42 protein-coding genes and 1 tRNA gene are annotated in these 48671 nt (G+C 64.9%); 13 read left to right on the forward strand and 30 right to left on the reverse strand.

Annotated elements, in window-relative coordinates:
- Positions 1-139 precede the first annotated feature (139 nt).
- The 21 genes from tyrS to uvrA form a co-directional block, all read right to left on the reverse strand.
- Positions 140-1402 (reverse strand): tyrosine--tRNA ligase, encoded by a 1263-nt coding sequence (gene tyrS, locus HMPREF2990_RS12010; protein ID WP_038590440.1) that lies wholly within the window; start codon positions 1400-1402, stop codon positions 140-142.
- Between the two features lie 54 nt (positions 1403-1456).
- Positions 1457-1642, reverse strand: a complete 186-nt coding sequence (locus HMPREF2990_RS12015) for a Trm112 family protein (protein ID WP_038590438.1) — start codon at positions 1640-1642, stop codon at positions 1457-1459.
- Between the two features lie 11 nt (positions 1643-1653).
- Entirely contained in the window at positions 1654-2313 is a 660-nt protein-coding gene (locus tag HMPREF2990_RS12020) for a hypothetical protein (protein ID WP_070764842.1), read from the reverse strand.
- The gene (locus HMPREF2990_RS12025) at positions 2300-3886 is read right to left on the reverse strand and encodes a vWA domain-containing protein (RefSeq protein WP_038590434.1); all 1587 of its coding nucleotides are present in this window, start codon (positions 3884-3886) and stop codon (positions 2300-2302) included. Before HMPREF2990_RS12025 ends, HMPREF2990_RS12020 begins: the two co-directional genes overlap by 14 nt.
- The gene (locus tag HMPREF2990_RS12030) at positions 3883-5043 is read right to left on the reverse strand and encodes a hypothetical protein (RefSeq protein ID WP_070764843.1); all 1161 of its coding nucleotides are present in this window, start codon (positions 5041-5043) and stop codon (positions 3883-3885) included. The genes HMPREF2990_RS12025 and HMPREF2990_RS12030 overlap by 4 nt, the downstream gene beginning before the upstream one ends.
- A 51-nt stretch (positions 5044-5094) precedes the next feature.
- Positions 5095-6528, reverse strand: coding sequence for an argininosuccinate lyase (argH, locus tag HMPREF2990_RS12035; protein WP_070764844.1), 1434 nt, complete (start codon positions 6526-6528; stop codon positions 5095-5097).
- Between the two features lie 12 nt (positions 6529-6540).
- A complete protein-coding gene (locus tag HMPREF2990_RS12040; protein WP_038590421.1) occupies positions 6541-7749 on the reverse strand; it encodes an argininosuccinate synthase in 1209 nt (402 codons plus the stop codon).
- A 105-nt stretch (positions 7750-7854) separates the two neighbouring features.
- Positions 7855-8352 carry an arginine repressor gene (locus tag HMPREF2990_RS12045; RefSeq protein WP_038590419.1) on the reverse strand — a complete coding sequence of 166 codons (498 nt, stop codon included), beginning with the start codon at positions 8350-8352 and terminating at the stop codon, positions 7855-7857.
- Positions 8349-9281, reverse strand: coding sequence for an ornithine carbamoyltransferase (gene argF, locus HMPREF2990_RS12050; protein ID WP_070764845.1), 933 nt, complete (start codon positions 9279-9281; stop codon positions 8349-8351). The genes HMPREF2990_RS12045 and argF overlap by 4 nt, the downstream gene beginning before the upstream one ends.
- Before the next feature lies 1 nt (position 9282).
- Complete coding sequence (locus HMPREF2990_RS12055; RefSeq protein WP_070764846.1) at positions 9283-10473, reverse strand: acetylornithine transaminase; 1191 nt, start codon at positions 10471-10473, stop codon at positions 9283-9285.
- A complete protein-coding gene (gene argB / locus HMPREF2990_RS12060) occupies positions 10470-11417 on the reverse strand; it encodes an acetylglutamate kinase (protein ID WP_070764847.1) in 948 nt (315 codons plus the stop codon). The genes HMPREF2990_RS12055 and argB overlap by 4 nt, the downstream gene beginning before the upstream one ends.
- 24 nt (positions 11418-11441) lie before the next feature.
- A complete protein-coding gene (gene argJ, locus HMPREF2990_RS12065; protein ID WP_070764848.1) occupies positions 11442-12614 on the reverse strand; it encodes a bifunctional glutamate N-acetyltransferase/amino-acid acetyltransferase ArgJ in 1173 nt (390 codons plus the stop codon).
- 54 nt (positions 12615-12668) lie between these two features.
- The gene (gene argC, locus HMPREF2990_RS12070; protein ID WP_070764849.1) at positions 12669-13712 is read right to left on the reverse strand and encodes an N-acetyl-gamma-glutamyl-phosphate reductase; all 1044 of its coding nucleotides are present in this window, start codon (positions 13710-13712) and stop codon (positions 12669-12671) included.
- A gap of 51 nt (positions 13713-13763) precedes the next feature.
- A complete protein-coding gene (pheT, locus tag HMPREF2990_RS12075) occupies positions 13764-16271 on the reverse strand; it encodes a phenylalanine--tRNA ligase subunit beta (RefSeq protein ID WP_070764850.1) in 2508 nt (835 codons plus the stop codon).
- A 35-nt stretch (positions 16272-16306) separates the two neighbouring features.
- On the reverse strand, positions 16307-17353 hold the full coding sequence (pheS, locus tag HMPREF2990_RS12080; protein WP_070764851.1) for a phenylalanine--tRNA ligase subunit alpha: 1047 nt from the start codon (positions 17351-17353) through the stop codon (positions 16307-16309).
- A gap of 83 nt (positions 17354-17436) precedes the next feature.
- On the reverse strand, positions 17437-18240 hold the full coding sequence (locus tag HMPREF2990_RS12085; RefSeq protein ID WP_070764852.1) for a TrmH family RNA methyltransferase: 804 nt from the start codon (positions 18238-18240) through the stop codon (positions 17437-17439).
- A 22-nt stretch (positions 18241-18262) separates the two neighbouring features.
- Complete coding sequence (locus tag HMPREF2990_RS12090) at positions 18263-18541, reverse strand: NINE protein (protein ID WP_246817562.1); 279 nt, start codon at positions 18539-18541, stop codon at positions 18263-18265.
- A gap of 241 nt (positions 18542-18782) precedes the next feature.
- Entirely contained in the window at positions 18783-19166 is a 384-nt protein-coding gene (rplT, locus tag HMPREF2990_RS12095) for a 50S ribosomal protein L20 (RefSeq protein ID WP_038590394.1), read from the reverse strand.
- Positions 19167-19226: 60 nt separating this feature from the next.
- The gene (rpmI, locus tag HMPREF2990_RS12100; protein ID WP_070764853.1) at positions 19227-19421 is read right to left on the reverse strand and encodes a 50S ribosomal protein L35; all 195 of its coding nucleotides are present in this window, start codon (positions 19419-19421) and stop codon (positions 19227-19229) included.
- Between the two features lie 32 nt (positions 19422-19453).
- A complete protein-coding gene (gene infC / locus HMPREF2990_RS12105; RefSeq protein WP_083317190.1) occupies positions 19454-19975 on the reverse strand; it encodes a translation initiation factor IF-3 in 522 nt (173 codons plus the stop codon).
- 307 nt (positions 19976-20282) lie between these two features.
- Positions 20283-23135, reverse strand: coding sequence for an excinuclease ABC subunit UvrA (gene uvrA / locus HMPREF2990_RS12110; protein WP_070764854.1), 2853 nt, complete (start codon positions 23133-23135; stop codon positions 20283-20285).
- Positions 23136-23247: 112 nt separating this feature from the next.
- On the opposite strand from uvrA, the gene HMPREF2990_RS12115 reads away from it, so the two are divergent.
- The 3 genes from HMPREF2990_RS12115 (at position 23248) to HMPREF2990_RS12125 (ending at position 27338) form a co-directional block, all read left to right on the forward strand.
- Positions 23248-23844, forward strand: coding sequence for an MBL fold metallo-hydrolase (locus HMPREF2990_RS12115; protein ID WP_070764855.1), 597 nt, complete (start codon positions 23248-23250; stop codon positions 23842-23844).
- A 149-nt stretch (positions 23845-23993) separates the two neighbouring features.
- On the forward strand, positions 23994-25028 hold the full coding sequence (locus tag HMPREF2990_RS12120) for a DoxX family membrane protein (RefSeq protein WP_070764856.1): 1035 nt from the start codon (positions 23994-23996) through the stop codon (positions 25026-25028).
- Between the two features lie 108 nt (positions 25029-25136).
- Entirely contained in the window at positions 25137-27338 is a 2202-nt protein-coding gene (locus HMPREF2990_RS12125; RefSeq protein ID WP_246817563.1) for a HelD family protein, read from the forward strand.
- 68 nt (positions 27339-27406) lie between these two features.
- Here the strand turns inward: HMPREF2990_RS12125 and HMPREF2990_RS12130 are convergent, their stop codons facing one another.
- The 3 genes from HMPREF2990_RS12130 to uvrB all read right to left on the reverse strand — a co-directional run bounded on the left by HMPREF2990_RS12130 (position 27407) and on the right by uvrB (position 30498).
- Complete coding sequence (locus tag HMPREF2990_RS12130; protein ID WP_070764858.1) at positions 27407-27850, reverse strand: universal stress protein; 444 nt, start codon at positions 27848-27850, stop codon at positions 27407-27409.
- A 70-nt stretch (positions 27851-27920) separates the two neighbouring features.
- The gene (locus HMPREF2990_RS12135) at positions 27921-28379 is read right to left on the reverse strand and encodes a universal stress protein (protein ID WP_070764859.1); all 459 of its coding nucleotides are present in this window, start codon (positions 28377-28379) and stop codon (positions 27921-27923) included.
- 25 nt (positions 28380-28404) lie between these two features.
- Complete coding sequence (gene uvrB, locus HMPREF2990_RS12140) at positions 28405-30498, reverse strand: excinuclease ABC subunit UvrB (protein WP_070764860.1); 2094 nt, start codon at positions 30496-30498, stop codon at positions 28405-28407.
- 106 nt (positions 30499-30604) lie between these two features.
- On the opposite strand from uvrB, the gene HMPREF2990_RS12145 reads away from it, so the two are divergent.
- From HMPREF2990_RS12145 to HMPREF2990_RS12170, 6 genes are read left to right on the forward strand one after another with little or no spacing between them, the layout of a single operon-like run.
- Entirely contained in the window at positions 30605-31480 is an 876-nt protein-coding gene (locus tag HMPREF2990_RS12145; RefSeq protein WP_070764861.1) for a TetR family transcriptional regulator C-terminal domain-containing protein, read from the forward strand.
- Between the two features lie 4 nt (positions 31481-31484).
- The gene (locus HMPREF2990_RS12150) at positions 31485-33038 is read left to right on the forward strand and encodes an ABC transporter substrate-binding protein (RefSeq protein ID WP_070764862.1); all 1554 of its coding nucleotides are present in this window, start codon (positions 31485-31487) and stop codon (positions 33036-33038) included.
- A 5-nt stretch (positions 33039-33043) separates the two neighbouring features.
- Positions 33044-33991 (forward strand): ABC transporter permease, encoded by a 948-nt coding sequence (locus tag HMPREF2990_RS12155; RefSeq protein WP_070764863.1) that lies wholly within the window; start codon positions 33044-33046, stop codon positions 33989-33991.
- Positions 33991-34968: an ABC transporter permease gene (locus HMPREF2990_RS12160; RefSeq protein ID WP_070764864.1), complete on the forward strand. Its 978-nt coding sequence runs from the start codon at positions 33991-33993 to the stop codon at positions 34966-34968. Before HMPREF2990_RS12155 ends, HMPREF2990_RS12160 begins: the two co-directional genes overlap by 1 nt.
- A 4-nt stretch (positions 34969-34972) precedes the next feature.
- Complete coding sequence (locus HMPREF2990_RS12165; RefSeq protein ID WP_070764865.1) at positions 34973-36586, forward strand: ABC transporter ATP-binding protein; 1614 nt, start codon at positions 34973-34975, stop codon at positions 36584-36586.
- Positions 36587-36641: 55 nt separating this feature from the next.
- Positions 36642-38360, forward strand: coding sequence for a choline/carnitine O-acyltransferase (locus HMPREF2990_RS12170; protein WP_168167150.1), 1719 nt, complete (start codon positions 36642-36644; stop codon positions 38358-38360).
- Here the strand turns inward: HMPREF2990_RS12170 and HMPREF2990_RS12175 are convergent.
- From HMPREF2990_RS12175 to rpsA, 3 genes are all read right to left on the reverse strand, one after another.
- Positions 38302-38712 (reverse strand): DUF4259 domain-containing protein, encoded by a 411-nt coding sequence (locus HMPREF2990_RS12175; protein ID WP_070764866.1) that lies wholly within the window; start codon positions 38710-38712, stop codon positions 38302-38304. The genes HMPREF2990_RS12170 and HMPREF2990_RS12175 overlap by 59 nt on opposite strands.
- 57 nt (positions 38713-38769) lie before the next feature.
- Complete coding sequence (coaE, locus tag HMPREF2990_RS12180) at positions 38770-39378, reverse strand: dephospho-CoA kinase (RefSeq protein WP_070764867.1); 609 nt, start codon at positions 39376-39378, stop codon at positions 38770-38772.
- A gap of 78 nt (positions 39379-39456) precedes the next feature.
- The gene (gene rpsA, locus HMPREF2990_RS12185) at positions 39457-40920 is read right to left on the reverse strand and encodes a 30S ribosomal protein S1 (protein ID WP_070764868.1); all 1464 of its coding nucleotides are present in this window, start codon (positions 40918-40920) and stop codon (positions 39457-39459) included.
- Positions 40921-41152: 232 nt separating this feature from the next.
- On the opposite strand from rpsA, the gene HMPREF2990_RS12190 reads away from it, so the two are divergent.
- The gene (locus HMPREF2990_RS12190; protein ID WP_070764876.1) at positions 41153-41890 is read left to right on the forward strand and encodes a class I SAM-dependent methyltransferase; all 738 of its coding nucleotides are present in this window, start codon (positions 41153-41155) and stop codon (positions 41888-41890) included.
- Positions 41891-42346: 456 nt separating this feature from the next.
- Here HMPREF2990_RS12190 and polA read toward each other — a convergent pair whose 3' ends face one another.
- Complete coding sequence (gene polA, locus HMPREF2990_RS12195) at positions 42347-44947, reverse strand: DNA polymerase I (protein ID WP_070764869.1); 2601 nt, start codon at positions 44945-44947, stop codon at positions 42347-42349.
- A gap of 117 nt (positions 44948-45064) precedes the next feature.
- Here polA and HMPREF2990_RS12200 point away from each other — a divergent pair.
- Positions 45065-45138, forward strand: a tRNA-Leu gene (locus HMPREF2990_RS12200).
- 41 nt (positions 45139-45179) lie between these two features.
- Here HMPREF2990_RS12200 and HMPREF2990_RS12205 read toward each other — a convergent pair.
- Positions 45180-46274 carry a DNA alkylation repair protein gene (locus tag HMPREF2990_RS12205; protein WP_070764870.1) on the reverse strand — a complete coding sequence of 365 codons (1095 nt, stop codon included), beginning with the start codon at positions 46272-46274 and terminating at the stop codon, positions 45180-45182.
- A gap of 138 nt (positions 46275-46412) precedes the next feature.
- Between HMPREF2990_RS12205 and HMPREF2990_RS12210 the strand changes: the two genes are divergently transcribed.
- Together HMPREF2990_RS12210 and HMPREF2990_RS12215 are read left to right on the forward strand one after the other, a co-directional pair.
- A complete protein-coding gene (locus HMPREF2990_RS12210; protein ID WP_070764871.1) occupies positions 46413-46853 on the forward strand; it encodes a MarR family winged helix-turn-helix transcriptional regulator in 441 nt (146 codons plus the stop codon).
- 24 nt (positions 46854-46877) lie between these two features.
- A complete protein-coding gene (locus tag HMPREF2990_RS12215) occupies positions 46878-48074 on the forward strand; it encodes an MFS transporter (protein ID WP_070764872.1) in 1197 nt (398 codons plus the stop codon).
- Between the two features lie 56 nt (positions 48075-48130).
- Here the strand turns inward: HMPREF2990_RS12215 and HMPREF2990_RS13060 are convergent.
- Positions 48131-48671: HNH endonuclease signature motif containing protein (locus HMPREF2990_RS13060; protein WP_168167151.1), on the reverse strand; the 541-nt coding region annotated here is incomplete at its 5' end.

A 48671-nucleotide genomic window follows, 5' to 3' on the forward strand; every position in this document is an offset into this window, starting at 1 on the left:
GCTCGCGGCAACGAGAAAATACTTAACCATTTTCCACACACCAACACAAATCGCCAGCACAAGGCGCATATTCGTGCAAAGCAAAACGCCGTTGCTTCTCCTTACACGAGAAGCAACGGCGTTGCAGCGAATTGAAGCCCTACATCTTCTTGGCGCCAGCAAAGCTCTTCTTGCCGCGGCGCAGCACGAGCCACGATCCGTGCAGGAGATCGTCGGCAGTCGGCGTCCAGTCCTCGGACTCCACACGCTCGTTGTTGACGTAGATGCCGCCTTCCTTGACGGATCGGCGGGCTGCGCCCTTCGACTCCGACAAGCCAGCGCCGACGAGCAGATCGACGATGGAGGTCTCAGCGTCGCTGAACTCGAAGACCTCGGTCGCGGAGACTGCCGAGGCGAGCGTCTGCTCGTCCAGGTCACGGATCTCGGCGCGACCGAACAGCGCCTGCGAAGCAAGTTCAACGCCTTCGCGAGCCTTCACCCCGTGCACCAGGTCGGTCATCTCCTGCGCGAGACGCTTCTGTGCCTCACGCTTGAAGGGGCGCTCTTCCACCTCGACCGCAAGACGATCAAGCTCTTCCTGATCAAGGAAGGTGAACCAACGCAGGTAGCGGATAACGTCGGCATCAGCAGTGTTCACAAAGTATTGGTACCAGGTGTACGGGCTGGTCATTTCCGGATCGAGCCACAGGGAGCCGCCGCCGGTGGACTTGCCGAACTTCTTGCCCTCGGAATCGGTCACGAGCGGAACAGTCAGCGCGTGAACCTGCTCGCCATCCATGCGACGGTTCAGGTCTACGCCAGCGACAAGGTTGCCCCACTGGTCGCCGCCACCGACCTGCAGCACGCAGTCGTGGTTGCGACGCAACTGCACGTAGTCGTTTGCTTGCAGCAGCATGTAGGAGAACTCGGTGTAGGAGATGCCGTCGTTTTCCAGGCGGCGCTTCACGGTGTCGCGGCTGAGCATGGTGGACAAGGAGAAGTGCTTGCCCACGTCGCGGAGGAAGTCAATGACGGTCATGTCCTTGATCCAGTCATTATTGTTCACCAGCAGCGCGGCGTTGTCCCCCTCGAAGGAAACGAAGCGCTCGAGCTGGCTCGAAATGCGACCTGCCCAGTCGGCGACCGTGTCAGAGGAGTTCATCGTTCGCTCCCCCACGTCTCGCGGGTCGCCGATCATGCCGGTAGCGCCGCCGGCCAGCACGATCGGGCGATGGCCAGCTTCCTGGAAGCGGCGGAGCATGAGCAGAGGGACGAGGTGGCCCGCGTGCAGCGACGGGCCCGTCGGGTCAAAACCGCAGTACAGGCTGATCGGCGCCTCGGTCGCGGTCCGCAGTGCCTCCAGGTCAGTGGACTGGTTGATCAGTCCGCGCCATTCAAGCTCATCAACAATGTTCGTGCTCATAGGTAGTCTCTCTCAATTCTCTCGTGGTGATACAGGGCTGAGCGAAGCGCGTAGCTACGCGGACGGTGCGGACGGATAGTCCTGCGCCTCGTCGATAAGGAGCACCGGGATGCCGTCGTCGATGCGATAGGCAATGTTGAGGCGCTCGTTCACCAGCAACTGTTCATCTTCCTTGTACGTCAGCGGGCCCTTGTCCTGTGGGCAGGCCAGTACGTCAAGGAGTTTCGGATCGAGACTCATAGCACTCAAGCTTACTGGTAGGGGTTCGTCGAAGGAGTGTCGGGATCGGTTGGTGGGTCCAACGCTGCGTCGTCAAGCGAAATTGGCCCTTTGAGCGCCTCTTTGAGGTAGGTGGCCTGCGATTCGAGCGCGCGCAAATTGTTGTCCAAAATGCCCTGCTTGACCCGGTCGACGGCCTTCGTCATGGTGTCGAGGGACTCCATGCACCACAGGGAGGCATCCTCCCCGCGGTACAGCGGGGAGTTGAGGTAGGTGGTTACGACCTCGGGGAAGTAGATTTTCGACACGTTGTACACCGTCTGCTGGTGCTCTGGCGTCGCATTCAGATCATCCCAGCGCGAGAGCACGAAGCGGATCGCAGCTTGCAAGGCGAGCGCCTCGTTGTACACCGGGGGCGGGACATTTGCCCGGTGCAGCTTCGTCAGGTTCTCCTGCACCTCGGCGTCGATGAGAGCCTGCGTCGGGACACTCGGCTCCAGGGCCTTCTGCTCGCGCGAGGGGGTCAGCAGCGCACCCGCGCCATACGCCGCGGTGGTGGCGACCAGCCACGGGATCACGCCTGCTGCGCCAATGAGGCCAAACACGATGAACAGGCCCGTGGTCAGCGCGGCGGCAATCATGCCGACCTGGTTCTTGCGCGAGCTGAAATACGCCCACTTATTGGTAGCCACGGATCTCCTTAAACATCTCGGCCAACTCTGCCTGCTGCGCGTCGAAAACTTTACCCCCCGTCAGCTCCGCAAGCTTGTCCATTTCAGCGCGTTTCGCCTCGCCGTACAGAATGACGAACACGGGTATACCTGCCCACTCGTCGTGCTGGGCATACTCGGCTGCGAACTCATCGTAAAAGGGTGGCACGGTCGCTTCACCGTCGGAAAGCAGCACGATCGTCGGGGCACGGAACTCACCATCCTGCTCGGCGCTGCGCATCTTGGCTTGCTCTTCCAGCACTCCCTTCAGGGCTCCGTAGGTGGCGGTGTACCCGTCGGCTTCGAGACCGTCGATAAACTCGCTTAGCGTGGCGCGACTTTGTGGATCATCCTCGGAAAGCGTCGCGGTCACGCCGTCGAGCAGTTCGCTGTTGAACGGCCGTAGACTTACTGATTCCCGGTTGCGGAAGGAAACATCGCCTGTCGACGTCGCCGCGGAGCCCCCAATGAGCTGGCCCATGATGGCCTTCAGCGAAGTCATGCGCTCGCCCTGCATTGACCCGGAGGTATCCAGCAGGAAGATGGACTGGCCCGGGCGGCGGAAGTCGTCGTTGTAGCGCTCCAGCAGGGTGCGTGCCACGGTCTCGTTTGCCGGGTATTGCAGGTCGATCGGGTTCTGGCCGGACAGCTCCGCGGGCAGGGCGTCTACCGGGAAGACCGGGCGACGGTAGGTGTCTGCGACTTCCTGCTGGTGCTCCTCGAACCACTCTGCCAGCTCGCGCACGGTGTCAGCGGAGCCTTCGTGCTGCGGCGTGCGCAGCGTGCTCAACGGGTAGTCGGCGGTGATCGTGCCGTCTGCGGGCACGATCACCTCAAGGTCGACCCCGTCCTTCTTCAGCTGGTGCAGGGTGGACTCGTAGTTGAAGATGCCGTCGGCTTTCGACGAGTCGTCGCGGAAGGTGTCCGCGAGCCACCCAGACGAGCCCGAGGACAGGGTCTGGGCCGAGAAGAACTCTCCTAGCTGCGGACCTACCGCGTCAAGGTCCTGCTGGGAAAGCGCCACGCCTGTGTCCGCGAGCGCGGTAGCGGCGGAGACCACGGTAGAAAACCCGGAGTTCGACGCGGTGGGGTCCGTCATCCCGAAGGTAAACTCGCCGTCCTTCGCGGCCTGGGCAAGGTCTTCCCAGGTGGGCGGGTTGTCAACCCAGCCGTTGGAGCGAGCGATTTCGCTGCGCAGCCCAATCGCGATCGGCGAGCTCGCCAGCGGGTACTCCTCCCCCAGCGCATCCGCGGCACCGATCAGGTTGGCGTAGCGGTTCGTGGCGAACCAGGTCGCGTCGTACGCCCCGTCCAGCTCACCGGCCTTGAGCGCCTGCGAGTTCTCTAGGGTGCCGCCGAGGTAGGTCACCTCGATATCGGTGCCCAGCTCCTCACCGGCCTGCTGAATTAGCGGTTCGAGGTCTTGCAGCTCAGTGGCCGCCACAATGTGCAGCGGCTTGTTTTCTCCCAGCTGCGGGAGCTGGTCCAGCGCCGAGCACCCGGATGCGACCAGTGCCAGCATCAGCGTCGTGCAGAGGGCAAAGATTCTCTTCATAGGGTTGCCTCCTCGTTGGCGGGCGGTTGGCCTCCGTAGCGCTCGCCCACCCCGTCGAGAAGCTGCTCGAGCTGGTCAAAGGTGGGTGGGTCGACGCTGTTGACGTAATCGGACGGCGCGGGCAGGCCGTGTGCTTCGAGTTCTTCTGCCAGCGAGCCACTTTCAGCCGGGCGGAAGCCGTGCTTGGCTGCCAGTTGTTGCAGCTCCGGGTCCGTGCTCAGCAGGCGTCCAAGCTCCTTACCTGCATCGGAGATCCCGACGATGCCGTGGTTTGCCACCACCGTGGGTTCGAGCTGCATGAGCACCATGTCCTCGCGGATCCGCGAGCGCTCCTTCATCTGCTCGCCAAGGAACTGCGCCTCGTACACCAGCACCAGCGGCATGGAACCCATCCCCTGGCTCAGGTAATCGCGAAACGGTGCCGAAGACGAGGATTCGGAGTAACCCTGGCCCACAAAGAACGGGGCAATCTTGTCCACGAGCGCATCAGGGGAGATGCCGGGCTCTTCCTCCTGGAACTGCCACGCCAGCAGCGACAGGTACATCGCCGCAGAGTTGGAAGTACGAATATCCGTGGTGCTTACCTGCACCTGGCGGGGCGAGGCGTAGCCGTCGCCAAGGTCGCGCCAGCGCTTCCCTTCTTCCACCAGCTTGATGTAGGCGGCCATGTCGAAGGCGTAGGCGCCATCGGCGCGGTGGACCACGCCCTCGCGCTCGAGCATCTCCGCTAGCGGCTTCCAGCTCGCAATGGCCATCGGGGTAAAGAAGGGGTAGTCCACCGAGTAGTTGGATCCCAGACTCTTCACCTTTTGTGCGGCCGGACCGGAGGAAGGAAAGACGAAGTCCTGCTTCTCTAAGTCAGTACTCGTGGCGATCTGCCGCGAGCCCGCAGTGGAAAACTCGACGGTATAGCCGAGCTTCTCCAGTCGCTCTTTGACTTCCGGGTCGTCGAAGTAGTCCCGCTTTTCCGAGCCGATCACACCGCGCACTGTGGTCATACCCGAGCCGCCACCAAGCCCGAAAAACCCTCCAGAAGACTGGGAGTCTCGCGCGCTGTAGACCGCATACCCAGCAAGCACGAGCAGGATACAACCCAAAACAGCCGAAAGCACGCGGGATCCGCGTTGCTTTCGGTTGTCGCCAGTAGATTCAGTCATGCACCCAGCATAGAGTGCGCTAAGTCACTTCGCAGTGGAAAGGAGTACCCCCTAGCCGCGCAAGGGCTTCTCGGCCCAGGCGCGGTACGCCGCATTAGCCTCCGCCACGCGTTCGCGCTGCTCCACCACGCGCACCTTGGCGGTGCCACCGCGGGTGTCGCGGGAGGCCACTGCCCCATCGATGGTGAGCACCTCGCGCACCTCGGGCTTCAATCGCTTATCGACGCCCGCGAGCTCCTCATCCGTCAAATCCACCAAATCGACGCCGCGCTGCTCAGCGATACGCACGCAGGCGCCGGAGGCCTCGTGGGCTTCGCGGAAGGGCACGCCCTGGCGCACCATCCACTCCGCCAGATCCGTGGCCAGAGTGAAACCGGCCGGCGCGAGCTCGCGCATGCGGTCCTCGTGGAACACCAGCGTGGAGACCAACCCGGTCATCGCCGGCAGGAGGATGCGCAGCTGGTTGACCGAGTCGATCACCGGCTCCTTGTCCTCCTGCAGGTCGCGGTTGTACGCCAGCGGCATCGCCTTGAGCGTGGCCAGCAGACCGGTGAGGTTGCCCAGCAGGCGGCCGGTCTTGCCGCGCGCGAGCTCGGGCACGTCCGGGTTCTTCTTCTGCGGCATGATCGAGGAGCCGGTCGACCAGGCGTCGTCGAGCGTGATGTAGCCGAACTCCGGAGTGGACCACGCGATGAGCTCCTCCGACAGCCGGGAGATGTCCACGGCGATCTGAGCGAGCACGTAGGCGGTCTCCACCGCGAAATCGCGCGAGGCGGTGCCGTCGAGCGAGTTGTCGGTCGCAGAGTCGAAGCCCAGCTCGGTGGCGATTGCCTCCGGGTCCAGGTGCAGCGAAGATCCGGCCAAGGCGCCTGAGCCATAGGGCGAGACCGCCAGGCGCTTATCTGCGTCCTGGATCCGCTCCAGGTCGCGCAGCAGCGGCTGCGCGTGCGCGAGCAGGGAGTGCGCGAGCAGGATCGGCTGCGCCGCCTGGAAGTGGGTCTTGCCCGGCATGATCGCGTCCGGGTGCGCCGCCGCTTGGTCGACGAGCGCGTCGATGAGGTTGCTCACCTCAACCGCGACCCCGCGCAGGGCGTCGCGGCACCACATGCGGAACATCGCGGCGACCTGGTCGTTGCGGGAACGCCCCGCGCGCAGGCGGCCGCCGACCTCGGGGCCAACGCGCTCGATCAGGCCGCGCTCCATCGCGCCGTGGACATCCTCATCCGTCGGAGCTGGGACAAAGGTGCCTTCTGCAACGTCCTTGCCCAGCTGATCGAGACCGGCGAGCATGGTGTCCAAGTCGGCGTCGGAAAGCAGGCCCGCCTTGTGCAGCACCTTGGCGTGCGCCTTCGAGGCCAACACGTCATACGGTGCGAGCACCCAGTCAAAGTGGGTGGACACGCTCAGTGCGAACATCGCTTCCGAGGGACCGCCGGAGAAACGGCCACCCCACAGCGCGCCTTCATTCGTCTTGTGCTGCTCCATACCTATCGGCTCCTACTTCTGCGCGCCCGCTTCGCGGTCGCGCTTGTTGGCAATCTGCGAGCTCAGGCCGTGCAGGCGCACGAAGCCCTTGGCCAGGGTCTGATCGAAGGTGTCGCCCGTGTCGTAGGTGGCCAGGTTGAAGTCGTAGAGCGAGTGGTTGGAACGGCGGCCGTTGACCGTCGCCTTGCCTGCGTGCAGCTCCATGCGGATATCGCCGGTAACGTGCTCCTGAGTGGACTCGATAAACGCGTCCAGGGACCGCTTCAGCGGGCCGAACCAGAGACCGTCGTAGACCTCTTCGGACCAGCGGGCGTCGATAAGCCGCTTGTAGCGCGCGAGCTCACGCTCGACGGTGACATCCTCCAGCGCCTTGTGCGCGGTGATCAGGGTGATCGCGCCCGGTGCCTCGTAGACCTCGCGGGACTTGATGCCCACCAGGCGGTCCTCGACCATGTCCAGGCGGCCGATGCCCTGCGCACCGGCGCGGCGGTTGAGCTCCTCGATGGCCTCCAGCACGGTGACCTTGCGGCCGTCGATGGCGACGGGCTTGCCGGACTCAAAGGAGATGATGACCTCGTCCGGGGCGTTGCCCAGCGCCGGGTCCTCGGTGTAGGCGTAGAGGTCCTTTGTCGGCGGGTTCCACAGGTCCTCCAGGAAACCGGTCTCGACGGCGCGGCCCCACACGTTCTGGTCGATGGAGAACGGAGATGCTGCGGACTGCTCGATCGGCAGGTCCTTGCCCTCTGCGAACTCGATGGCCTTGTCACGGGTCCACGCAAAGTCGCGCGCAGGTGCCACGATCTCCAGATCCGGGTCCTGGTTAAGGAAGCCGACCTCGAAGCGGACCTGGTCGTTGCCCTTACCGGTGCAGCCGTGTGCGACGTGAGTACCGCCGTGCTCCTGTGCTGCCTCCACCAGGTGCTTGACAATCAACGGGCGCGAAATGGCGGATACCAGCGGGTACTCGCCCTGGTACATGCCGTTGGCCTTGATGGTGGGCAGGCAGTACTCCTCGGCGAACTCGTCCTTCGCGTCCACCACGACGGACTCGACCGCGCCACAGTCGAGCGCGCGCTGGCGCACCGACTCCATGTCCTCGCCGCCCTGACCCAGGTCGAGCGAGACGGCGACGACGTCAGCGTCCAGCATTTCGCCCAGGTACGGGATGGCGACGGAGGTATCTAGACCGCCGGAGTACGCGAGAACAACGCGATTGCTCATGAAAAGAAAGCTCCTTTGCTTTAGGTGTAAATCAAGTTGAAAAATTTCACGCTTGGCTAAGCGTACCCCGGTGCCTTAAGCAGCGGGGCAACCGGCGTGCACCGCCTATTCGTTGGCCGGGTGGACATGCCCGAAGACTTTGACGCCCAGGTCTTTGCCGGTAAGCGGCTCGCGCGCAAGCACGAAGATTGTGTCGTCGCCGGCGATACAGCCGACCACCTCGTCCAGGCCAACCCGGTCGATGTAGCTGGCCAGGTACTGCGCAGCGCCCGGCGGTGTGCGCAGCACGGTGGTGTTGCCCGTGTAGTCCACGGAGACCACCAGTTCCTCGATCATCCGGCGCAGCTTTTCCCGGGGACCGGACTGCACCACGTTGATGGAACCGGTATCAGAAGTCACCGTGTAGTAGGCGCGACCGCCGCCGAGCGGGCGGATCTTCTTCGCGCCGAGCTCGTCTAAGTCGCGCGAGAGCGTCGCCTGGGTGATCTCGATGCCGTCGGACTGCAGGATCTCGGAAAGCTGCGCCTGCGAGGACACCCGGGTCGAGCTGATGATCTCTAAAATGCGGGCCTGCCTGGCGGTACGCGAGACGGGTTGGGTCATGCGCTTTCCTCCTGGTGTGTCAAAAGCCAAGCCAGCAGCGCTTTCTGCGCGTGCAGGCGGTTTTCCGCTTCGTCGAAGACGCGGGAGGCCGTGCCGTCGATGACCTCTGCGGTGACCTCGTTACCGCGGTAAGCGGGCAGGCAGTGCAGGAAGATGGCGTCCTCGCCTGCACGGGCCATGAGGTCAGCGTTGACCTGGTAGGGCAAAAATGGGGTGCGGCGGTCCTTGCCGTCGTCCTCCTGCCCCATGGACACCCAGGTATCGGTGATGACCACGTCGACGCCGTCGACGGCGGCCAAGTCAGCGGTCACGGTCACCTCGGCCCCGGTCTCGGCTGCGCGGGCGCGGGCACGCGTGACGAATTCCTCCTTCGGGTGGAAGCCCTCCGGTGCCACGATGGCGATGTCGACGCCCGCGGTGGCAAAGCCAAGCATGTAGGAGTTGGCCATATTGTTGTCGCCGTCGCCAAGGTAGGCGGCGCGCAGGCCTTTGAGCTTGCCAAAGTTCTCTTGAACCGTCTGCAGGTCCGCCAAGATCTGGCAGGGGTGCAAATCGTCGGAGAGCGCATTGACCAGCGGTACCGTCGCGGTCTCCGCCATTTTGTGGAAGTTGTCGTGGGCGTACGTGCGCCACACGATCGCGTCCACAAAACGGGAGAGCACCGCCGCCGTGTCCTGCAGGGTCTCGCCCTTGCCCATCTGCGACTTCGACGTATCCGTAACAATCGCGTGCCCGCCAAGCTGCGTGATGCCCACGTCGAAGGAGAAGCGGGTGCGCGTCGACGTCTTGTCAAAGAGCACCGCCACCGACTTCGGCCCCGCAAGCGGGCGGTGCGCAAAGCGGTCGCGCTTCATCTTCGCGGCCAGCGCGAGCACCTCGGCCTGCTCGACCGGGGAAAGATCGTCGTCTGCCAAAAAGTGTCTGGTCATCCTAGTTCCCTTTCTGCTGCTCCGTCGCGTCCCGCAGGGCGAGCGCGACCCGCTCGAGTGCGGTGTCAATGTCTTCGTCAGTGATCACGAGTGGCGGTGTTAAGCGCAGCACGCTTGCCGACGGCGCGTTGACGATCACCCCGCGCTTAAGCCCAGCCGCCACAGCTTCCTTCGCCACAGGCGCTTCGAGCACGGCACCGAGCATGAGTCCGCGGCCGCGGACTTCGCGCACTCCGTCGATCGCCGCCAGCCCCTCGGCGAGCTTCTCGCCCTTGCGGCGCACCTCGGCGAGGAAGTCATCATCGACCGTGTCGAGCACGGCGTTGGCCGCGGCGCAGGCCACCGGGTTGCCGCCGAAGGTGGTGCCGTGGCTGCCAGGGGTGAACAGCTCCGCCGCCTTGCCGCGCGCGAGGACCGCGCCGATCGGCAGGCCGCCGCCGAGCCCCTTGGCCATGGTGACGACATCAGGCAGGATGCCCTCGTGCTGGAACGCGAAGAAGTCGCCGGTGCGTCCGATGCCGGTCTGTACTTCGTCGATAAGCAGCAGTGCCCCGCTCTCATCGCAGATTTCGCGCAGGCCGGTAAGGAAGCCTTCTGGGGCGGGAATGACGCCGGTTTCACCCTGGATGGGCTCGACGATGATCGCGGCTACCTCGGCCGGGTTCTTGGTCACAAGCGCGCGTACCGCGTCGAGGTCGCCGTAGTCGAAGAACTCAACGCCGGCAGGCAGCGGCTCGAAAGGCGCGCGCTTTTCCGGCTGGCCGGTCAGCGCCAGCGAACCCATCGTGCGGCCGTGGAAACCGTGGACTGCTGCCAGCACCCGGGACCGTCCGGTCAAGCGTGCAAGCTTGAAGGCGGCTTCGTTGGCTTCGCCTCCCGAGTTGCAGAAGAACAGGCGCGCGCTCTCGTCGCCGAAGCGGGCCTTCAGCTTCTCGGCGGCGGCCACGACCGGAGTGGAGCCGAAGAGGTTGGACACGTGCCCGAGCGTGCTGATCTGGTTGCTCACGGCTTCCACGATCGCCGGGTGCGCGTGGCCCAAGGAGTTCACCGCGATACCTGCGAGCAGGTCAATGTAGTCGGTGCCGTCCTCGCCGGTGGCGTGTGCACCCTTGCCGGAGACGAGCGTGACCGGCGGGGTGCCGTACGTGTTCATCAGCGTGGCGTTCCACGCGGACTTGTTCGACTGGGTCATGCGGTTTCATCCTTCCTAAAGACTGTGCCTTCTGGGTACTCGTTCGCGTCGTAAGCTTCCGGCAAGACCATCGTGCCGATGCCGCCGACGGTCAAAAGCTCAAGCAACACCGAGTGCGCGATGCGGCCATCGATCACGTGCGCTGCCTTGACCCCGCCGTTGACGGCGGTCAGGCACGCGCCCATCTTCGGGATCATGCCCGTATCCAGCTTAGGCATCATCTGCGCCAGGTCGTCGGCCTTGATCTTGGACAGCAGCGAATCCTTGTCCGGCCAGTCGGTGTAGAGCCCCTCGACGTTCGTGAGCACCACCAGGCGCTCCGCGCCGATGGCGGCGGCCAGGGCACCGGCGGCCTCGTCGGCGTTGATGTTGTAGACGTTGCCATCCGTGCCCGGGGCGATGCCGGAGACGACCGGGATGCGGCCCGCCTCGATGATGTCCATCACCGCGGAGGGGTTCACGTCTGTGATGGTGCCGACCAGGCCGATGTCGGTGGGCGTGCCGTCGACATCGACATAGCGGCGCTCGGCGGTAAACAGCCCGGCGTCCTCGCCGGAGGTGCCCACCGCATATGGACCGTGCGAGTTGATCTTGCCCAGCAGGTCGCGGCCGACCTGGCCGAAAAGCACCATGCGCACCACATCCAGGATCTCCGGGGTGGTCACGCGGAACCCGCCGACGAACTCGCCGCCGTCCAAGTCCAGGCGCTTGAGCATCGCGGTGATCTGCGGGCCACCGCCGTGCACCACCACCGGCTTCGCGCCGACGGTGCGCAGAAAGACCATGTCGGCGGCGAAGGCGGCCTTGAGTGACTCATCAATCATGGCGTTGCCGCCGTACTTGACCACCACGATCTTGTCGCGGTAGTGCTGCAGCCAGGGCAGCGCCTCGGCAAGTACGTGCGCGCGCGCCTCGCTTGTCAACGACTGCAGTGCGCTATCCATATGCTTCCTCTCTTCCTGCGTGCATTAAGAGCTGTAGGCCGAGTTGATTTCCACGTAGTCGTGCGACAGATCGGTCGTGTGCACCGTGGCTTTGCCCGGTCCGCCGGTGCCAAGGTCCACGAGCACGTCGATATCCGCACCGCTCAGATCCACCTCGCGTGCGCCCGGCGTACCAGTCGAGTCGATGCAGACCGCCTCGCCGTTGAAAGAGACGGAAATCTTGTCCGGGTCCATCTCCGCATCCGCCATGCCGACGGCCGCGAGCGTGCGGCCCCAGTTCGGATCCGAGCCGAACATCGCGCACTTGAACAGGTTGTCGCGACCGAGCGTGCGCGCGGCGTTGAGCGCCTGCTCATCGTCGGCGGTACCGGTGACCGTAATGTTGACGCGCTTGGTCACGCCCTCGGCGTCGGCCTGCATCTGGCGCGCAAGCGAGTCGCAGACGTGCAGGATGGCGGCGTTGAGCTCTTCCTGGCTCGGGGTGATGCCGCTGGCACCATTGGCCATGACGATCACGGTGTCGTTTGTGGACGTCGATCCGTCAATATCCACCGTGTCGAACGTGACCTTCGTGGCCTTGCGCAGCGCCGCATCGAGCGCCTCCGGCGTGGCCTGCGCGTCAGTGGTGATGCACACCAGCATCGTCGCCAGCGAAGGTGCCATCATGCCAACGCCCTTGCCCATCGCGCCGACGGTAAAGCCCTCTCCGGTGTACACGGCTTCCTTGCGCACCAGGTCGGTGGTCAGAATCGCGTCCGCAGCCGCCTGGCCGTTGTCCGCACTAAGCGCCGGGACAAGGGAGTCCACTCCCCCTTTGACCTTGTCCATCTCCAACAGCTCGCCGATCAGCCCGGTCGAGCACACCGCGACCTCGCCCGCGTCCACGCCGAGTGCCGCCGCAGCATACGCCTGGGACTCGCGGGCATCCGCGTCACCCTGCGCACCGTTGCAGGCATTCGCGTTGCCGGAGTTGTACAACACGGCACGCAACGAGCCGTCCGCCACCGCCTGCTGCGAAAGCTTCACCGGCGAGGCCTTCACGCGGTTGCGTGTGAACACCGCGGCGGCGTCGAAGCGCGGCCCGGTGTTCACCACCAGCGCCATGTCCGGCTTGCCGGAAGGCTTAATCCCTGCCTGTGCGGCAGCTGCCGTGAAACCCTGCGGGGCGGTCACGCCCTGTGCATTGTGCGTACTCATAGTCTCTATTGTTCTCTTTCTTCAGCGTCCGGGGTGTCGGATTGGGGTGCAGATTTAAGGAGCAACGCCCTGTCGCGGTAGCCCATCCGTCTCCGCAAACCCGAGCGCCAAGTTCATGCACTGCACCGCCGCCCCGCCGGTGCCCTTGGTCAGGTTGTCGATCGCCGAGGTCATCAATACAACGCCGGCACCCTCGTCCACCTCGACCTGCAGGTGGCACATATTCGAGCCGACCACATTCTGGGTCTGCGGCTGCGCACTCTCCGGCAGCAAGTGAACGAAAGGCTCGTCCTTGTACGCAGCCTCGTAAGCAGCGCGCACAGACTCCTTCGTCGCACCCTGCGCCAGCGGTGCCGTGATGGTGGTGAGGATGCCGCGCGGCAGCGGTGCAAGCACCGGCGTGAAGCTCACGTTCACCGGGGCGTCGGTCACCTCGGCAATATTCTGCATAATTTCCGGCGTGTGGCGGTGCGTCCCGGCGGTCTTATATGCCTTGAGGGAGCCCATAGTCTCAGCCCCGAGCATGCCTACCGACGCCTTCTTACCCGCACCGGACACACCAGTGATCGCCACCACGCGAAGGTCGGGCTCGCACACACCCGCAGCAACCGCGGGCAGCACCGCCAGCGTCGCACCCGTGGGGAAACAGCCGGGCACCGCGATCCGGGTTGCACCGCGCAGCGCCTCGCGGTGCCCGGGCATCTCCGGAATACCGTAGGGCCACGAGCCTGCATGTTCGCTGCCGTAGTAGTGCTGCCAGGCAGCCGCATCGCGCAGCCGGAAGTCGGCGGCGCAGTCGATCACCACGGTCTCGTCGGGCAGTGCCTTGCCGATCTCGGCGGAAAAGCCGTGCGGCAGGCCCAAGAAGACGACGTCGTGGCCGGCGAGCACCTCGGGCGTGGTCTGCTCGATCACGCGATCCGCCAGTTCCGGCAGGTGCGGCATGAGCTCGCCGACGCGCTGACCCGCGTTCGAGTTTCCGGTGAGCGCGCCGATGGTCAGCGCGCCTGATTCATAGGCCGGGTGACGCAAAAGCAGGCGGAGGATCTCCCCGCCTGCGTACCCGGTCGCCCCGGCGACTGCTACGTTCAGTGTCATACCGACACCCTACTTGTTTATGCAGTCGATTGCAAATTATTCATGTGCTTTTTACGCGCGCATCTCCGCACCGAAGCGATCCTTCGCCGCTTCCGCTGCCGCCAAGCGGCCCTCCGAAGCCTCGTCCTCGGTCAGCGTGCGATCCGGCGCGCGGAAGACCAGGCCAAACGCCAAGGACTTCTTGTCCGCGCCGAGTTGCTCGGAACGGTAGACGTCGAAAAGCGTGACCGACTCGAGCAGCTCACCGGCACCCTCGGCGACGACCTCGCGCACCTTCTCCGCGGGTACCGACTCGTCCACCACCAGGGCGATGTCCTGGTGCAGCGCCGGGTAGGCTGACAGCTTCGGTGCGGGCAGCACCGAGTCAAAAGGCAGCGCGGAAAGGTCGAGCTCCATCGCGCACACGCGTGGCGGCAGCTCGAGTGCCTCGAGCACCTGCGGGTGCAGCTCGCCGGCGTGGCCAACCACGGCCTCGCCCACGCGCAGCTCCGCGCAGCGGCCCGGGTGCCACGGTAGGTAGTCCGCAGCGGCGACCTCGAGCTCCACACCTGCGGCGCGGGCAACCACGCGCGCGGACTCGATGGCATCGGCCCAGGTGTAGGCGCGCGCCTCACCAAGCGGGCCCTCCGCCTCCGCGTCGCCTACCGCGACGGTCGCCGCGTGAAGGGGCTGCTCCGGTACCGAGGCAAGAAGCTCCTCGATGGTTGCCGCGTCCGGGCGCGCGGCCACGCTCGGCATCGGCGAGGACTCCGCTCGCTTGAAGCTGGTCTGCGCAACCGAGTAGATGGCCAGGTCTGCCCTGCCGCGGGCGACGTTCTTGCCCACGGCCTCCAGCATGGAGGGCAGAAGCGTGGTGGCGAGCACACCGTAGTCGTTGTCCAGGGGGTTCTGCACCAGCACGGTGTTGCGGCGCGGGTCGTCCGCGTCCAGGCCCCAGGTGTCGAAGGTGTCGTTGGCCATAAACGGGGTCGGGATGATTTCCGCGTAGCCAGCGTAGGCCAGCGCGTGAGTCACCGCGCGGCGACGCTTCTGCGCCGGGGTGAGCCCTCGCCCACCACGCGGCGTCGGCAAGATCGACGGGATTGCGTCGAGTCCCTCGAGGCGCACGATCTCCTCGATCAGCTCCACGTCCTCATTCAGGTCACCACGCCAGGTCGGCGGGGTCACCAGGAAACGCTCGCCTTCTAAGGTGACCTCGCAGCCGACCTCCTCGAGACGGCGCGTGACCGTCTCCGCGCTGTAGTCCACGCCGATCAGCTGCGAGGGGTACTGCGCCCCAAGCGCGATCTCTTCGCGCTGCGGTACATCGCCGACCAGCGTGCGGCCAGTAGCAATGGTGCCGCCGGCAATGTCTTGCAGCAGCGCGCAGGCAACGTCCAGGGCCACCTCCACAATTGCCGGGTCCACGCCGCGCTCGAAACGGCGCGAAGACTCGGAGCTCAGCTTGTGGTGGCGTGCCGTCTTCGCCACGGTCAGTTCGTCCCACGTCGCAGCCTCGAAGTAGACGTTCGTGGTGGTCTCGGAAATCTCCGAGGTCACCCCGCCCATCACGCCAGCCAGCGACTGGATGCCGGACCCGTCGGTGATGACCACGTCGCTGTCCCGCAGCTTGCGGGTGGTGTGGTCCAGCGTCTCGAACTCCTCGCCCGCCTGGGCCTTGCGCACGGTGAGGTTCCCGGCGATCTTGTCCGCGTCGAAGGCGTGCATCGGCTGGCCGAGCAGCAGCATGACGTAGTTGGTCACGTCGGTGGCCGCGTTGACGGAGCGGATCCCGGAGAGCATGAGCTCGCGCTGCATCCAGAACGGGGCTTGCGCTGCCGGGTCGATGCCCTCCACCTTGGCCAGGCCGAAGCGGGAGGCGCGGGTGTCGGGGTGCAGCGTGACGTCGATAAGCGAGCCCTGCGGCGCGGGCACCGCCGACGTGTCGACACCTGCGACCTGCGGGTCCTGCGCGGGGTCGGCGAACTGCAGGTCGAAGGCGGAGGCAAGCTCGCGCATCAGGCCACGCGCCGAGAGCGCGTATCCGCGGTCCGGGGTGACGTTGACGTCGAAGATCGTGTCGGCGAGCTGCAGGATCTCCCGCGCGTCATCGCCCGGCTTCCCAAGCCCCTCGGGCAGCGTGATGATGCCCTCGCTCTTCTGCGTCATGCCCAGCTCAGCTGCCGAGGCCATCATGCCGTTGGAGATGTGGTCGTAGGTCTTGCGCGCGGCGATCTCGAAGCCGCCGGGCAGCACCGCACCCGGCAGCGACACCACAACGTAGTCGCCCAGCGCGAAATTGCGCGCGCCGCAGATGATGCCTTGCAGCTCGCCAGTGCCGTTGGCCTGGCCCACGTCGACCTGGCAGTAACGGATCGGCTTCTTAAAGCCGGTGAGCTCCTCGATTTCGGCGACGCGGCCGAGCACGAGCGGTCCGGTCGTCTCCTCGATCGGCGCGTAGCCCTCGGTCTCGAACCCAACGCGTACGAATCCCGCGTCGAGCTCCTCGTCGGTCACGGTCCAGCCTTCATTGCCAGCACCTTGCAGCAGGCGGGTGAGCCAGTTCTTAGAAATCAGCATGCTTTGATCAAAACTCCTTGTCGCTTGCGCCTGCTTTAAGCCTGTACACCGAACGGCAGGGTGAAACGCACATCGCCCTCAACCATGTCGCGCATATCCGTCAGCCCGTTGCGGAACTGCAGCGTGCGCTCCAGGCCCATGCCAAACGCGAAGCCCTGGTACTCGGTCGGGTCCACGCCGACAGCGCGCAGCACGTTCGGGTTGACCATGCCGCAGCCGCCCCACTCGATCCAGCCAGCGCCGCCCTTCTTGTTCTCAAACCACACGTCCACCTCGGCACTCGGCTCGGTGAACGGGAAGTAGTTCGTGCGCATGCGGGTCTTCGCTTTCGGCCCGAACAGCGTCTTCGCCAGGTGATCGAGCGTGCCGCGCAGGTGGGCCATCGTCAGGCCCTTGTCCACCGCAAGCCCCTCGACCTGGTGGAAGACCGGGGTATGCGTCGCGTCCAGCTCATCAGTACGGAACACGCGACCCGGGCACGCGATGTACAGCGGCACGTCCCGCTCAAGCAGGGAACGCACCTGCACCGGCGAGGTGTGCGTGCGCATGACCTGCTTCGAATCGGCCGCACCGATGTAGAAGGTGTCCTGCAGAGTGCGCGCGGGGTGATCCGGGATGAAGTTCAGCGCGTCGAAATTAAAGTATTCCGCCTCAACCTCCGGGCCTTCCGCGATCTCCCAACCCATACCGATGAAGATGTCCGCGATCTGCTCACTCAGCGTGGTGATCGGGTGCATCGCACCCACCTGCCGACGCGTCGTGGGCAAGGTGACATCCACTGCCTCTTCCTTCAGCTGCTGCTCGCGGTACTCCGCCTCGCGCACCTCGCGCAGCTGAGCATAACGCTTCTCGACGCGACCTCGCGCCATATTCACCATCCGCCCCGCATCCTTGCGCTGGTCCTTCGGCAGCGAGCCAAGGGAGCGGCGTGCCTGCGGGATAAAGGCCTTCTCCCCCAAATGCTGCCGGTGTGCTTCTTCCAGCGCAGGCAGGTCGGCTGCGTGCTCAAAGGCCTCGATAGCTGCCGCGGCGGCGGCATCGAGTGCCTCCTCGGTCAGTTGGATCTCGGGAGTCTCGGACACTCTCGTCCCTTCCACTTCTAAAGATGATAATTTTCGCGCACACCAGCATACCCGCGCAGCGGAGCACCACAGGGAGGAGGTGCTTAGAGCGCCTTCGAGGACTCCCACATACACATTGCCGCGGCAGTCGCCAGGTTCAGCGACTCTGCGCTGCCCTTGATCGGGATGGAAACGCGGTGATCCGCGAGCTCGAGAAGCTCCGCGGGCAGCCCGTGCGCCTCGTTGCCAAACAGCCACGCCGTCGGTTTCGCCAGCACCTCGCTGGCCTCATCGAGCGGGACCTCCCCATCCATTGCCGTCGCCACAATCTGCAGGCCTTGCGCCTTCAGCTGGCCCACCACGTCCTTGATATTGCGCTCCCTGGCCACCGGCAGGTGAAACAGCGAGCCCGCAGACGCGCGCACCACCTTGGAGGATTCCGGATCGACCGTGTCGCCGGCGAAAATCACCGCGTTGGCACCGGTAGCGTCCGCGATACGGATGATGGTGCCCGCGTTGCCGGGATCATTCGTCTCCACCCCGACCGCGACGAATTCCGGCTTACCGCGCAGTGCAGAGCCCACCGTCCACAGCGCCGGCTTGCACACCGCGAAGATGCCGGTGGTGCTCACCATGTCCGTCATGTGCTTCGCGGCCTGGTCCGTGATCGCGTGTGTGTAGACATCCATGTACTCGGCGGTGGTGACGATCTCCGCGAACTCATCGGCGGCACGCTCGGTGACAAACAGGTCTGTCGCCGCCCCCGTGGCCACCGCCGCCTCGACGGAGTTTTCCCCCTCCACCAGGAACTGATTTGCTTTCTTACGCGCCTGCGCACGGTGCAGCTTTGCTGCATTGATCACGCGCGGGGTGCGCTCGGTAAACGGTTGGGAGAAATCGAGTGCCATGCCCTCACACTCTACTCACCTGCTAGCGCAGCAGCCGCACCCCGCGTGCATCCGTGCGGAAGGTCCCACTGCGGGTGAACACCATGCACAGATCCACAATCACCCAAAACACCAGCGCAAACCAAACCAGGAACCCGATGAGCACCGCAGTCGTAAGCCAGCCGGCCAGGTAAAGACCGAGTTGGAAGAGTCCGCGCTTGGTGTATCCGGCGTAGAAACTGTGCGCGCCGAAAACGCCCAAGAACAAGCACAGCAGCACGGTGATCACCCACGAGCGCGGTTGCTCCTGGCCCGATGGCACCGCCCCCAGACTCCGACAGCGACTGCGGTGGCTGCCAGCTGGGAGCCTGCGCACCGTACTCCGCCCAGTCATTCTGAAAGCTGGACGCGTACGGTGACTCGCGCTTTCCACTGTTGCTGTAGGGGTTCGTCATGGCACACACGATACACACTGACACCGATACGGTCTCCGCACGAACTGTCCGCACATACGTAAAACGCCCACCTGCGGGTGCAGGTGGGCGTCGACAAGCAGCAGGCGCTTATGCAGCCTTCGGTGCGTTGACGTCCTCCGGGAGGGCGTTCTTAGCGATCTCGCAGATAGCGGAGAACGCAGCGAAGTCGTTGACTGCAAGCTCGGCGAGGATCTTGCGGTCGACCTCGACCTCAGCCAGCTTCAGGCCGTGGATGAGGCGGTTGTAGGTGATGTCGTTGAGACGAGCAGCAGCGTTGATGCGCTGGATCCACAGCTTGCGGAACTCGCTCTTACGCTTACGACGGTCGCGGTAGGCGTAGGTCTGGGAGTGCAGCCACTGCTCCTTCGCCTTGCGGTACAGGCGGGAACGCTGGCCGCGGTAGCCCTTCGCGGACTTCAGAATCGCGCGGCGCTTCTTCTTGGCGTTGACTGAACGCTTCACACGTGCCATGAGTCAAACTTCCTTTACGTTTTTGAGGGTTATGTGCGGTAATTGGGTGCGCGGAAGGCTTTATGCCTTGCCCAGCAGGCGCTTGACGCGCTTCTGGTCTGCGCGAGCCACGTCGACGGTGCGGGACAGCTTGCGACGACGCTTGGAGGTCATCGACTCGTTGAGGTGGCGCTTACCGGCCTGCTCACGACGCAGCTTGCCCTTGCCGTTAACCTTGATGCGCTTTGCGGTGCCCTTGTGGGTCTTCTGCTTCATGGTAAAAGCCCTTCAGAGTTGAAAAATGTGTGCTACTTCTTGCCCTTGCGAGCCGGACCAAAGACCATCGTCATGTTGCGACCGTCCTGCTTCGGGCGGGACTCGACCACGCCCAGCTCGCCGATGTCATCAGCGAGACGCTCAAGCAGACGGAAGCCAAGCTCCGGACGGGACTGCTCGCGGCCGCGGAACATGATGGTGACCTTGACCTTGTTGCCCTTCTCCAGGAAGCGCTCGACGTTGTTCTTCTTCGTCTGGTAGTCGTGCTCATCGATCTTCGGGCGGAACTTCTGTTCCTTGACCACGGTCTGCTGCTGGTTCTTGCGCGCTTCGCGGGCCTTCTGATCCTGCTCGTACTTGTACTTGCCGTAGTCCATGATCTTGGCTACGGGCGGCTTGGCCTTCGGTGCCACCTCGACAAGGTCAAGGTCGGCGTCGTATGCCAACTTGCGAGCGTCATCCGTACGGACGATGCCCACCTGCTCGCCGGACGGACCGACAAGGCGAACTTCCGGAACGCGGATGCGTTCGTTGATTCGAGCTTCAGCGCTGATGAGAACTCCTAAAGACGAGAATTACAATGTGATCGCTACCAAGCCCCAAGTAGCGCTCGTCCCACACGAAAAACCCGCTAGTCTTGCTCAGGCTAGCGGGAGTTCATCCATAACGGCAGGGCACGGCAATATTGCCGTGTGTCCTACCGTTGACCCGTATCCTTCGCAGCGAGTGCGCCGCGCGGCTTGGGGTGGGAGTAACTCCACTTGCGGCCCGTACACCTAGAAAAGGAGCACTGGGCGGTAGTGCCTTGAAACGTTAACAGCTTCGCCGCAGATGTCCAAATCCCCACGCCGCACGTGCTTTTTAAGCCAGCACGCGCTGCAGGTACTCGCCCGTAAAGGAGTCTTCGACCTGGGCCACGTCCTCGGGCGTACCCTGTGCGACGACGGTGCCGCCGCCGGAGCCGCCCTCGGGGCCCATATCGATGATCCAGTCCGCGGACTTGACCACGTCCAGGTTGTGCTCGATGACCAGGACCGTGTTGCCCTTCTCCACCAGGCCGTTGAGCACCAGCATGAGCTTGCGGATGTCCTCAAAGTGCAGGCCGGTGGTCGGCTCGTCAAGGATGTAGATCGTGCGCCCGTTGGAGCGCTTCTGCAGCTCGGTTGCGAGCTTGACGCGCTGCGCCTCGCCGCCCGACAAGGTCGTTGCGGACTGGCCGAGGCGTACGTAGCCCAACCCGACGTCGACAAGCGTGGCGAGGTAGCGGTGGATGGACGAGATCGGCTCGAAGAATTCCGCTGCCTCGGAAATGGGCATGTCCAGCACCTCGGCGATGGTCTTGCCCTTGTAGCGCACCTCGAGCGTTTCGCGGTTGTAGCGCGCGCCGCCGCAGACCTCGCAGGGCACGTACACGTCCGGCAGGAAGTTCATCTCGATCTTGATCGTGCCGTCGCCGCGACAGGCTTCGCAGCGCCCGCCCTTGACGTTGAAGGAGAAGCGGCCTGCTTTGTAGCCGCGCACCTTGGCCTCCTGCGTCTCGGCGAAGAGGTTGCGGATCTTGTCAAAGACGCCCGTGTAGGTCGCGGGGTTCGAGCGCGGCGTGCGCCCAATCGGGCTCTGGTCGACCTGCACGAGCTTGTCCAGGGAGTCGAGGCCCTCGACCCTCTTGACCCGGCCCGGTACCTGACGCGCGCCGTTGAGCTCGTTTTGCAGCGTCTTCGCCAGAATCTCGTTGACCAGCGTGGACTTACCGGAACCAGAGACACCGGTGACGGCCACGAGCAGGCCAAGCGGGATCTCCACCTCGACGTTTTGCAGGTTGTTCTCCCGCGCGCCGACGACCTTGATGGTGCGCTCCGCATCCACCGGGCGGCGCGTGGCAGGTACCTCGATCTGCTTCCTGCCGGCAATGTAATCACCCGTGATCGAGTTCTCGGCCTCCTTCAGGCCCTCCGGCTCGCCCTGGTAGACCACTTCCCCGCCGTACTCGCCCGCACGCGGGCCGATGTCGATGAGCCAGTCCGCCTCGCGGATCGTGTCCTCGTCATGCTCCACCACGACCAAGGTGTTGCCCAGATCCCGCAGCTTCTTCAGCGTGGCGATCAAGCGGTTGTTGTCGCGCTGGTGCAAGCCAATCGACGGCTCGTCCAACACGTAGAGCACGCCCGCCAGCCCGGAGCCGATCTGGGTGGCCAGACGAATACGCTGCGCCTCGCCGCCGGAGAGCGTGCCCGCGGACCTGGCCAGGGTGAGGTAGTTCAGGCCGACGTCCAGCAGGAAGTGCAGGCGCGCCTGGATCTCACGCAGCACGGCACCCGCGATCATCTCCTCGCGGTAGCCGAGTACCAGGTTGTCCAGGTACTCGGAGGCGTCCTCGATGGAAAGCTCGGTCAGCCCCGCGATCGACTGCTCGCCGTGCGTGGTCGAATCCAGCCGCACCGCGAGAATCTCCGGCTTCAGGCGCGCCCCCTTACACGTCGGGCACGGCACCTCACGGGTATACGCCAACAGGCGGTCCTTCTGCGTGTCCGTCTCCGCCTGCTCGAGTTTGCGCTCGAGGTAGCCGATCACGCCCTCGTAGGCCGCGCTGAACGAACGCTGCCGCCCGTAGCGGTTCTTGTAGCGCACGCTGACTTTCGTGCTCGAGCCCTGCACCAAGTGCTTCTGCTGCGTCTTCGTCAACGAGGAAAACGGCGCATGCGCGTCGAAGTCCTCTTCCTTCGCCAGCGCTTCGATCAGCCGCACGAAGTACTTCTTGTTGGGGCTGGAGTTCCACGGCTGGAAGGCGTCCACCGCCGGCGCGTCCGGGTCCGGGATGACCAGGTCGGTGTCGATCTCCTTGCGCACTCCCAGCCCGTCGCAGGCAGGGCATGCCCCGAAGGGCGAGTTGAAGGAGAAGGCGCGCGGCTCGTACTCCTCCACGTCCAGCTTGTGCCCGTTGGGGCAGGCCATCTTCTCCGAGAAGATCTGCACGCGCTCCGGGTCGTCTGCCTCGAGGTCGACGAAGTCGAAGCCGACCAGCCCGTCGGCAAGCTTGAGCGCGGTCTCAACAGAGTCGGTGAGGCGCTGCTTCTGGCTCGCTTTCACCTGCAGGCGGTCGACCACCACGTCGATGGTGTGCTTGATCTGCTTTTCCAACTTCGGCGGGTCGGAGAGCTGATAAGTCTCACCGTCGACGTTGACGCGCGAGTAGCCCTGCGCGGCCAGGTCGGCGAACAGGTCCTGGAACTCGCCCTTGCGCTTGCGCACGATCGGCGCGAGCACCTGGAACTTCGTGCGCTCCTCGTACTGGAGGATCTGGTCGACGATCTGCTGCGGCGTCTGCCGCTGGATCACCGCGTCGCACTGCGGGCAGTGCGGGGTGCCCGCGCGCGAGTAGAGCAGGCGCAGGTAGTCGTAGATTTCGGTGATCGTGCCCACCGTCGAGCGCGGGTTGCGGTTCGTGGACTTCTGGTCGATCGAAACCGCGGGGCTCAGACCGTCGATGTAGTCAACGTCGGGCTTGTCCATCTGCCCGAGGAACATCCGGGCATACGAGGACAGCGATTCCACGTAGCGTCGCTGCCCCTCGGCAAAGATTGTGTCGAAAGCAAGAGAGGATTTGCCGGAGCCGGAAAGCCCAGTAAACACGGCCATCTTGTCGCGCGGTAGGGCGATGTCTACGCCCTTGAGATTGTGTTCGCGCGCGCCGCGCACCGTGAGCCATTCAGCCACGTCACCACGTCCCTTCCCGAGTACGTTTGTTGCCCTTCTGCCCTAGAAGCTACCAACCCCACACAACTGTGCTTTCCCCCGGCCTATTCCATATCTGTCTACGCTGGGGCGCATGACGCTTACTTTGCATCACATTTCCGTGTCCGAGATGGATAACAACTGCTACCTCATTTGTGCCGGGGACAAGGGGCTGCTTATCGACGCCGCCGCGGACCCCCAGGCACTGCTCTCCCTCGCCCGCGACGCCGGCGTGGAGATCACGGACGTGCTGACCACCCACCGCCACCACGACCACACCCGCGCGCTCGTCGAGGTACTCGAGGCGACCGGGGCCCGGCACTGGGCTCCCTATCTGGACGCGCCGGCGCTGCCCGCTGCAGTCGACCACGAGCTACGCGATGACGACGTGCTCGAGTTCGCCGGGCACGAGTTTCCCGTCTGCATCCTGCGCGGCCACACCCCAGGCGGCGCGGCGATTGCTGTGGAGATCGACGGCGTGCCTAACCTCTTCGTCGGCGATTCCCTGTTCCCCGGCGGGCTGGGCAAGACCGCCTCGGAAGGCGACTTCGTCCGCTTGTACAAGGAAGTCAAGGACAAGCTCTTCGCCGCCTACCCGGACGAGGCCATCGTGTGGCCGGGCCACGGGAAGCCGACCACCCTGGGTGAGGAGCGCCCCCACCTGGACGAGTGGTGGCAGCGACGCTGGTAGTACCTGCCAATACCGGTACGTTTGCGCGAGCACAGCCCGGAAGCCCACCGGTGGCGCGCAAACATAAGTACAGTTGGTAGCAGACGAGTCCGTTTCGGGCTCCGATCGCAAGATCCCCATAAACGTAAATGAGAAGGAATGGTTAAGAGATGATTCGTAAGATCGCTCGCCCGATGCTGGCGTCCGTGTACATCATCGATGGTGTTGAGACCATGCTGAACCCGGCCGGCCACAAGGAGGCCGCAGCGTCCGCGCTGAAGAAGGTGCGCTCCGTCGTGCCGCGCGAGTACCGCGGCCTGGTGCCGAAGGACCCGGAGACCGCCGCGCAGCTCGTTGGCGGTGTGAAGGCCGGTGCTGGCAGCCTCTTCGCCATCGGCAAGATGCCGCGCACTTCCGCCTCCCTGCTGGCGCTGACCACCGTGCCTTCCCTGATTGGCCGTAACGCCTTCTGGGAGGCCGAGGATGAGGACGACAAGGCTCGCCGCCGCACCGGCGCGCTGACCGACGTCGCGCTCGCCGGTGGTGTGCTGCTCGCCACCGTCGATACGGACGGCAAGCCGGGCTTGCAGTGGCGCGCGCAGAACGCCGCCAAGGTGGCGAAGAAGAACGTGCAGCAGGCGCTGCCGACCCAGTCTGAGACCGAGAAGGCCATGAACAAGGCCAGCAACTGGTTCAGCGACGCGACCGAGACGGTCACCGACTACGTCGATGACAACAAGGACGACTGGAAGAAGACCGCTTCCCACGCCAGCGAGGTCGCCGGCGACTGGTTCGAGGACGCGAAGAAGCAGACCTCGAAGTTCCTCTCCGAGACCGCGGATCGTGCGCAGGACGCCTACCAGGACTTTGACGCAGAGAAGCTCATCGACCAGGCAAAGCCCTCCAAGCTCGAGCAGTACAAGGCGAAGCGCAAGGTCAACGCCCTCGTCGGTGACCTGCAGGGCTCTATCGATGACCTGCGTCCGAGCACGCTGGACAAGCTGTCGGCCAAGCACAAGGTGAAGAAGAGCCACAAGAAACTGGACAAGAAGGCGCAGGATGCCGTCGATAGGCTGCAGAAGGCTTTTGACAAGCTCGACGCTGATCCCTCCTTCATCACGAAGCTGAAGTGGAAGCGCAAGGCAAAGAAGGCCGAGAAGCGCGCCAAGCAGACTGTGAAGAAGCTGGAGAAGAAGCTGGGCTAATCCGCCACTTTTACTGCTGGCCCCGCCAGTCCGGAATAATCCGGGCGGCGGGGCCGTTTGTTGCTACAGCGGTACACCCCGCGACCAACCGTGAGGAGGAATGACCGGGTGGGAACCCCCGAGAAGATCGCAGCCGAACAGGCGTATGTGGACACGCTCTTTGCGCACCTCGACGCAGAGGTGACAGCGGCGCAGGAAAAGCTTGCCGCGGTGCAGCGCGACGTGGACCCCGATAACCCCGATTCGGATGCGCTCGTGCGGCGCGAGACCGAGTACCACGGACTCAACGCGAAACTCGACGCGCTGAACATCGCCGAGGTGGGTCTCGTCTTCGGGCGTATCGATGTGGCTGACGACGAGGTGGAAAACCCAGTGCCCGGCCGCGAAGGCCTGGAGCGTCGCTACATCGGGCGCATGGGCATGGACGACCGCGAGGACAACTACCGCACGCTCCTGCTCGACTGGCGCGCGCCACTCGCGCGACCCTTCTACCTCGCCACCACCGCGCACCCTGAGGGTGTGGAGCAGCGGCGCAACATCCGCATGCGGGGGCGCACTGTCACCGCCGTGGATGACGAAGTACTCGCCGGGGAAGGCCTCGACGCGGAGGTCGAGCGCGGCAATGTTGGCTCTGAGGCGGCCCTGCGGCACGCGATGAACGCTGCCCGCACGGGCCACATGCGCTCCATTGTGGAGACGATTCAGCGCGAGCAGGATGAGATCATCCGCGACCCCACCCGGGGCGTGATGGTGGTGCAGGGTGGGCCCGGTACCGGCAAGACCGCGGTCGCGCTGCACCGGGTGGCGTACCTTTTGTACACGTGGCGCGAGCAGCTCTCGCGTACTGGCGTGCTCATCATCGGACCGAACCCCGCCTTCTTGGACTACATCTCGCGGGTGCTGCCGGAGCTTGGTGAGACCGGTGTGGTGCTCTCCACCATCGAGGACCTCGTGCCCGGCTTCCGCCCAACCGCCAGCGGTGAGTCGGCGGCAGCGCGCGAGGTGAAAGGCTCCGAGGAGATGGTCACCATCCTCAAGCGCGCCGTCCAAGCCTACGAGACGGTGCCTGCTGCTCCGGTGCCGCTGAAGATCGGCTCGGTCGATATCGCGGCGACCCCGGCCATGGTCAAGGCGGCGCGGACGCGTGCGCGCCGCTCCCGCAAGCCGCACAATCAGGCACGCGAGTTCTTCGCCGAACACCTCACGCAGTCGCTCGCGGAGGCACTTGCCGATCGCATTGGCCGCGACCCGCTCGGCGGCGAAAACCTCCTGTCCACCGCAGATGTGGACCAGCTCCACGACGATCTCGCCGAAGAACAGCAGGTCATCGATCTTGTCGACGAGTACTTCCCCGAGCTCGACCCAGCCGAGGTCCTCGAGGCCACGCTCACCGACCGCGCCCGCATCGAGGCCGTCGCCGGCGACTACGACGCCTACACCCAGGATGCGCTCTACCGCGCGCCGGGCACCGGGTTTTATCCTTCAGACACCGCGCTTTACGACGAGCTGTCCGTCCTCATCGGCGTCACCGACCCCACCGAACAGAAGGCCAAGGAGGAGGCGCAGTGGCGGCAGCTCGTGGAGGAAGCCGAGGACGCGCTCGACGTGCTGGCGTCCTCCGAGTCGACGGACAACGACGACGACCAGTTCGAGGCCGAGATCCTTTCCGCCGCCGACGTCATCGACGCCGAAACCCTCGCCAGCCGCCAGCGGGTGACCGATATCCGCTCCACGGCGCAGCGCGCCCGCGAGGACCACACCTGGGCCTACGGCCACGTCATCGTCGACGAAGCGCAAGAGCTCACGCCGATGGAGTGGCGGATGGTCTTCCGCCGCTGCCCGTCGAAGTGGATGACGCTGGTGGGCGATACCGCGCAGACCTCCTCCCCCGCCGGCAGCGACGACTGGGCCACAACGCTCGAGCCTTTTGTGGGCGAACGCTTCCGCACCCACCAGTTGACTGTGAACTACCGGACACCCGCGGAAGTGATGGAGTACGCCGACGAACTCCTCGCCGAAATCGATCCCGAGGCAACCTCTTCGGTGGCGATCCGCGAGGCCGGCGTCCCCGTGCGCCATCTGTCGGCAGGCACAGATCCGGCGGAGGTTGCCCGTTCGCTGCAGGCCGATGGCAGGATGGTCGCCGTCATTGATGCGGACAACGTCGCGCAGATGAAGGGTCTGGAGTTCGACCACGTCATCTTGGTTGATCCCCGCCGCATCGTCGACGCCTCGCCGCAAGGCCTCCAGGACCTCTACGTCGCCGCGACCCGCGCGACACAGAGCTTGACCGTGATCGGCGAGCTTTAGCCCACCCACCGCACACGACAAAGCCGACCACCCCTTTCACAAAGGCGGTCGGCTTCGCTCGAAAGCTTTTACTTGACGGTGTGAACGATCATCACGTCGCAGTCGGACTGGCGAGCCACGTCCGCCGGCACGGAGCCAAGCAGGCGGCCGGTCAGCGAGTTGATGCCGCGGTTACCCACCACCAGCAGCTCCGCGTTGTTGTCGTTGACAATGGCCATGAGCGCCTCGACCGGGGTACCCGGGCGCGTCGCGGTCTGGACGTCCGACACACCGAAGCTGCGCGCGTGCTCGGCAGCTTCCTCCAGGTTCTTCAACGCCTGCTCATCGCCCAGAATGGTCACCGAGTCCTGGCGGAGCGCCTTAGAGGCGTCCTCCTCACTGCGGTAGTAGGCCGTGCCAATGACCAGCGTCGAGTCGAAGGCCGCGGCCATCTTTGCTGCACGCTCCACTGCAAGCAAGGAGGACTTCGATCCGTCAGAGCCGACGACGATGGTGTTGTAGTAATCAGCCATGGTGTAGTGGATGACCTTTCATCAAGTTGGGGAATCTTTACACATGATACTCCGGGTCCGGACCTAGTGGTTAGTCGTGTCCCTCTGCCCTGGTGTCAACCAGCATAACGTCTACCGGTGCCTTCTTCGCCACGTTTCCGGGGATGTTGCCGAAGAGCCTGCCCGCCAGCGAACGCATGCCCTTGTTGCCCACCACGAGCAGGTCGACCTCGTACTCCGCGACGGACTCGAGCAGCACGTTCGCCGGCTGCCCCGCCTTGGACACCACGTTGATCCGCGGAGCCTGCTCCTCTTCCGCGATGGCGCGGGCGCGGGCGAGGATCTCCTGCGAGCCGGTCTCGGTGACGATGTCGATCTTGCTCAACTCCGCGTTAGTGGAATTGAGCATCGAGCCGGAGGCCGTGTAGTGCGCGCAGATGACTGTCAGCTGTGCGTCGTAGACGCGGGCGAGGCTCGCGGCCGCGCGGACAGCGACGAGCGACGTCTGCGAGCCGTCGGTACCTACTGCGATCGAGTTATAGGAATGCATGGTGCGTCGATGCGCCTTTCTAGTCTTAGTTTCCTGTGTCTTTCATACCACGGAGTTCCTTCTTCAGGTCCGCGATCTCATCACGCAGGCGTCCCGCCAGCTCAAATTTGAGCTCGCGGGCGGCGTCGCCCATCTGTTTCGTGAGGTCGTCGATAAGCGATTGCACCTCGTCGGAGGCCATGGTGGAGGTGTCCGGCTTGGCCACCACCGCAGCCTCGCCAGCGCCGGTGCTCTCGGTGTCGGCGTTCTCGTAGACCTGGTCCAGAATGTCGGCGATCTTCTTGCGCAGCGGCTGCGGGTCGATGCCGTGTTCCTTGTTGTAGGCAAGTTGCTTTTCGCGGCGGCGCTCGGTTTCGTCGATAGCCTGCTGCATCGACTCGGTGACCTCGTCGGCGTACATGATGACCTCGCCCGAGACGTTGCGGGCTGCGCGGCCGATGGTCTGGATCAGCGACTTCGTTGAGCGGAGGAAGCCCTCCTTATCCGCGTCCAGGATGGCCACGAGCGAGACCTCTGGCAGGTCGAGGCCCTCGCGCAAAAGGTTAATGCCGACGAGCACGTCGAACTCGCCGAGGCGCAGCTGGCGCAAAAGCTCCACGCGCTGCAGGGTGTCGATGTCGGAATGCAGGTAGCGCACCTTGATGCCGTGGTCGAGCAGGTAGTCGGTGAGGTCCTCGGCCATCCGCTTCGTCAGGGTGGTCACGAGCACGCGCTCCTGCTTCTCGACGCGCTTGCGTACCTCCTCGATGAGGTCGTCGATCTGGCCCTTCGTCGGCTTGACCGTCACCTTCGGGTCCACCAGCCCGGTCGGGCGGATCACCTGCTCCACGAACTCGCCATGCGCCGCCTCGAGCTCGTAGTCGCCCGGCGTCGCAGACATGTACACGGTCTGGCCGACGCGGGCCTCAAACTCGTCGAAGGTCAGGGGCCGATTATCGACGGCACTCGGCAGGCGGAACCCGAACTCCACCAGGTTGCGCTTACGCGACATGTCGCCCTCAAACATGCCGCCGATCTGGGGCACGGTCACGTGGGACTCGTCGATAATGGTGAGGAAGTCTTCCGGGAAGTAATCAATCAGCGTCGCCGGGGCGGAACCGGGGCCGCGGCCGTCCATGTGCCGCGAGTAGTTCTCAATGCCGGAGCAGAATCCGACCTGCTGGATCATCTCCAGGTCGTACTCGGTGCGCATGCGCAGGCGCTGCGCTTCGAGCAGTTTGCCCTTGCTCTCCAGCTCCTCGAGCCGGTCCGCGAGCTCCTCCTTGATCGCCTCGATCGCCTTCTCCATACGCTCGTCGGTGGCAACGTAGTGGGTGGCCGGGAAGATGCGGACCTCGTCTTCCTGGCTGAGCACATCCCCGGTGAGCGGGTGGATGTAGTAGAGCTCGTCGACCTCGTCACCGAAGAACTCCACGCGCACCGCGACCTCCTCGTAGGCGGGAATGATGTCCACGGTGTCGCCCTTGACACGGAAGGTGCCGCGCTTGAAGTCGACGTCGTTGCGTTCGTACTGCACGTCGACAAGCAGGCGCAGGAAGCGATCGCGCTCAACCTCCTCGTCCACGCGCAGCACGATCGAGCGGTCCAGGTAGGACTGCGGGGTACCCAGGCCGTAGATGCACGACACCGAGGAGACCACCACCACGTCACGCCGCGAGAGCAGCGCCGAGGTCGCCGAGTGGCGCAGGCGCTCCACGTCATCATTAATCGACGAGTCCTTTTCAATATAGGTATCGGTCTGCGCGATATACGCCTCTGGTTGGTAGTAGTCGTAGTAGGAGACGAAATACTCGACCGCATTATTCGGCAGCAGCTGGCGCAGCTCGTTAGCCAGCTGCGCGGCCAGCGTTTTGTTCGGGGCCATCACCAGGGTGGGGCGCTGCTGCTGCTCGATCAGCCACGCGGCGGTGGCGGACTTACCGGTACCCGTGGCGCCCATGAGCACCACGTCCTCTTCCCCGCGGCGCAAGCGCGCATCCAGCTCCGCGATCGCCGCGGGCTGGTCGCCCGAAGGCTCGAACTCGGAGACCACCTCGAAGGGCTTCTCGCGCCGCTCAATCTCGCCAACGGGGCGGAATTCTGAGTGCGCCAGGACCGGGTGTTCTGCAGCAAAAGCCATGTCCACAACCATACGCGTCGCCCCCGAAAGGGGCGAAGTTGCGATAGTTTTTGCACTAAGCATCAAATGGTTGCGACTTCTGCCAGGAATTCATACGGTTGTCATCATGACTCATGCTCAGCCACGCAACGCTGCGCGCGCCGCAATCGCCGCAGCCGGCCTTCGCCACCGCGACGTCGCAGCGCACCTGGGCATCGACGCAAGCAAGCTGTCCAAGTCGCTCTCCGGCGTACGCCGCTTCAGCGCGACTGAGCTCGCCCGGCTGGCCGCCCTCACCGGGGTCGACGCGCGCTCCCTTGCCGCGGTCAGTACACCGGCTACCTCCACGCGCGATCGTGCGCGCCAGGGCCGCAAGCGCGCTATCGCCGCCGCCGCGTGGCCGCTGTTTACCCAGCGTGGCTACCAGGCGGTCACCGTCGCCGACATCGCGGCAGCCGCCGGTCTATCCGCCTCGGCGGTGCACTACTACTTCCCCACCAAGAACGAAATCTTCCTCGCCACGCTCGACGAGTGCTCCCGCCAGGGTGCGCAGCGCCGCGCCCCCGCCCACACCCTCGCCACGCCGACCGAGCGCCTGACCGCCCTCTTCGCCATCCAGCTCGACGGCTCGCCAGAGTCCCGCCAGGAGTGGGCGACCTGGGCGCAGTTCTGGTCCTCCTCCGCCGCTTTTGCCGACGCTCACCAGGCCACGGAGATCGCCTACTCGCGCTGGCAGCAAGAGCTGCTTCCCATCGTCGAGGAGGGCATGGCCAGCGGCGAGTTTGTCCCGGGCAACCCGCAAGTCATGATCGCCTCGCTGACCGCGCTTATCGATGGGCTCGGTGTCCGCCTGCTCGCAGGCGCGCTCGACCCGCTGAGCATCCGCGAAATCTTCACCGCGAGTGTGCGCGGGTGGATGGCCAGCAGCGACGGTGGCGGGCCGCCCGCGGCCAGTTCCCCAGTCACTCATGCTGAAAACGAACAAGACGAAAGAACGGTGTAGCACCATGTTGCAACTCAGCCGCAGGCAGCTCCTGCGCGCCACGGTGATGGGAGGTGCGACGCTTGCGCTCGCGTCGTGTTCGACCGCTCCCGTGGAGGAAATCGATACCTCCGGTCCCCCGCGCAAGGGCGGGACGCTGCGCATCGGGCTCGTCGGTGGCTCCTCCACCGACACTATCGACGCGCACGTGCCCACCAGCACCAGCGACGCCGCCCGCGTGATCAACATGTACGACGCGCTGGCGCGCCGCGACGAGGACTACAACCTGGAGTACCTCCTCGCCGAGGCCATCGAACCGAACGACAACGCGACGGAGTGGACCATCACGCTGCGCGAGGGGGTGCAGTTTTCCGACGGCCGCCCGGTCCGCCCCGAGGACGTCATGTTCTCCCTTGACCGCATCCGCGACCCCGAGGACCCGAAATCCGGTGCCGCCTCAATCGCCCACCTGGCGGACATGGAGGTGATCGACGAGCGCCGCCTGCTCCTGCGTCTGTCCGAGCCGGACGCCGCACTGGTGGACTCGCTCGCCGAGTACCAGATGGGCATCGTGCCCGAGGATTACGACCCGAAGCACCCGATCGGTGCCGGCGCGTTCAAGCTCAAGGACTTTACTGCGGGCCAGTCGACCACCTTGGAGCGCAACGACAACTACTGGGCCGGGCCCGCCCACCTGGACCAGGTGCGCATCATTGACTTCCAGGAGGAAGACGCGATGCTCAACGCGCTGCTGTCCTCCCAGGTCGACGCGATCGGCAGCTTGAACCACGCGCTTGCCCGCGTCATCGAGGCCGACCCGCGCCTGGACACGCTGGTTTCCGAGACCGGCATGTGGCTGCCGCTGACCATGCGGGTCGATGTCGAACCCTTCGACGACGTGCGGGTACGCCAGGCAATGCGCCTTGCAGTCAACCGCCAGCAGATGGTCGACCAGGTCTACTCCGGCGAAGGCCAGCTGGGCAACGACATGTTCGCACTCTACGACGAGGCGTACCCGGCCGACTTTCCGCAGCGCGAGCAGGACGTGGAGAAGGCAAAGGCGCTGCTCGCCGAGGCCGGCTACCCGGACGGCATCGAGGTCGACCTTGTCACCTCCGAGATCCAGTCCGGCGCAGTGCGCGCGGCCCAGGTCTTCGCCGAGCAGGCGAGCCAGGCCGGCATCAAGGTCAACATCAAACAGGTCGATGCCTCGACCTTCTACGCCTCAGGCAACTACCTGGAGTACCCGTTTGCGCAGTCGTTCTGGTACACCCGCAACTTCCTCCAGCAGGTCAACCAGTGCGCGACCGCGGATTCGCCGTTTAACGAGACGCACTGGGTGCGCGAGGATTTCACGGCGAGGGTGTATGAGGCGCGCGCGATCGTCGATAAGCAGGAGCGCGAGGCGCGCATCCGCGAGCTGCAGCAAGAGCTTTACGACGAGGGCGGGTACATCATCTGGGGCTTTGCCAACCAGATCGACGCCTACCACAACTACATCGTCGGCCTCACCCCTCACCCGAGTGGTGTGCCGCTTTCACACGCCAACTTCCACCAAACCTGGATTGCGGAGGCCTAACAGCAATGGGGAAATTTATTCTGCGACGACTCGCGGTGAGTATCTTCATCCTCATCGCGGTGTCCATCATCATCTTTTGCGCCACGCTTTTGCTGCCGGGCTCGCCCGCAACTGCGATCCTCGGCCAGCAGGCCACGCCTGAGCGCATCGCCGCCCTCGAGGCGGAAATGAACCTGGACAAGCCACCGCTCGAGCGCTACTTCCTGTGGCTGGGCGGCCTGTTTACCGGCGATCTGGGCACGTCGACCTCGACGGGCGGCCCGGTGGTCGAACTGCTCGGAGAGCCGCTAGCCAACTCGCTGGTGCTCATGCTGCTCGCCGCGCTGGTCTCGATCCCGGTGGGCATCCTCGTGGGCATTTACGCAGCCTGGTGGCGCGGCTACAAGCGTGACCAGGCGATCACCTGGGTCACGCTGATCCTTGCGGCGATGCCGGAGTTTGTCATCGGTATCGCGCTGATCACCATCTTCGCCACCTCTGTCTTCCAGGTCCTGCCCGCGGTGACGATGTCCCCGCCCGGCAGCCACGTATGGGAGTTCCCCGCGCAGCTGATCCTGCCGACGCTCACGCTCGCGCTGGTGGTCAGCCCCTACATCGCACGTATGACGCGCGCGACGATGGTGGAGACCCTGGACTCTGGCTACGTCGAGATGGCGCGGTTGAAGGGCGTGCCCGAGCGCCGCGTGATCTTCCGCCACGCACTGCCGCACGCCGTCGGCCCGATCGCGCAGGTCGTAGCGATCCAGCTCGCGTGGCTCGCCGGCGGCATCGTGGTTGTCGAGTACCTGTTTCGGTACCCGGGCCTGGGCGTCGCGCTGATTGACGCCGTCAACTACCGCGACGTCCAAGTCGTACAAGCCGTTTCCCTCCTGATCGCCGTGGTCTACGTCGTGGTGAACCTCATCGCCGACATCGTGAGCATCATGGCCAACCCGAAGCTGAGGAGCAACTGATGACAACGCCTCACACCACCCCGGAATCCACCGTGTCCCCGGACGATGAGCTAAAGGTCTCTTTGTCCAAACCTGCCCCCGTGCTCGCCCGCATTTGGGCCCAGCCGGAAGGCAAGGTCGGCCTCGTGCTGACCAGCCTGATCGTCATCTGCACGGTGATCGGCTACCTCTTCGCTGAGCAGATCACCGGCTACTCCACCACCGAATTCCTCGGCCTGCCCTTTACCAAGGAAGGAACCTTCGGGACGGACAACCTGGGCCGCTCCGTGTTCTCCCGTTTCATCGCCGGTGGCCTGGTGCTGCTGGTTACGGCCTTCCTCGCCACCGCGCTCGGCATGGTCGTGGGCACCATCATCGGCATGGTCGCGGGCTACACCGGCGGCTGGGTCGACTCTGTGCTCATGCGGCTTAACGACGTCATCCTCGCCTTCCCGCAGCTCATCTTCGCCATGCTGGCGATCGTGATCTTCGGGCCGTCGGCAACCGTGCTGGTGCTGGTCATCGGGCTCACCCACGCGCCTCGTATCGCGCGCGTGGCACGCGCCTCGACCATGTCAGTGACCAACGAGGACTACATCCGCGCCGCCCAGATGTACTCCATGCCGCACAGCCGCATCCTCACCCGCGAGATCCTGCCGAACATCACCGGCCCGCTCGCCGTCGAGGCCGGGCTGCGCCTGACCTACTCCATCGGCTCGATCGCCTCGCTGTCCTTTTTGGGCCTGGGCATCCAGCCGCCGGCCGCGGACTGGGGCCTGATGATCAACGAGAACCGCATCGCGCTCTCGCTGCAGCCCTGGGGCGTGCTTCTGCCGGTGCTTGCGATTGCGCTTTTGACCATCGGCACCAACATGCTTGCCGATGCCACCGCACGCGCCACCGCGTCCACAGCTATGCCCGCCAAGCCGACCGCGGAGGAGTTGGAGGCTGCCCGCCAGCCGAAGAACGAACCGATCCGCCACACCGAGGAGGCCTAACCCCATGTCGACCGCAATTTCCCCCTCCGCAGAGGTCGTACTCGAGGTCCGCGACCTGCGCATCCGCGCCAACGACGGCACCGAGATCCTCCACGGCATCGACTTCGAGCTGCACCGCGGCGAGATCGTCGGCCTGGTCGGCGAGTCCGGCTCGGGCAAGACCACCGCCGGGCTCGCAGCCCTTGGCCACTGCCGCTCGGGGCTCTCGCTTACCGACGGCACGATCACCCTCCACACCCGTAACAACGACAACATTGACGTGCTGAGCCTCAACGAGGATGAACTGCGCAACATGCGCGGGTCCCGTGTCGCCTACGTCCCCCAGGACCCGGCGCTCAGTCTGAATCCCGCCATGCGCATCGGCGAGCAAATCCGCGAGGTCCTCGACGAGCACAACTACGACGGCGACAAACTCGCCCGCATCCGCGAGGTCATGCGCGACGTGGACCTGCCGGACACGGACGAGTACCTCGCCCGCTGGCCGCACCAGCTCTCGGGCGGGCAGCAGCAGCGCGTGGGCATCGCGATGGCCTTTGCCCTGCACCCGGACGTGCTCATTCTCGACGAGCCCACCACCGGCCTCGACGTCTCCACCCAAGCGCACGTGCTGGAAACCATCCGCGAGATGACGCAGCGCCACAGCGTCGCCTCCCTCTACATCACCCATGACCTAGCCGTAGTCGCGGAACTGGTCGACCGCGTGATCGTGATGCTGCGCGGCGACATCGTGGAAGTCGGCACTGCCCACGAGGTGCTTTACTCTCCCCTGCACCGCTACACCAAGAAGCTCCTGGCCTCCATCCCCGACCTGGAGGGCAAGAAGAACATCGCCGAGCTCCAAGACGTCGCGCCCGCCGAACGCGGCGAGACTCCGCTCCTCGAGGTGCGCAACCTCGAGATGTCCTATGGCGACAAAAAGGTCCTCCACGGCATCAACCTCGAGCTCGAAGAAGGCGAGTCAACTCTCTTACTCGGCGAGTCCGGCTCAGGAAAAACGACGCTTGCCCGCTCGATCGCGGGGCTCAACCCGGGTTACACCGGTTCCGTCCGCTTCCGCGGCGAGGAACTCGAGCACAGCAGCCGCGAGCGCACGCTGGACCAGCGCCAGGGCGTGCAGTACATCTTCCAGTCCCCGTTTTCTTCGCTCAACCCGCGGCGCACCATCGGTGAGTCGCTGAGCGTGCCGATGGAGATGTCGAAGCGCTTGCCCCGCGCCAAGCAGCGCGAGGTGGTCCACGAGGTTCTCGAGGCGGTCCAGCTGGATCCCAGCTTCTACGACCGCCGCCCCGGCGACCTCTCCGGTGGCGAGCGCCAGCGCGCCGCGATCGGGCGCGCGTTGGTCAACGCACCTTCCGTGCTGGTGTGCGACGAGATCACCTCCGCGCTCGACGTCTCGGTGCAGGCCTCGATCCTGCGCCTGCTGGCCAAGCTGCGCCGCGAGCGCGGCCTGTCCATGCTCTTCGTCACCCACAACATTGCGCTGGCCCGCCACGTGGCCACGCGCATCGCGGTGCTGAACAAGGGTGTGATCGTCGATTATGGGCCGGTGGACGAGGTGCTGCACAACCCGCAGCACGACTACACCAAACACCTGCTGGCGGACATCCCTTCGCTGTAGGGACTCGCTAGGCTGAGGGAGTGTAACTATCCCCTGTTCAAGGAAGCGTGACACCGTGTCCGAAACCCTGCGTACCGTCGATGTGCACTCCCTTTCCGCTCACCCTGCCACCGCTGATCTGAAGCCGCTGCCGCTTCCCCCGCTCGAGCAGACACTTGCGCAGTACGCCACCGCCCTCTCCGCGGTACTCGATGACGACGAGCGCGCCCACGCCTCCCGGGTAATCGAGGACTTCTCACAGAGCAAGGGCCCGCTTCTCGACGCCACCCTGCGCGACCGCGCCACCACACGCGAGCACGAGGGCACGAACTGGCTGCACGACGAGTGGTACGAGGGCTACCTCGCCGTCCGCGGGCCACTCCAGTTGAGCACGAACGTCGGCTTCCAGCTCGCTCCCTTGGGCGGCGAGGCCACCGGCACGCAGCGCGCGGCCGCGGCTATCCAGCGCATCGCCACCGTCCACCTGCAGGCAGCCGGCGACGCGCTGCCGGAGGACGTCGACGCGCGCGGTAACCGCATCACGCTCAACCAGTGGTTCGTGTTCAACGGCGGGCTGCGCCACCCGCGCCCGGAAATCGACGAGGTCGCGATATGCACGAAGATAAACGCGCACCGCGAGATCGGTGTCTTCGTCGACGGCCGCCTCTACGCCCTCCCCATCAGCGACGCCGAGGGCAACATCACCCCGCGTGAGTATCTCGCCGCGAACCTGGACACGGTGCTGGCCGCCGCGCGCACCTCGTCGCCCGACCAGGCGGACTTCAACGCAGCCGCACTCTCCGGCGATGTATCGGAACTCACGGAGCTCATCGAGCGCAACCCGCGCACCTACCAGCGCCTCGCCGACCTACTGTTCACCGTCGACCTGATCAACACTGCAGGACGCGACGACGCCGCGTTGCTTGCCGACCTCGCGTTCCGCCCCCGCGGCGCGTGGGTGTACAAGCCGCTGAGCTACCAGCTCGGCCTCGACAGCGACTGGACCGCCGTCCACGTCGAGCACACCTGCCAGGACGGCGGCACCCTGGTCACCGCGGTTTCGCGCATGCAAGACGCCCAGGTCCAGGAATCCAGCACCCTCAGCAAACACGCTGCCGAGGAGCTGCGCTGGGACCTCGACCACACCCCAAACACGCCGGCCACTCCCTACACGGTCGAGCTGCACACCATAGACATCCCGCCTACCGACCTGCCCTTCAAGTTCAGCCGTGACGCGAGCGCCCAGCTGACCATGACGATCGCGCAGCAGCTGACCTACGGCCGCGTCCGCGCCGTCTACGAGGCGGTAGACATGCGCGAGTACCGCGCCGGACGCACCGAATGCCTACGCGCGTTGACCCCGGAGGCCGTCGCATTCGCACGCGCCCTCGTCGCTGGCACCGCAACCCGCGAGCAACTCGTTGCCGCGGCCGACGCGCACCGCGGATGGGTGAAGCGCTGCAAGTCCGGCAACGGCATCGACCGCCACATCCAAATGCTCGAGCATCTCGACGCCCATGAGACCGACGCCTTCTTCCGCGATCCCGTTGTCACTGCCGCGCGCAAGGACTTCTTGTCCACCACCTCCGTCGGCAGCGCCAACCAGATCGTGCGCTACGCCTTTGCGCCGACGCTGCCGGAGGGCTTCGGCATCGCCTACACCCCGCACGCGACGGCCACCGAATACTGTGTGTCCTACAACACGGATACCGCGGAGAAGCCGCAGGAGTTTTTGGCTAACCTCGCGCGCGCTTCCGAGTTGCTTTGGCAGTTCTGTGGCGAGCTCGACGGCTAACGCCGGTGGCGTACCGGGTGGCGGCGAGCCACTGATCCAGCTCGCCCGCCTCCTGCCACTGCTCGTACAGGTCTGAATCACGGGCGGTCAGAAGCTTCCTGACCTGCCTTTTCAGCCAAATGCGGTCGTGGAAGGAGAACTCGAAGGCGAGCGCCTCCTCGTACTCGCCGGAGGGCAGGTGGCCGTTCATTACCGCCACGAGCGCGACGACCACCTCCGCCTGCGCGGAATCCAGGGGCAACTCGCCGCAGTCGAAGCGGAACCGATCCATCTTGAAAGAGCCGTCCGCGAGTGCGCGCACGGCATCAAGCGCGTGGTCATTATCAAACGGCCCATAGTTCCACGTACCCATGGGGAAAGAATCTAAGCCAGCGAAGTTTCCCAGGGTTGTCGCCTAGGCAAACAATGGTTAAACACCAAGCAATATGTTGGTGATCTTCGCGGTCAGCGCCTCCACCTGCCGTTCCAAGTCGGCGAGTGTGCCGTTGTTGTCCAGGATCTCGTCCGCCGCAGCGCGACGCTGCGCGTCCGGGATCTGACGCTCGATCCGGTTCCGCGCATCATCCTCATCGAGCCCGCGGTGCGCCACAAGACGGCGCACTCGCTCATCGGCGTCCACGTCCACCACGACCGTCAGGTCCATGTCCTTGTTCATGCCGAGCTCGATGAGCAGCGGCATGTCGTAGACCGCGGCCTTCTCGCCCGCTTGCTCGAGTGCTTTGAATCGCCGCGCAGATTCCCCACGTATCGCCGGGTGCGTGATCGCGTTCAGCTTCTGCGTCTGTTCTTCGGAGACGAACGCGCGGGCGGCCAACCCTGCCCGGTCGAGTGCCCCATCCGAGCCGATGAGGTCCGCGCCGAACACCGCGGCGACGTCATCCAGCACGGGAGAGCCCGGTTCCATGATGTCGCGGGCGATCTGGTCGGCGTCGACAACTGGCAGGCAGTGTGCGCGCAGCATCTCGGCGACCGTCGATTTGCCGCTGCCGATGCCGCCGGTAAGTCCGATCATGTACATGGAAGCGATGATAGAACACAAAGGGCCCGCGCAGGACGTCGCTAAGCGACGCCTGGCGCGGGCCTTTCTTAAGCCAGCTTAGTTGCCGGTGAGCTTGTCGCGCAGTGCGGCGAGCTGCTCATCGGAAGCCAGGGAGCCCATGGACGACTCTGCCGGCTCGGCTGCCGGAGCTGCAGCGCTGGAGTCGGAAGAGTAGTTTGCCTGGTCTGCTGCCTGGTCCGCGGCCTCGGCGGCTGCGGCGCGGTGACGCTCCACCTGACCGGCGTGTGCCTGGTGGCGACGCTCTGCCTCGGCGTAGCGTGCCTCCCACTCCTGGCGAGCCTCGTCGTAGCCTTCCATCCACTCGTTGGTCTCCGGGTCGAAGCCCTCCGGGAAGATGTAGTTGCCCTGCTCATCGTAGGAGTCGGCCATGCCGTAGCGGGACGGATCGAACTCCTCGGTGAAGTCCTCGTCAGCCTGCTTGAGCGACAGGGAGATGCGACGACGATCCAGGTCGATATCGATGACCTTGACCATGACCTCCTCGCCGACGTTGACAACCTGGTCCGGCACCTCGACGTGGCGCTGTGCCAGCTCGGAGATGTGGACGAGGCCCTCGATGCCCTCCTCGACGCGCACGAACGCACCGAACGGGACGAGCTTGGTGACCTTGCCCGGCACAATCTGGCCCACAGCGTGGGTGCGGGCGAAGACGCGCCACGGATCTTCCTGGGTCGCCTTCAGCGACAGGGAGACGCGCTCGCGGTCGAGATCGACGTCGAGCACCTCGACGGTAACCTCGTCGCCAACGGTGACAACCTCGGACGGGTGGTCAATGTGCTTCCAGGACAGCTCGGACACGTGGACCAGGCCGTCGACACCACCAAGATCGACGAAGGCGCCGAAGTTGACGATGGAGGACACGACACCCTTGCGCACCTGGCCCTTCTGCAGCTGGTGCAGGAAGTCGGAGCGAACCGCGGACTGGGTCTCCTCCAGGTACGCGCGGCGGGACAGGACGACGTTGTTGCGGTGCTTGTCCAGCTCGATGATCTTCGCCTCGAGCTCCTGGCCGATGTACGGCTCCAGGTCGCGGACGCGGCGCATCTCAACCAGGGATGCCGGCAGGAAGCCGCGCAGCCCGATGTCCAGGATGAGGCCGCCCTTGACGACCTCGATGACCGTACCGGTAACCGGCTGGTCGTTGTTCTGCAGCTCCTCGATGGTGCCCCAAGCACGCTCGTACTGCGCGCGCTTCTTGGACAGAATGAGGCGACCTTCCTTGTCCTCCTTGGTCAGGACAAGCGCGTCGATCTCGTCGCCGACCTCGACCACATCGTCCGGGTCGACGTCGTGCTTGATGGACAGCTCGCGGGTCGGGATGACACCTTCGGTCTTGTACCCGATGTCAAGCAGAACCTCGTCGTGGTCAACCTTGACCACCTTGCCGCTGACGATGTCACCATCATTGAAGTACTTGATGGTGGCGTCGACTGCAGCGAGAAATTCCTCAGGGCCACCAATGTCGTTGATGGCTACCTGCGGTGCGTTAGTAGTGCGCATAAGTGTATGTGCTCCGAATTGAATAGGAGATCGTGATTGGACAGGGGCGCATCTCTCGCACCCAGGTGTTTGACTCCAGGGTGGATCTCGCGCGAGGATCGACCCGAGCCCTCCTATTACAGCTGGTGTCGCCCCGATACTGCGATACGCCCCAAACACACTACTGTCTGCCACCTGCGCGAGCAAATCATAAATGCACGTCACCGCCGCTTCCCCGACCCCGAAAGGCACCATGAGCGAACACCGCACTGCCTCGCAAGCCAACCGCCGGTTCTGGGATGCGGACGCGCAGCGTTACCACGCCGATCACGCTGAGTATTTGTCCAGCTTCTACTGGTGCCCGGAGATGCTGCACGAGGCCGACGCGCGCTTGCTTGGCGACGTCACCGGCACCTCCATCCTCGAAGTCGGCTGCGGCTCCGCCGCCTGCACCGAATGGCTCACGAGTCAAGGCGCGCGCCTTGTCACCGGCTTCGACATCTCCGCCGGCATGCTCGCGCGCGCCACGGACGGCCTCGCGCTCACCCAGGCCGACGTACTCGCAATCCCCTACCGGGATAACGGCTTCGACACCGTCTTCTCCGCCTTCGGCGCGCTGCCCTTCGTTGCCGAGCTCAACGTCGCACTCGCGGAGATCCGCCGCGTTTTGCGCCCCGGCGGCCGCTTCGTCTTCAGCGTCACCCACCCAATGCGCTGGGTATTCCCCGACGACCCAGACATTTTCACCGCCGCCATCAGCTACTTTGACCGCGCCTACGAGGAGCGCGACAGCAGCGGCGCACTCACCTACGCGGAGTACCACCGCACCTTCGGCGACTGGGTGCACGCGCTGCGCACCGCGGGCTTTTCGCTTCTCGACGTCACCGAGCCCACCTGGCCCGCCGACCTTACCACCACCTGGGGCCAGTGGTCCCCCGCGCGCGGCGCGCTCTTCCCGGGCACCGCGATCTTCTCCACGCGCGCTGCATAATGCTTCCCCCCGGATAGGGTAAGCAGAAGGTTGGCGAACATAGTCGCTATTTTATGCCGCACGATTCGGCAGTTTCGCCCATCCGGCAGCGCCGCAGGTCACAGGAATCCCACATTGTGAAATCTGCCGAGAAATATAAAACATCACTCATAGCTGAATGACCAATAACGGTCCGCTGGCAGCAGGCTCTGAAGCTGTTAAAGTCACCCTTGGTTTTCGGAACGGCCCAGCGGAACCACACCGGAAACCTCTTCCCCAGCAGGGGGGCATTGAAAAATGAAGAGGGAAGAAACCCGAGGTATTGGGGGATACCTCACCACTGGGGGGGGACCGGGGGCATAGCTCTTCTTGGGGGCGAGGAGCTATGGACGGAGACGGGCGCGGGGGTGTACTGCCCTTGCAAGGGCTATGCACGCCCCGCGCCCGCCGGTGACGAGGTGAGAAGCTCGTGCCCTTTTAGTGCGCAGCCTCGTTCCAGTTCTTACCGGTGCCGGCCGAGACCTCCAGCGGGACGCGCAGCGTGATCGCCTGGTCCATTTCGCGCTCCACAATCTCGCGCACCGCGTCGAGCTCGCCATCGGCGATCTCCACGACGAGTTCGTCATGGACCTGCAGCAGCACGCGCGAGTCGTAGCCTTCAAGTGCGTGGTCGACGCGCACCATCGCCACCTTAATAATGTCGGCGGCCGTGCCCTGGATCGGCGCGTTCAGCGCCGCGCGCTCGGCGTTCTCGCGCGCGACCCGGTTGTCGCTATTGAGCTCCGGCAGATAGCGACGCCTGCCAAACACCGTCGATGTATACCCGTCGCGTCGCGCCTGTTCGACCACCTCGTCAAGGTAGCGCTTGACCCCGCCGAAGCGCTCGAAGTAGCTCTCCATAATCTGCTTCGCCTCACCGGGGGTAATGCCCAGCTGGTTCGACAGCCCGTAGGCTGAGAGCCCGTAGACCAGGCCGTAGCTCATCGCCTTCACGCGGCGGCGCAGCTCCGGGGTAACCTCGTCGATCGGCACGTCGAACACGCGCGAGCCGACGAAATTGTGCAGGTCCTCCCCCGCCTTGTACGCCTCGATGAGGCCCTCGTCACGAGAGAGGTGCGCCATCACGCGCATCTCGATCTGCGAATAGTCGGCGGTCAGCAGGCAGTCGTAGCCTTGGCCCACGGTGAACGCGGAGCGGATCTCGCGCCCCGCGTCGGTGCGCACCGGGATGTTCTGCAGGTTCGGGTCAGCGGAGCTCAAGCGCCCAGTCGAGGCGACCGTCTGTTTAAAGGTGGTGTGGATCCGCCCGTCGTCGTGGATCGCCTTGATGAGTCCCTCGATGGTGGACTTCATCTTCTGGTACTCGCGGTGCAGCAGCAGGTAGTCGAGGAATTCGTGCGGATGCTTCTCCGCGAGCGATTCGATCTCGGCGGCGGCCGTCGAATACCCGGTCTTCGTCTTCTTCGTCTTCGGCAGCGCGAGCTTGTCAAAGAGCACCACCGAGAGCTGCTTCGGGCTGGACAGGTTGAGGTCGGGCTCGTCGACAAGCGCGCGGGCTTTCTCCTCGACCTGCGTGACCTTGTCGGCGAAGTCCTTGCGCTGCGCCTCGAGCACGTCGCGGTCGACGGCGATGCCGGTGTGCTCCATCTCGGCCAGGATCGTCACCAGTGGCACTTCGAGGTCGGCGTAGAGCTCGTACTCGTCGATCTCGCGCAGCTGCGCGGTGAGCGCTTCGGCGAGTTCGAGGACGGCCGCGGCGGCGTCGATAAGCGAAGTGTCGGCGAGCAAGCTCAGCTGGTCGCCGCCGATCGTGAGCTGGCGCTGCAGGTGGCGCTGGTAGACGTCCTCCAGCTCGTAGGTGCGCTGCCCGGGGCGCAGCAGGTAGGCGGCGATCGCCGTATCGTGCGCGATGCCGCGCAGCGTGATCTCGCGCCCGCGCAGCATGTGGTAGGCCGCCTTCGCGTCGTGGCAGTACTTCGGGTCCTCCGACTCCAGCCACGCCTTGAGCGCCGCGTCCTCGGCCGGGGAAAGGTCGGCGGTGTCGCGCTGGATGCCGCGCCGCTGCTTATCGACGATCCCCAAACCCGTCACATCTCCACCCGCGGGCACCGCAGTACCGGACAGGTACAGGGCGAGGCCCTCGCCGCGGCGCGCCTCAAGCCAGGTGTCGAGCGATTCCTCGGACACCTCCACCTCGGGCAGCTCCACCGGCGGCTGGGCACTGGCGTCCTCGCCGTCGGTCGGCACGGCGGCAAGTATGCGCTCGCGCAGGTTCGCACCGAACTGCAGGTCGTCGAAGGCCTTGGATACTTCGCTCACGTCGGCGGTCTTGAGCTCCAAGTCCTCCGGGCCGACGGGCAGCTCGACGTCGATGACCATCTGGGTCAGCTCCCGGTTGAGCTGGACCTGCTCGATGCGCTCGCGGAAGCTGTTGCCGGCCACGCCCTTGATCTCGTCGGCGTGCGCGATGAGCTCTGCCAGCGAGCCGTACTGCACGATCCACTTCGTCGCCGTCTTCTCCCCCACCTTCGGCACGCTCGGCAGGTTGTCCGACGGGTCGCCGCGCAGCGCCGCGTAGTCCGGGTACTGCGCAGGGGTCAGCCCGTACTTGCGCTCGACCTCCTCCGGGGTAAAGCGGGTGAGCGTGGAGACGCCGCGGGTTGGGTAGAGGACGGTGGTGGTGGCGTCGACAAGCTGCAGGTAGTCGCGGTCGCCGGTGACGATGACGATCTCGAAATCCCCGCGCGCCTGGGTCACCAGCGTGGCGACGATGTCGTCGGCCTCGAAGTTTTCCTTCGACAGGGTCACGATGCCCAGGCTGTGCAGCACGTCCTCGATGATCGGCACCTGGCCCTTAAACTCCGGCGGCGCAGATTCGCGCTGCGCCTTGTACTCCGGGAAGCGCTCCGTGCGGAAGGTTTTGCGCCCCACGTCGAAGGCCACCGCGACGTGCGTCGGCGCCTCCTCGGCGAGGATATTGGCAAACATGGAGAGGAAGCCGTAGACCGCGTTCGTGTGCTGGCCGCCCGTGGTGGAGAAGTTCTCCGCGGGCAGAGCGTAGAAGGCGCGGAAGGCCATGGAGTGTCCGTCGATAAGCAGAAGGCGTTTTTGATCAGTCACGGTGCCCCAGTCTAGCCGCCGCCCGTGGCCCGCAATTTCCGGATCGGCGCGCAGATGGGTTAAGCTTTCCCGCGAGCCCCAGTAGCCCAATTGGCAGAGGCAACGGATTCAAAACCCGTCCAGTGTGAGTTCGAGTCTCACCTGGGGCACGCTTCGCCCCGCTTCACCGCGGGGCTTTTTCGCGCCGCGACTACTCGGTGAGCTCGAAGTCCACCAGCTCGCCGTCGCGTCCGTTGATCACCACGCTGAGCGCCTGCGTGCCCGGATAGTAGGTGCGCGTACTAGTCACGCGAAACGGGTGCGTCTTGGTCACCACACGCGTTTCCCCCGGCTCAAGCGTGAATTTGCCGAGACGGAACACGCTCGGCTTCCTCGCACCGTTCTTCTTCAAAAAATGCACGCGGTACTCGGCGAGCACGTTGGCGGCGGCATCACTTGCGTTGGTGAGCGTCGTTGAAAGGGTGGCCTTCTCCCCGATGGCCACGGTTCGGGGGAACTCGGGGCGGGTGGTGGTGAGTGCAGTAGGCGTCGAAAAGCCAACAAGCTCCAAGGCCTCGCTATGGCCGCGTTTGATCAGCCCGCGCAACCCCCGTTCCACCACCCACGCCGCGTGGGGCGCGCCGCTGTCTACCCAGCGCGCGGCGGTGGCGAGCGCGAGTTCAGGGTGCGTGCGCCCGATGTCGTTAAGGTTGTTGGCGACGGATTTGCGAACGAACAGCGAAGCGTCGTCGTAAAGCCGATCCAAGACCGGAATGATCGGCGAGGGGTCCTCCACAAACGGCGTGTGCACCTTCGCCCAGGGCAGGCGCGGGCGGATGCCCTCGGAAGCGAGCCGGCGCACGTTGTGGCTGTCCGAGCCAGCCCACCCATGCACCCGCGCCAAGGTGCGCTCCGGATAGCGCTCCAGGTAGGGACGCACCGCCCACTCGCCAGTAAAAGCCCGCGTCAGCGCCTCGATCGCATCAAGGGAAACGCCCGGCTCATCCACCCCATACAGCTCAATGAAACGGCTGACCGGCCACAGGTGGAATGCGTGGTTGAAGTAGCCCTCCCCCTCCGCGAGCTCGGGCCCAAGCTTATCGACGATCCCGCCAACCACCCCCGCGTAATCCCCCACAAGCCTCTCCCGAAGCCCCTGCGCAAACACCGTCACGCGGTCCGAAATCTCTAAACCTTCGACGCGCGACGCCACCCACGCGGCGTACTCCTCGCCGTCAATGTCGAGTTGGGCACCGAGTGTTCTCGCCGTGTCAGCGTTGAAGTAGTCCTTCATTTTGGGGGCCATGGCTATGCACTCTACCTTGCGCGGGAGCGCTCGTTCACGATCCGAATGTGCGTCTCAGCTGGGGCATGCCCTTGGCCCCGCCTCACTGCGGGACTTTTCGCGCTTGCACCTTCCATAGCCAGAATATATATTTCCCCTATGGATAACGACCCCCAGAAACAACTCGCCAACGACCTCGTGTGGGCCAGCAGCCGCTTCGCGCGTACCGCGTACCAGGCCACCCCAGTCCAACTCTCCTACGTCTCGCTGCGCGCGATGGCCGCGATCAACCGCGAACCAGGCCTGCGGGTCGGCGAACTCGCACGTCGTGAGGGTATCACACAACCGTCAATGAGTCAGGCAATCAAAAAGCTTGTCGACGAAAACTTCATCACCCGCCACCCCTCCCCCGAAGACGCGCGCGCCACCGACCTCATGATCACCGACAAGGGCCGCGACATCCTCCTGCAATACCGCACCGACTCCGCCGCACAAATCGTGCCGGTGCTCGAGTCGCTTAACGACGAAGACGTCGCCTGCCTCAAGCGCGCCGCCGAACTCCTCCAGCACATCACCGAGGAGCTGTCCACCAACCGTTAACGACCCCCAAAGGAGGCCACACCCTTGCACAACGAAGAACCCCACCCCCTGCTGAAACAACCTGTCGCCGTCTGGGCGCTTGCCTTTGCCTGCGCTGTGTCGTTCATGGGCATCGGGCTCGTCGACCCGATCCTGCCGGCGATTAGCCGGGAGCTGCACGCGTCGCCGACACAGACGATGCTGCTGTTTACCAGCTACCTACTGATTACGGCGCTCGCGATGTTCTTCAGCGCGTTCATCTCTTCCCGCATTGGGGTCAAGGTCACGCTCTTGATCGGTCTCGCGCTTATCGTGGTCTTCGCCTTCCTCTCCGGCGCAGCGGGCTCGGTGGACGCGATCATCGGCTTCCGCGCGGGCTGGGGCCTGGGCAACGCCCTGTTCATCTCCACCGCGCTCGCCGCTATCGTCGGCGCGGCAGCCGGCAGCGCGGGGCAGGCCATCATCCTGTACGAGGCCGCTATGGGCGTCGGTCTCGCAGTCGGCCCACTCGCCGGCGGCCTGCTTGGCGAAATCTCCTGGCGAGCGCCCTTCTACGGCACCGCCGCCCTCATGGCGATCGGGTTCATCGCCATCGCCACGCTGCTCCACTCCCGCTCACATACGCCTGAGCCGGTCGACTTCACGGCAGGGCTGACCGCGCTCAAAGAGCCCGCGCTGCTCACACTTGGGCTCGTGGCCTTCTTCTACAACTTCGGCTTCTTCACCCTCCTCGCCTACTCCCCCTACCCCATCGACGCTGCCGCCGCTGCGGCCGGGAAAGACTTCGGCGCGATTGAACTGGGCTTCGTCTTCTTCGGCTGGGGGCTCACGCTCGCGGTCTCTTCCGTCTTCCTCGCGCCACGCCTCGTGCAAGGACTCGGACTGTTTCCGGTGCTGATCATCATTCTGGGCGGCTTCGGCATCCTACTGGCCGCGCTCGGCTTCGCCGCAGAACACCTCACCGCCGTGATCGTGCTGGTGATTCTCGCGGGCCTGTTTATCGGCGTGTTTAACACCGTGCTTACCGAGGCCGTCATGGAAGCCACCCATCTGCCGCGCAACGTCGCCTCGTCAACCTACTCCGGCTTGCGCTTCCTGGGCGGGGCACTCGCGCCTGCCGTCTCCGGCCCGCTTGCCGCGGCCCGCGGGGCTGGGATGCCTTACTGGTTCGGCGCAGCCAGCCTGGGCGTCTCGCTACTGATCCTCTTCAGCGGCAAACGCCACCTGGGCCGCATTGTTTAGGGCATGCTTGCCCGCGCGCCAGTGTTTGCTGGCGCGCGGGCTTTTAACGTGCAGGTTTAGTCGGGCGGTTTGCGGTTGTCGGCGCGGGCCTTGTGGTCGGTGCCGGTGGGGGTGACGTTCCCGTAGGGTGAGACGTAGGTGATCTGCCCGTCGCGCCGTTCGGTATGTCCCCGGGTGCCGCGGGCGGCTTGGGAGTTGTGGTATTTGCATAACCACCCGAGGTTGGAGGGTGTGGTTTCGCCTCCGTGTTGGTGTTCGACCATGTGGTGGGCGTCGCACTCGGAGGCGGGTGCGTTGCAGCCTTTCCAGGTGCAGGTGGTGGAGTCGGCAAGCATGACTTCTCGGTGTTTCGGGGTGGCGAAGCGTGCGTGGTAGGCGTTGACCGGTCCGTCCATGACGCCGATGAGGATGATCGCCCCGATTTCTTCGAGCTGCATGCGCACAAACTCCTCACCGGAGACGATTACACCGTTGTCGAAGTGGACCTTAACGTCGTTGCCTTCGCCTGCGATAATGCGCAGGTAGTCGCCAAGGTCCAGGTTTGCGGTCACGCGCACCAGGTACTCGGCCTTTGGGCACCCGCCGTTTAGCCAGCCG

This window comes from Corynebacterium sp. HMSC071B10, assembly GCF_001814825.1.
Classification (GTDB): domain Bacteria; phylum Actinomycetota; class Actinomycetes; order Mycobacteriales; family Mycobacteriaceae; genus Corynebacterium.

What these genes read in the sequence shown, in the direction of transcription:
- tyrS (WP_038590440.1), bottom strand. Translation starts at nt 1,402, where the DNA reads ATGAGCACGAACATTGTTGATGAGCTTGAATGGCGCGGACTGATCAAC.
- HMPREF2990_RS12015 (WP_038590438.1), bottom strand. Translation starts at nt 1,642, where the DNA reads ATGAGTCTCGATCCGAAACTCCTTGACGTACTGGCCTGCCCACAGGAC.
- HMPREF2990_RS12025 (WP_038590434.1), bottom strand. Translation starts at nt 3,886, where the DNA reads ATGAAGAGAATCTTTGCCCTCTGCACGACGCTGATGCTGGCACTGGTC.
- HMPREF2990_RS12030 (WP_070764843.1), bottom strand. Translation starts at nt 5,043, where the DNA reads ATGACTGAATCTACTGGCGACAACCGAAAGCAACGCGGATCCCGCGTG.
- argH (WP_070764844.1), bottom strand. Translation starts at nt 6,528, where the DNA reads ATGGAGCAGCACAAGACGAATGAAGGCGCGCTGTGGGGTGGCCGTTTC.
- HMPREF2990_RS12040 (WP_038590421.1), bottom strand. Translation starts at nt 7,749, where the DNA reads ATGAGCAATCGCGTTGTTCTCGCGTACTCCGGCGGTCTAGATACCTCC.
- HMPREF2990_RS12045 (WP_038590419.1), bottom strand. Translation starts at nt 8,352, where the DNA reads ATGACCCAACCCGTCTCGCGTACCGCCAGGCAGGCCCGCATTTTAGAG.
- argF (WP_070764845.1), bottom strand. Translation starts at nt 9,281, where the DNA reads ATGACCAGACACTTTTTGGCAGACGACGATCTTTCCCCGGTCGAGCAG.
- HMPREF2990_RS12055 (WP_070764846.1), bottom strand. Translation starts at nt 10,473, where the DNA reads ATGACCCAGTCGAACAAGTCCGCGTGGAACGCCACGCTGATGAACACG.
- argB (WP_070764847.1), bottom strand. Translation starts at nt 11,417, where the DNA reads ATGGATAGCGCACTGCAGTCGTTGACAAGCGAGGCGCGCGCGCACGTA.
- argJ (WP_070764848.1), bottom strand. Translation starts at nt 12,614, where the DNA reads ATGAGTACGCACAATGCACAGGGCGTGACCGCCCCGCAGGGTTTCACG.
- argC (WP_070764849.1), bottom strand. Translation starts at nt 13,712, where the DNA reads ATGACACTGAACGTAGCAGTCGCCGGGGCGACCGGGTACGCAGGCGGG.
- pheT (WP_070764850.1), bottom strand. Translation starts at nt 16,271, where the DNA reads ATGCTGATTTCTAAGAACTGGCTCACCCGCCTGCTGCAAGGTGCTGGC.
- HMPREF2990_RS12085 (WP_070764852.1), bottom strand. Translation starts at nt 18,240, where the DNA reads ATGGCACTCGATTTCTCCCAACCGTTTACCGAGCGCACCCCGCGCGTG.
- rplT (WP_038590394.1), bottom strand. Translation starts at nt 19,166, where the DNA reads ATGGCACGTGTGAAGCGTTCAGTCAACGCCAAGAAGAAGCGCCGCGCG.
- rpmI (WP_070764853.1), bottom strand. Translation starts at nt 19,421, where the DNA reads ATGAAGCAGAAGACCCACAAGGGCACCGCAAAGCGCATCAAGGTTAAC.
- HMPREF2990_RS12115 (WP_070764855.1), top strand. Translation starts at nt 23,248, where the DNA reads ATGACGCTTACTTTGCATCACATTTCCGTGTCCGAGATGGATAACAAC.
- HMPREF2990_RS12120 (WP_070764856.1), top strand. Translation starts at nt 23,994, where the DNA reads ATGATTCGTAAGATCGCTCGCCCGATGCTGGCGTCCGTGTACATCATC.
- HMPREF2990_RS12130 (WP_070764858.1), bottom strand. Translation starts at nt 27,850, where the DNA reads ATGGCTGATTACTACAACACCATCGTCGTCGGCTCTGACGGATCGAAG.
- HMPREF2990_RS12135 (WP_070764859.1), bottom strand. Translation starts at nt 28,379, where the DNA reads ATGCATTCCTATAACTCGATCGCAGTAGGTACCGACGGCTCGCAGACG.
- uvrB (WP_070764860.1), bottom strand. Translation starts at nt 30,498, where the DNA reads ATGGCTTTTGCTGCAGAACACCCGGTCCTGGCGCACTCAGAATTCCGC.
- HMPREF2990_RS12145 (WP_070764861.1), top strand. Translation starts at nt 30,605, where the DNA reads ATGACTCATGCTCAGCCACGCAACGCTGCGCGCGCCGCAATCGCCGCA.
- HMPREF2990_RS12150 (WP_070764862.1), top strand. Translation starts at nt 31,485, where the DNA reads ATGTTGCAACTCAGCCGCAGGCAGCTCCTGCGCGCCACGGTGATGGGA.
- HMPREF2990_RS12155 (WP_070764863.1), top strand. Translation starts at nt 33,044, where the DNA reads ATGGGGAAATTTATTCTGCGACGACTCGCGGTGAGTATCTTCATCCTC.
- HMPREF2990_RS12160 (WP_070764864.1), top strand. Translation starts at nt 33,991, where the DNA reads ATGACAACGCCTCACACCACCCCGGAATCCACCGTGTCCCCGGACGAT.
- HMPREF2990_RS12165 (WP_070764865.1), top strand. Translation starts at nt 34,973, where the DNA reads ATGTCGACCGCAATTTCCCCCTCCGCAGAGGTCGTACTCGAGGTCCGC.
- HMPREF2990_RS12175 (WP_070764866.1), bottom strand. Translation starts at nt 38,712, where the DNA reads ATGGGTACGTGGAACTATGGGCCGTTTGATAATGACCACGCGCTTGAT.
- coaE (WP_070764867.1), bottom strand. Translation starts at nt 39,378, where the DNA reads ATGTACATGATCGGACTTACCGGCGGCATCGGCAGCGGCAAATCGACG.
- rpsA (WP_070764868.1), bottom strand. Translation starts at nt 40,920, where the DNA reads ATGCGCACTACTAACGCACCGCAGGTAGCCATCAACGACATTGGTGGC.
- HMPREF2990_RS12190 (WP_070764876.1), top strand. Translation starts at nt 41,153, where the DNA reads ATGAGCGAACACCGCACTGCCTCGCAAGCCAACCGCCGGTTCTGGGAT.
- polA (WP_070764869.1), bottom strand. Translation starts at nt 44,947, where the DNA reads ATGGCCTTCCGCGCCTTCTACGCTCTGCCCGCGGAGAACTTCTCCACC.
- HMPREF2990_RS12205 (WP_070764870.1), bottom strand. Translation starts at nt 46,274, where the DNA reads ATGGCCCCCAAAATGAAGGACTACTTCAACGCTGACACGGCGAGAACA.
- HMPREF2990_RS12210 (WP_070764871.1), top strand. Translation starts at nt 46,413, where the DNA reads ATGGATAACGACCCCCAGAAACAACTCGCCAACGACCTCGTGTGGGCC.